The organism is Dyella sp. GSA-30, assembly GCF_027924605.1.
Classification (GTDB): domain Bacteria; phylum Pseudomonadota; class Gammaproteobacteria; order Xanthomonadales; family Rhodanobacteraceae; genus GSA-30.
On the sequence record NZ_AP027042.1, the window covers coordinates 4752874 to 4809228 of the forward strand.

At 62.3% G+C, this 56355-nt stretch carries 57 protein-coding genes and 1 riboswitch (2 of these 58 cut by a window edge); of the genes, 32 read left to right on the forward strand and 25 right to left on the reverse strand.

The window, feature by feature from the left end; translation table 11 throughout:
* The 3 genes from QMG46_RS20340 to QMG46_RS20350 form a co-directional block, all read right to left on the reverse strand.
* Positions 1-728, reverse strand: the beginning of a protein-coding gene (locus tag QMG46_RS20340; protein ID WP_281849705.1) for a TonB-dependent receptor. The gene continues 1768 nt to the left of window position 1, outside the view; only the first 728 of its 2496 coding nucleotides appear in the window; its start codon is at positions 726-728; the stop codon falls past the left edge of the window.
* Positions 729-839: 111 nt separating this feature from the next.
* Entirely contained in the window at positions 840-1952 is a 1113-nt protein-coding gene (locus QMG46_RS20345) for a FecR family protein (protein WP_281849706.1), read from the reverse strand.
* Positions 1945-2463, reverse strand: coding sequence for an RNA polymerase sigma factor (locus QMG46_RS20350; RefSeq protein ID WP_281849707.1), 519 nt, complete (start codon positions 2461-2463; stop codon positions 1945-1947). The genes QMG46_RS20345 and QMG46_RS20350 overlap by 8 nt, the downstream gene beginning before the upstream one ends.
* A 134-nt stretch (positions 2464-2597) precedes the next feature.
* On the opposite strand from QMG46_RS20350, the gene QMG46_RS20355 reads away from it, so the two are divergent.
* Positions 2598-3527: a peptidylprolyl isomerase gene (locus QMG46_RS20355; protein WP_281849708.1), complete on the forward strand. Its 930-nt coding sequence runs from the start codon at positions 2598-2600 to the stop codon at positions 3525-3527.
* Positions 3528-3849: 322 nt separating this feature from the next.
* Here QMG46_RS20355 and QMG46_RS20360 read toward each other — a convergent pair whose 3' ends face one another.
* Positions 3850-5733 carry an ABC transporter ATP-binding protein gene (locus QMG46_RS20360; RefSeq protein ID WP_281852939.1) on the reverse strand — a complete coding sequence of 628 codons (1884 nt, stop codon included), beginning with the start codon at positions 5731-5733 and terminating at the stop codon, positions 3850-3852.
* Positions 5734-5866: 133 nt separating this feature from the next.
* Here QMG46_RS20360 and QMG46_RS20365 point away from each other — a divergent pair, with 133 nt between their 5' ends.
* The 5 genes from QMG46_RS20365 (at position 5867) to QMG46_RS20385 (ending at position 11139) form a co-directional block, all read left to right on the forward strand.
* Positions 5867-6511, forward strand: coding sequence for a PadR family transcriptional regulator (locus tag QMG46_RS20365; RefSeq protein WP_281849709.1), 645 nt, complete (start codon positions 5867-5869; stop codon positions 6509-6511).
* Entirely contained in the window at positions 6504-6887 is a 384-nt protein-coding gene (locus QMG46_RS20370; protein ID WP_281849710.1) for a Fur family transcriptional regulator, read from the forward strand. The genes QMG46_RS20365 and QMG46_RS20370 overlap by 8 nt, the downstream gene beginning before the upstream one ends.
* A 66-nt stretch (positions 6888-6953) precedes the next feature.
* A complete protein-coding gene (locus QMG46_RS20375; RefSeq protein ID WP_281849711.1) occupies positions 6954-7742 on the forward strand; it encodes a siderophore-interacting protein in 789 nt (262 codons plus the stop codon).
* Positions 7743-8025: 283 nt separating this feature from the next.
* A complete protein-coding gene (locus tag QMG46_RS20380) occupies positions 8026-10161 on the forward strand; it encodes an AsmA family protein (RefSeq protein ID WP_281849712.1) in 2136 nt (711 codons plus the stop codon).
* 48 nt (positions 10162-10209) lie between these two features.
* Complete coding sequence (locus tag QMG46_RS20385) at positions 10210-11139, forward strand: DMT family transporter (protein ID WP_281849713.1); 930 nt, start codon at positions 10210-10212, stop codon at positions 11137-11139.
* An 11-nt stretch (positions 11140-11150) separates the two neighbouring features.
* Here the strand turns inward: QMG46_RS20385 and QMG46_RS20390 are convergent, their stop codons facing one another.
* The 4 genes from QMG46_RS20390 to QMG46_RS20405 all read right to left on the reverse strand — a co-directional run bounded on the left by QMG46_RS20390 (position 11151) and on the right by QMG46_RS20405 (position 14854).
* Positions 11151-11768 (reverse strand): c-type cytochrome, encoded by a 618-nt coding sequence (locus QMG46_RS20390; protein WP_281849714.1) that lies wholly within the window; start codon positions 11766-11768, stop codon positions 11151-11153.
* 22 nt (positions 11769-11790) lie between these two features.
* Positions 11791-12681, reverse strand: coding sequence for a copper resistance protein B (locus QMG46_RS20395; protein WP_281849715.1), 891 nt, complete (start codon positions 12679-12681; stop codon positions 11791-11793).
* A complete protein-coding gene (locus tag QMG46_RS20400; RefSeq protein ID WP_281849717.1) occupies positions 12678-14393 on the reverse strand; it encodes a copper resistance system multicopper oxidase in 1716 nt (571 codons plus the stop codon). Before QMG46_RS20400 ends, QMG46_RS20395 begins: the two co-directional genes overlap by 4 nt.
* A gap of 110 nt (positions 14394-14503) precedes the next feature.
* The gene (locus QMG46_RS20405; protein WP_281849718.1) at positions 14504-14854 is read right to left on the reverse strand and encodes a hypothetical protein; all 351 of its coding nucleotides are present in this window, start codon (positions 14852-14854) and stop codon (positions 14504-14506) included.
* A 161-nt stretch (positions 14855-15015) separates the two neighbouring features.
* On the opposite strand from QMG46_RS20405, the gene rlmJ reads away from it, so the two are divergent.
* Genes rlmJ through QMG46_RS20420 form a run of 3 tightly spaced genes read left to right on the forward strand, consistent with a single transcriptional unit; the run spans position 15016 to position 17380 of the window.
* A complete protein-coding gene (gene rlmJ, locus QMG46_RS20410; RefSeq protein WP_281849719.1) occupies positions 15016-15891 on the forward strand; it encodes a 23S rRNA (adenine(2030)-N(6))-methyltransferase RlmJ in 876 nt (291 codons plus the stop codon).
* 46 nt (positions 15892-15937) lie between these two features.
* Complete coding sequence (locus tag QMG46_RS20415) at positions 15938-16441, forward strand: Slp family lipoprotein (protein ID WP_281849720.1); 504 nt, start codon at positions 15938-15940, stop codon at positions 16439-16441.
* A gap of 30 nt (positions 16442-16471) precedes the next feature.
* The gene (locus QMG46_RS20420) at positions 16472-17380 is read left to right on the forward strand and encodes a cation diffusion facilitator family transporter (protein WP_281849721.1); all 909 of its coding nucleotides are present in this window, start codon (positions 16472-16474) and stop codon (positions 17378-17380) included.
* A 4-nt stretch (positions 17381-17384) separates the two neighbouring features.
* Here the strand turns inward: QMG46_RS20420 and QMG46_RS20425 are convergent, their stop codons facing one another.
* Complete coding sequence (locus QMG46_RS20425) at positions 17385-17777, reverse strand: VOC family protein (RefSeq protein ID WP_281849722.1); 393 nt, start codon at positions 17775-17777, stop codon at positions 17385-17387.
* A 6-nt stretch (positions 17778-17783) separates the two neighbouring features.
* Positions 17784-18161, reverse strand: a complete 378-nt coding sequence (locus QMG46_RS20430) for an MmcQ/YjbR family DNA-binding protein (protein ID WP_281849723.1) — start codon at positions 18159-18161, stop codon at positions 17784-17786.
* Positions 18162-18358: 197 nt separating this feature from the next.
* Here QMG46_RS20430 and QMG46_RS20435 point away from each other — a divergent pair, with 197 nt between their 5' ends.
* Complete coding sequence (locus QMG46_RS20435) at positions 18359-18967, forward strand: GNAT family N-acetyltransferase (RefSeq protein WP_281849724.1); 609 nt, start codon at positions 18359-18361, stop codon at positions 18965-18967.
* A 96-nt stretch (positions 18968-19063) separates the two neighbouring features.
* Positions 19064-22522, forward strand: coding sequence for a transcription-repair coupling factor (gene mfd, locus QMG46_RS20440; protein ID WP_281849725.1), 3459 nt, complete (start codon positions 19064-19066; stop codon positions 22520-22522).
* 174 nt (positions 22523-22696) lie between these two features.
* On the opposite strand, the gene egtD is transcribed toward mfd, so the two are convergent.
* Together egtD and egtB are read right to left on the reverse strand one after the other, a co-directional pair.
* Positions 22697-23668 carry an L-histidine N(alpha)-methyltransferase gene (gene egtD / locus QMG46_RS20445; protein ID WP_281849726.1) on the reverse strand — a complete coding sequence of 324 codons (972 nt, stop codon included), beginning with the start codon at positions 23666-23668 and terminating at the stop codon, positions 22697-22699.
* A gap of 12 nt (positions 23669-23680) precedes the next feature.
* Entirely contained in the window at positions 23681-24925 is a 1245-nt protein-coding gene (gene egtB, locus QMG46_RS20450; RefSeq protein WP_281849727.1) for an ergothioneine biosynthesis protein EgtB, read from the reverse strand.
* A 218-nt stretch (positions 24926-25143) separates the two neighbouring features.
* On the opposite strand from egtB, the gene QMG46_RS20455 reads away from it, so the two are divergent.
* Positions 25144-25593, forward strand: coding sequence for a DUF6491 family protein (locus QMG46_RS20455; protein WP_281849728.1), 450 nt, complete (start codon positions 25144-25146; stop codon positions 25591-25593).
* 72 nt (positions 25594-25665) lie between these two features.
* Here QMG46_RS20455 and QMG46_RS20460 read toward each other — a convergent pair whose 3' ends face one another.
* From QMG46_RS20460 to QMG46_RS20470, 3 genes are all read right to left on the reverse strand, one after another.
* Positions 25666-26067: a hypothetical protein gene (locus QMG46_RS20460; RefSeq protein WP_281849729.1), complete on the reverse strand. Its 402-nt coding sequence runs from the start codon at positions 26065-26067 to the stop codon at positions 25666-25668.
* A 62-nt stretch (positions 26068-26129) separates the two neighbouring features.
* Positions 26130-28316, reverse strand: a complete 2187-nt coding sequence (gene rlmKL / locus QMG46_RS20465; RefSeq protein ID WP_281849731.1) for a bifunctional 23S rRNA (guanine(2069)-N(7))-methyltransferase RlmK/23S rRNA (guanine(2445)-N(2))-methyltransferase RlmL — start codon at positions 28314-28316, stop codon at positions 26130-26132.
* Complete coding sequence (locus tag QMG46_RS20470) at positions 28313-28840, reverse strand: alpha/beta fold hydrolase (protein WP_281849733.1); 528 nt, start codon at positions 28838-28840, stop codon at positions 28313-28315. The genes rlmKL and QMG46_RS20470 overlap by 4 nt, the downstream gene beginning before the upstream one ends.
* Positions 28841-28874: 34 nt before the next feature.
* On the opposite strand from QMG46_RS20470, the gene QMG46_RS20475 reads away from it, so the two are divergent.
* From QMG46_RS20475 to QMG46_RS20495, 5 genes are all read left to right on the forward strand, one after another.
* Positions 28875-29483 (forward strand): N-acetylmuramoyl-L-alanine amidase, encoded by a 609-nt coding sequence (locus QMG46_RS20475; protein ID WP_281849734.1) that lies wholly within the window; start codon positions 28875-28877, stop codon positions 29481-29483.
* 67 nt (positions 29484-29550) lie between these two features.
* Positions 29551-30414, forward strand: a complete 864-nt coding sequence (gene tesB / locus QMG46_RS20480; RefSeq protein ID WP_281849735.1) for an acyl-CoA thioesterase II — start codon at positions 29551-29553, stop codon at positions 30412-30414.
* A gap of 33 nt (positions 30415-30447) precedes the next feature.
* Complete coding sequence (locus QMG46_RS20485; protein ID WP_281849737.1) at positions 30448-30840, forward strand: putative signal transducing protein; 393 nt, start codon at positions 30448-30450, stop codon at positions 30838-30840.
* 86 nt (positions 30841-30926) lie between these two features.
* The gene (locus QMG46_RS20490; RefSeq protein ID WP_281849738.1) at positions 30927-31631 is read left to right on the forward strand and encodes an arginyltransferase; all 705 of its coding nucleotides are present in this window, start codon (positions 30927-30929) and stop codon (positions 31629-31631) included.
* Positions 31632-31752: 121 nt separating this feature from the next.
* Positions 31753-33579 carry a putative bifunctional diguanylate cyclase/phosphodiesterase gene (locus tag QMG46_RS20495; protein ID WP_281849739.1) on the forward strand — a complete coding sequence of 609 codons (1827 nt, stop codon included), beginning with the start codon at positions 31753-31755 and terminating at the stop codon, positions 33577-33579.
* Positions 33580-33585: 6 nt separating this feature from the next.
* Here QMG46_RS20495 and QMG46_RS20500 read toward each other — a convergent pair whose 3' ends face one another.
* Positions 33586-35115 (reverse strand): FMN-binding glutamate synthase family protein, encoded by a 1530-nt coding sequence (locus QMG46_RS20500; protein ID WP_281849740.1) that lies wholly within the window; start codon positions 35113-35115, stop codon positions 33586-33588.
* Between the two features lie 226 nt (positions 35116-35341).
* Positions 35342-36523, reverse strand: a complete 1182-nt coding sequence (gene purT / locus QMG46_RS20505) for a formate-dependent phosphoribosylglycinamide formyltransferase (protein WP_281849742.1) — start codon at positions 36521-36523, stop codon at positions 35342-35344.
* Between the two features lie 146 nt (positions 36524-36669).
* Here purT and QMG46_RS20510 point away from each other — a divergent pair, with 146 nt between their 5' ends.
* The 5 genes from QMG46_RS20510 (at position 36670) to QMG46_RS20530 (ending at position 40634) form a co-directional block, all read left to right on the forward strand.
* Entirely contained in the window at positions 36670-38160 is a 1491-nt protein-coding gene (locus QMG46_RS20510) for a transglutaminase-like domain-containing protein (protein ID WP_281849744.1), read from the forward strand.
* Between the two features lie 66 nt (positions 38161-38226).
* A complete protein-coding gene (locus QMG46_RS20515) occupies positions 38227-39087 on the forward strand; it encodes an SPFH domain-containing protein (protein ID WP_281849745.1) in 861 nt (286 codons plus the stop codon).
* Positions 39088-39090: 3 nt separating this feature from the next.
* Entirely contained in the window at positions 39091-39303 is a 213-nt protein-coding gene (locus tag QMG46_RS20520; protein WP_281849746.1) for a type II toxin-antitoxin system antitoxin, read from the forward strand.
* Between the two features lie 14 nt (positions 39304-39317).
* Entirely contained in the window at positions 39318-40097 is a 780-nt protein-coding gene (locus QMG46_RS20525; RefSeq protein WP_281849747.1) for a CPBP family glutamic-type intramembrane protease, read from the forward strand.
* 75 nt (positions 40098-40172) lie between these two features.
* Positions 40173-40634: a DUF1203 domain-containing protein gene (locus tag QMG46_RS20530; RefSeq protein WP_281849748.1), complete on the forward strand. Its 462-nt coding sequence runs from the start codon at positions 40173-40175 to the stop codon at positions 40632-40634.
* A gap of 4 nt (positions 40635-40638) precedes the next feature.
* Here QMG46_RS20530 and QMG46_RS20535 read toward each other — a convergent pair whose 3' ends face one another.
* Positions 40639-41025, reverse strand: coding sequence for a DUF423 domain-containing protein (locus QMG46_RS20535; protein ID WP_281849749.1), 387 nt, complete (start codon positions 41023-41025; stop codon positions 40639-40641).
* A gap of 95 nt (positions 41026-41120) precedes the next feature.
* Between QMG46_RS20535 and QMG46_RS20540 the strand changes: the two genes are divergently transcribed.
* Positions 41121-41735: an SCO family protein gene (locus QMG46_RS20540; protein WP_281849750.1), complete on the forward strand. Its 615-nt coding sequence runs from the start codon at positions 41121-41123 to the stop codon at positions 41733-41735.
* Complete coding sequence (locus QMG46_RS20545; protein WP_281849751.1) at positions 41732-42175, forward strand: copper chaperone PCu(A)C; 444 nt, start codon at positions 41732-41734, stop codon at positions 42173-42175. Before QMG46_RS20540 ends, QMG46_RS20545 begins: the two co-directional genes overlap by 4 nt.
* Before the next feature lie 207 nt (positions 42176-42382).
* Here the strand turns inward: QMG46_RS20545 and QMG46_RS20550 are convergent, their stop codons facing one another.
* The 7 genes from QMG46_RS20550 to QMG46_RS20580 form a co-directional block, all read right to left on the reverse strand.
* Entirely contained in the window at positions 42383-43249 is an 867-nt protein-coding gene (locus QMG46_RS20550) for a cytochrome c oxidase assembly protein (RefSeq protein WP_281849752.1), read from the reverse strand.
* A 79-nt stretch (positions 43250-43328) separates the two neighbouring features.
* Positions 43329-45227, reverse strand: a complete 1899-nt coding sequence (locus QMG46_RS20555) for a GldG family protein (RefSeq protein ID WP_281849753.1) — start codon at positions 45225-45227, stop codon at positions 43329-43331.
* Positions 45228-45231: 4 nt separating this feature from the next.
* Positions 45232-45966 (reverse strand): ABC transporter permease subunit, encoded by a 735-nt coding sequence (locus tag QMG46_RS20560; protein WP_281849755.1) that lies wholly within the window; start codon positions 45964-45966, stop codon positions 45232-45234.
* A complete protein-coding gene (locus QMG46_RS20565) occupies positions 45963-46901 on the reverse strand; it encodes an ABC transporter ATP-binding protein (protein WP_281849757.1) in 939 nt (312 codons plus the stop codon). Before QMG46_RS20565 ends, QMG46_RS20560 begins: the two co-directional genes overlap by 4 nt.
* Before the next feature lie 143 nt (positions 46902-47044).
* Entirely contained in the window at positions 47045-48385 is a 1341-nt protein-coding gene (locus QMG46_RS20570) for an SRPBCC family protein (protein ID WP_281849758.1), read from the reverse strand.
* Positions 48386-48655: 270 nt separating this feature from the next.
* Positions 48656-49297: a response regulator gene (locus QMG46_RS20575; RefSeq protein ID WP_090454427.1), complete on the reverse strand. Its 642-nt coding sequence runs from the start codon at positions 49295-49297 to the stop codon at positions 48656-48658.
* A gap of 109 nt (positions 49298-49406) precedes the next feature.
* Positions 49407-50642: a sensor histidine kinase gene (locus QMG46_RS20580; protein ID WP_281849759.1), complete on the reverse strand. Its 1236-nt coding sequence runs from the start codon at positions 50640-50642 to the stop codon at positions 49407-49409.
* A 208-nt stretch (positions 50643-50850) separates the two neighbouring features.
* Between QMG46_RS20580 and QMG46_RS20585 the strand changes: the two genes are divergently transcribed.
* The 8 genes from QMG46_RS20585 to cfa form a co-directional block, all read left to right on the forward strand.
* Positions 50851-51471, forward strand: coding sequence for a GNAT family N-acetyltransferase (locus QMG46_RS20585; RefSeq protein ID WP_281849760.1), 621 nt, complete (start codon positions 50851-50853; stop codon positions 51469-51471).
* The gene (minC, locus tag QMG46_RS20590; protein ID WP_281849761.1) at positions 51468-52247 is read left to right on the forward strand and encodes a septum site-determining protein MinC; all 780 of its coding nucleotides are present in this window, start codon (positions 51468-51470) and stop codon (positions 52245-52247) included. Before QMG46_RS20585 ends, minC begins: the two co-directional genes overlap by 4 nt.
* A gap of 57 nt (positions 52248-52304) precedes the next feature.
* Positions 52305-53120, forward strand: coding sequence for a septum site-determining protein MinD (gene minD / locus QMG46_RS20595; protein WP_281849762.1), 816 nt, complete (start codon positions 52305-52307; stop codon positions 53118-53120).
* Between the two features lie 5 nt (positions 53121-53125).
* Positions 53126-53401 carry a cell division topological specificity factor MinE gene (minE, locus tag QMG46_RS20600; RefSeq protein ID WP_281849763.1) on the forward strand — a complete coding sequence of 92 codons (276 nt, stop codon included), beginning with the start codon at positions 53126-53128 and terminating at the stop codon, positions 53399-53401.
* 45 nt (positions 53402-53446) lie between these two features.
* On the forward strand, positions 53447-53947 hold the full coding sequence (locus tag QMG46_RS20605; RefSeq protein ID WP_281849764.1) for a hypothetical protein: 501 nt from the start codon (positions 53447-53449) through the stop codon (positions 53945-53947).
* A 237-nt stretch (positions 53948-54184) separates the two neighbouring features.
* Positions 54185-55270, forward strand: coding sequence for a glycosyltransferase family 9 protein (locus QMG46_RS20610; RefSeq protein WP_281849765.1), 1086 nt, complete (start codon positions 54185-54187; stop codon positions 55268-55270).
* Between the two features lie 26 nt (positions 55271-55296).
* A riboswitch (Fluoride riboswitch) is annotated at positions 55297-55373 on the forward strand.
* Between the two features lie 71 nt (positions 55374-55444).
* Positions 55445-55831 carry a fluoride efflux transporter CrcB gene (gene crcB / locus QMG46_RS20615; RefSeq protein WP_281849766.1) on the forward strand — a complete coding sequence of 129 codons (387 nt, stop codon included), beginning with the start codon at positions 55445-55447 and terminating at the stop codon, positions 55829-55831.
* Between the two features lie 120 nt (positions 55832-55951).
* A protein-coding gene (gene cfa / locus QMG46_RS20620) for a cyclopropane fatty acyl phospholipid synthase (protein WP_281849767.1) crosses the window boundary here: on the forward strand, positions 55952-56355 show its 5' end (the start). Its footprint extends 715 nt past the window's final position; only the first 404 of its 1119 coding nucleotides appear in the window; it begins with the start codon at positions 55952-55954; its stop codon lies off the right edge, out of view.

A 56355-nucleotide genomic window follows, 5' to 3' on the forward strand; every position in this document is an offset into this window, starting at 1 on the left:
TCCGCCTGACCCAGCACATGGTTGTTGAAATAGGCCGAGGTCGTATGGTGCAAATCGCTGGCGTCGCCGAACGGGATGCCGTCGAACGTGATATTGAACTGGCCGTCCTGAAAGCCGCGCAGGCTGATGCCCTCGTTCTTGCCCAGGCCCGGGCCTTCCGGCGAGGACACCGTGACGCTGGGCGCGTACTTGATGATGTCGTCGAAATTGGCATTGAAACGCAGGCCGTCGCGGATGAACCGCTCGTCGATCACCGAGGTGGGCTGAGTCGCATCGAGCGGTGCCGCGCTGGGCGCCAGAGTATCGACGGCGTTGGCACTGACGCTGACCGGTGCCAGGTCCTTCATGCCGCTCGTCGGGTCGATGCTCGGCAGCGGCTTGTCGGCCGGCTTATTGCCGGCCGGTACGTTTCCCACCGTACTCACCGGCACGATGGTGTAGGTGCTGGGCGTAACGGCTCGATAATCCAGCCCCGTACCCTGCAGCAGTCGTTTGAGCTGCTGTTCGGGCGACAGGCCGGCCGGTGCGCCCTTGGAGCGCAGGCTATCGGGAATCTCGGCGCGATAGACGATCTGCAAGCCGGTCTGTCGTGCAAACATCTCCAACGCCTGATTGAGCGGCATGGCCCCGATGGCCGCCGTGCTGGTGGCGGCGCTGTTATCGGCGAACGCGAGCATCGGCATGGTGCCAAGCACCAGGGCGATATGCAGGAAAAGCGATTTACGCATGGAGAACGAACCTGTGATGGGATAGGAATCGGCAGGCAGGTTTTTGCCCGTTACCCCATCTACGAGTGCCCGGCGAAAAAATCGGGTACCGTTTTTTCGATGAATTTTTTCCTACAACCGCGTTGCACTTTGTGACGACTCGGCGCCAACGACGCGCACCCGATCCTTTTCGCGCTCGATCCGCACATGCGGCAATGTCTGCAGATAAGCGATAAAGGCATCGACGTCGCGCGCGTGAAACACACCGCTCAAACGCATGTTCGCCACGGCTGGATCTTCGATCAACAAGGGCCGGGTGGTGTAGGCATTAAAACGTCGCGCCACATTCGCGACCGTATCGCGCTGAAAGCGAATTTCCGTCGGCAGCCATGCGGTGGCCGATGCAAGATCGGTCGATGTCGAACGACGCACGCTACCTTGCGCATCCATATGCGCCTGCTCGCCGCCCGTCAGATTGGCTAGTGAGGCGCCCGCTTCGTTGCGCCAGGCAGCCCAGCGCGAGCCGCGCTCCAGAACCTGCACGCGGCCGCTGATGACGGCAACGTCCGCACCCTGCTCGGTACGCTGCACCGCGAATACCGTGCCGATGTCCCGCAAGAGATTCGCACCCACGGTGACGCTCAACGGGCGGGCCGCATCCTTGCCGACATCGAACAGGGCGTTGCCGCTTACGATCTCGATATGGCGCGCATGCTCATCGAAGCGCACCGCGATGGTGCTCTGCCGGTCGAGCTGTACCAGCGTTCCGTCAGACAGGGCGACGCTGCGCACGGCATCATTGCCCGAGCTATAGACGTCAGCGGGAGCTTCACGTCCAAACCACCAACCGGAAGCGCCCAGCACAACGATGGCGAACATCGCCGCCGCAGTCAGCCACGCTGTGCGATGGCGGCGACGTGGTGCCGGTATCCGCACGGCCTCTTTTCGCGCTGGAAGAGCGGCTGGCTTGCGCAGGGCCACCACCGCACTTTCGGTGGCAGCCAGATCGACCAGCTGATCCGTGCTGAGTGCCTCCATCGTGGCGGCAACCTGCATATCGCCATGCATCTGCGCGATCGCCAGATACTCGCTCAAATGCGCCGGCGAGCGCCGCAGCCATGCCAGAAACTCGCGTTGCTGCGCTTCGGACATGCCCGCGCGCTGATCCAGATACCAGCTTGCCGCCTGCTCGGTAAGCCGCAGCGAGCTTTCTCCGGAGTGCTTGAAGCGCTGTGTCTCATTCATAGCGAAGCATCCCTTGCCGGCATGCTGCCAGTCCTTTGACGATGTACTTCTTGACCATGTTCGGCGAGATACCCAGACGTTCGCCGATCTCGCGATAACCCAGTTCATCGCGATAATGCAGCACCAGCACCGCACGGCATTTGGGCGATAGCCGTCCAATCAATTGCCCCAGCCGCTGCCGTCGCAGCCCCTGATCGACCTGAGCGTCGGCTTCGCAGGGTGCGCTCAGCCGGTCCAGCACTTCTTCCAGACCTTCGCTGCTTACCGGAGCGCGACGCTTCATCTGTGCGCGTTCCTTGATCAGGTTGGATGCTACCGTGACCAGATACGCCTCCGGGTTGCGGATGTCCTCCTGGCCGCCACGATCGCTGCGCAGCAGGCGCAGATAGACCTCCTGCACAAGATCCTGCGCGTCCCAGGCGTGCGCGACCCGCCGCATGACATAGCTATTGAGCCATGCCCCTTGCTCGGCAAACAGCTTGGACCACGTGTTGTGCTTGTCGGCGCTCACTACGGACCCGTACGGAACGGCCGGGGGCCGTCTGCAATGAACCGGCCACGCTAAAGGCGATATGTGACGGCACGATGAAAGCGCAACCCGCCTCTGCTACCTTCACCGCTTCTTCGATCACCGCAAGGTCCGTCATGCGCCGACTCGCTCCGTCCCTGCTTGGCCTCTCGTTGCTCTGCGCGCTGGCATTGCCGGCAGCCATGGCCGCCGAATCCGGAAAGACCCCTTCGCCCAAGGAGTTACTGGATCACGCCAAGCCGGAAGAATGGCGCAGCCCCGATCCGCAGAACATCGTGGTAATGCAGTTGCCGCAGGGGCGCGTGGTGATCGAGCTGGCGCCGGACTTTACGCCGCGGCACGCGGAAAACATCCGCACCCTGGTGCGTGGCCACTATTTCGATGGCCTGGCGATCATCCGCGTGCAGGATAACTTCGTTACCCAATGGGGCGATCCGGAAGACGACGACAAGGGCGACAAGTCCAAGCTGCGTTCGCTGGGCAAGGCCAGCAAAACCCTGCCGCCCGAATACACCCGTCCGATCGATGACAAACTGCCATGGACTGCCCTGCCCGATGGCGACGTCTATGCCCCCGAAGTCGGCTTCTCCGAGGGCTTCCCCGTGGCGCGCGACAAGACCACCGGCCAGGAGTGGCTGACCCATTGCTATGGCGCTGTCGGCGTGGCCCGCGATGTCGGTCCGGAAACCGGTAGCGGCAGTTCGCTTTACGCCATCATCGGCCAGGCACCGCGCGGTCTCGACCGCAACCTGGCCGTGGCCGGCCGCGTACTGCAAGGCATGGAGTTCCTGTCGGCTTTCCCGCGCGGCACCGGGGCGCTGGGTTTCTACGAGAAGCCCGAACAGCGCACGACGATCCGCTCGGTCACCCTGCTCGCCGATATGCCCGCTGCGCAACGACCGAAGTTGCAGGTGCTACGCACCGATAGCCCGACCTTTGCCGCGCTGATCGAGGCGAAGCGCAATCGGCATGATGATTTCTACACCGTACCGGCTGGCAAGATCGACTTGTGCAGCATCAATGTCCCCGTGCGTGATGCAAAGTAGCTAGCAGCCGCTAGACCGCCGTTTCGACAGAGCGCTCTCGCTCTGTCGATTCGCTGTTGCCTTCCGGATAGTGATACCAGGATTGATGCGGAGAAGACTGCTTGCACGAAAAGCATTGAGTCTTCTCCCAAAAATGGCCGCAGCCGGGACAGCAGCCGGCCGTCCAGAACGTATGCCAGCGCGTGCCGCAACCCGAACCGGGCTCGCCCGGCGCGCAATACCAGCGGCTGTCAATCTTGGGTTCCCACGAGCAAAGCGGGCAATGGATATGCGGCTGGGCTGACATTGGCTTCCCTGAGGTCCTGTCCACTCCATAGTGTAATCAACGATACCCCGCCGCCTGCAACTCAAACAGCTCGGCATAGTGACCGCCGGCGGCAAGCAGGTCCGCATGACTGCCGATCTCCACGATGCTGCCGCCTTCGAGCACCATGATGCGGTCGGCCATGCGCACCGTCGAAAAGCGATGCGAGATCAGCACCGCGGTCTTGCCCTGCGACAGCTCCTTGAAACGCTGAAACACCTCGAACTCCGAGCGCGCATCCAGCGCCGCGGTCGGCTCGTCCAGGATCAATAGCTGCGCATCGCGCATGTACGCACGAGCGATGGCGATCTTCTGCCACTCGCCACCGGAAAGGTCCACGCCACCCTTGAACAGCTTGCCCAGCATCTGCTCATAACCCTTGGGCAGCTTGGCGATCACCTCGTCGGCAACGCTGCGGCGCGCTGCATCGGTGATGCGCTCGCGATCGTCGCGCGCCTCAATGCGGCCGACAGCAATATTGTCGGCAGCACTCAGGAAGTAGCGCACGAAGTCCTGAAAGATCACCCCGGTATTCGCACGCAACTCGTGCAGATCGTATTCGCTCAACGGATGACCATCGAGCAGAATGCGGCCCTCGTCCGGGTCGTAGAGTCGCGAAAGCAATTTGACCAACGTCGTCTTACCAGCGCCGTTTTCGCCCACCAGCGCCAGCACCTCACCCGCGCGCAACGTGAAGTTGAGGTTGCGCACCGCCCAACGCTCGGCATCGGGGTAACGGAAACCCACGTCCTCAAATACGAAGCCTTCGCGGATAGGACTAGGAAACGGCCGTGGGTGTTCGGGCGTATAGATTTCCGGCTTGATCTGGAAGAACGAAAACAGATCATCGAGATAAAGCGCCTGGCCTGCCACCTGCGAGAAACCGATCAGCAGGTTCTCCAGCAAGCTGCGCAGTCGGCGGAACGAAGCGGACAGGAAGGTGAGGTCGCCGATGGTGAAATCGCCGCTTACCGTGCGAAACGCAATGATCGCGTAGGCAAGGTAATAGCCGATCGTGCCGATGGTGGTGAACAGACCGCCCCAGCCGGCGCGGCGCAGCGCGATGCTGCGGTTGGCGCGATAGATCGACTTGGACAGCACGCGATAACGGTCGATCAGGAAATCATTGAGGTTGAAGCTTTTGACTTCCTTGGCCGTTTGCGCGCTGGCGCCCACCATGCGCAGGTAGTCGAGCTCGCGTCGCTCCGGGGTCCATTGGTAATTAACCGCGTAACTCTGCGCATTGAAATGCAGCTCACCGACAAAGACCGGTACCAGCGCGATCAGCAACAGCAGAATCAACCAAGGCGCATAGACCGCCAGGCCCACCGCAAAGCTGACGATGGTGACGATGTCCTGCGCCTGCCCGAGCAACTGCGAAAGCAGTGAACTCCGCCCGGCTACCTGGCGTCGCGCGCGATCCAGTCGATCCTGCAGATCGGCGTCTTCGAAATCTTCCAGATCGAGCGAAGCGGCATGCAGCATCAATTCGATACTGGTAGCGTTGCTGTAAAGCTCGGACAGCAGCGAATCGATCAGCGAGACGATACGACCCAGAATGTCCGCGGCGATCGCCAGCGAGAATTCCAGCGCAAGCAAGGCCCAAAGGCGATGCATCTGTGCGTCCGCCAACCAGTCGGACAGCCCACCATGGAAACCGCCCGCGCGAATCAGATGCGTGACTTCGTCGATGATCAGCTTGCCGACGTAGAGCGTCACCACCGGCAGCAGTGCACGTGCCAGCCTCAGGACGATGGTCCAGATGCACAGCCAGGGGCTGGTTCGCCATATACCGAGCAGGAACGGCGGCAGGTTGCGCAAGGCGCTGAAGCGCTCGCGCAGGCTTTGCTTGGGCGGCGGCTCGCCGCGACTGGCCCCACCCTTACCTGCTCGCCCACCCATGCTGTATTCGCGCGGCATCGTTACTTCCGGGTCCGGCCTTAGCCGAAAGCCGGAGCATGCCATGGGGGCTTGTCTTTAGATACACTTACGATATATCGTAAGTACATCTTAGATACTACGAGAGAACCTGATCATGCGCGGACACCATTCGTTATTTCATGCGATGCGCCATCGGTTCCGGGCCATGCACGAGGAACACCACGACCGGGCTTTTGAACACCATGCCGCACGCCACGGCTTTCGCGGCGGCCCGGGCGGGGATTTCTTTGCCGACTGGAACGAGCTGCGTGGCGGCGGCCGGCGCGGCGGCGGCCGCATGTTCGGTCACGGCGATCTGAAACTGCTGCTGCTCGCCCTGCTCGAACAACAGCCGCGTCACGGCTACGAGATGATTCGCATCATCGAAGAAATGTTTCATGGCCACTACTCGCCCAGCCCCGGCGCCATCTACCCCACGCTGACCATGCTGGAAGAAATGGGACATGCGCAGGTGGAGAACGAACAGGGCGGACGCAAGCTCTATGCAATCACCGACGAGGGACGCCGCTTCCTCGACGAAAACCGTGCCGCGGTCGAAGCCATGACCGAACGCACCGAACACAGCGCGCGCATGGCTGCGAAGATGTCAGCGCCGCAGGCCATCCGCCAGGCCATGCATGCCCTCAAGCATGCCCTGCTGATGCGCGGTACGGAGTGGACCCGTGCGGAAACCCAACGCGTTGCGGCCATTCTCGAAAAAGCGGCCACCGACATCGCCACCGGGCAGCGCCGTGAATAGCCCCGGCGAGGATCTGGATCGCTGGCAGCAACGCTGCAAGGCCGCTGGCCTGCAAATGACCGCCCCCCGACGCGCCGTGCTGGCTGCCCTGGTGGCACGACAGGACGCCATGGATGCGGTGGCGTTGCTTGTACAGGCACGCGAACACTATCCACGCGCCAGTATCGGCACGGTGTACCGCTTCATGCGCGAGCTGGAACAGCACGCCCTGGTGCAGGTACACAGCGAGGCTCATGGGCGCATCCATTGGCGACTTGCCGGCACGGCGCAACCCGTTGCGACACCACCGGACATGGATGCCCTGGCCGTCGTGCGGCAAATCGCCGAGCGCCTGGGCTACCGCTTGATTCGCCGCAACGGCGACTTCATCTACTGATTCCCCGCCACGCCATCGCTCATCCGAGCCAGTAGCCGGCTGCTTACTTTCCCCCAAGGAGCATTCATGGCAAGACATGAACCACGCATGGTTCGTCATACGGTGGTGATGCGCCAGCTCGATGTGCTGCGCGTAGAACGTCTGACCCCGCACATGCAACGCATCGTACTCGGCGGCCCCGAGCTGGCCGGCTTTATCAGCGCCGCGCCGGACGATCACGTCAAGCTGTTCTTTCCCAACAGCCACGGCGAGATCGTACGCCCGACACTCGGCGCCAACGGCCTGGAGTATCCGCCCGGCAAGGAACCCTCGCCCATGCGCGACTACACGCCACGCAGCCACGACGAAACCCGCGGCGAACTGACCGTGGACTTTGTCCTGCATGGCGACGGTCCCGCGGCGACGTGGGCGGCGCAAGCCACACCGGGGCAACAGCTTGGTGCGGGCGGCCCACGGGGCTCGTTTATCGTCGCCGATGATTTCGATCACTACGTCATGGCGGGCGATGAAACCGCCCTGCCCGCGATCGGTCGCTGGCTGGAAGAGCTGCCGTCGAATGCCAAGGCGACTGTGTTCATTGAGATTCCCGACTCGGCCGACCGGCAGAGCCTGAGCTCGAATGCGCATTTCGATGTGCAGTGGCTGGATCGCAAGGGTGGCGATGCTGCGAGCAGCACATTGCTGGAGCAGGCCTTGCAGCGGTTTGTGCCAGCCGACGGCGATACGTTTTATTGGATCGCTACCGAGTCGAAGCGTGCACGCAACATGCGCCAATGGTTAAGCGAGCATCGCGACCTGCCCAAGGAGCATGTGAAAGCTACGGGCTATTGGAAGTTTGGCGATAGCGACGATTGATTGATTTGTGAGGCATGCCGCGAGCACCCGCCCCCTCACCCCAACCCTCTCCCCCGGCGGAGCCAGGGGAGAGGGAGCAGACTGCGCAAGTGCGAAACACTGAAGCACCCTCAATAGATCCCCTCTCCCCTGGCTTTGCCGGGGGAGAGGGTTAGGGTGAGGGGGAGCTCTAAGTCCTGAGATTCACGTGAACACCCCGTGAGCAATCTCACCAACGACGACACTCTGTATGCATAGGACACGGTATCCATAACCCCATGCCAACGCATGGGAGAAGCAAGAAATGAAGCGCGGCCGGAAAGTGCTGAGCTGGATCGGAGGCATCCTGGTCTTGCTGATCGCAATCGTCATCATCGTGATCGCCACCTTCGACTGGAACCGGGCCAAGCCTTTTATCAACGACAAGGTCAGCCAGGCGATCGGGCGACAGTTCGAGATTCAGGGTGACCTGAGCGTGCATTGGCAGCGCGAACCGGACCAGGGCGGTCTGTCGGCGATCGTGCCGTGGCCGGAATTCGTTGCGCAACAGATCCGCATAGCCAACCCGGACTGGGCCACGAACAAACAGTTCGCCACGCTCGATGCCTTGCGCTTCCGTCTCTCGCCGCTGGCCTTGCTGGCGCATCGCATCACCATACCTACCGTGCAGCTGGTGCAGCCGAACATCGACCTGCAGCGTGACAAGCAAGGGCGCGCTACCTGGGACTTCACCCTGCCGCAAAGCACCGGCCCGTCGACATGGAGCCTTGATCTGGGTGCGATCGGCTTCGATCGCGGCCATATTGCTCTCGACGACGCTGCCAGCAAAGTCCAGCTACAGGTGAATATCGAGCCGCTGCAAAAAGCCATCCCGTATGACGAGATCATGGCGCAGCAGTCGGCGCGCGCACGCGATGAGGCACAAAAAACTGCCGGCGGCGACGCGAAGAAAACGCTAGCCAATACGCAAACGGAAAGCGAACCCAAGACGCGTCCCACCTCCGCCTACGCATTCGCCTGGCAAGCCAAGGGTAGTTATCAGGGTGCACCGCTATCGGGCGATGGCAAGACTGGCGGCGTGCTGGCCTTGCAGCGCAGCGACCAACCCTTCCCCGTACAGGCGGATGTGCATGCGGGCGATTCGCATATCGCCCTGGTCGGCACCTTGACCAATCCCATGCACCTGGCTGCGCTCGATCTGCGCCTGTGGTTTTCCGGCACCAGCATGGCAAAGCTCTACCCGCTTACTGGATTGACGCTGCCCGATACGCCGCCTTATGCCACCGAAGGCCACCTGATCGCCGAGCTGCACAAGCACAACAGCCATTTCAGCTACCAGAATTTCCGCGGCCGGGTCGGCGGCAGCGACCTGGGCGGCAGCCTCGATTTCAGCACGGCCGCCCCGCGCCCGAAACTGACCGGTAAATTGCACTCGCAATTGCTGCAGTTCTCCGACCTGGGTTCGCTGGTCGGCGCGGATTCGAAAGAACAAAAGCAGCAACGCGGTGACACTACCGCACAGCCTGCCGACAAAGCGCTACCGGTCGAGCCTTTCCGTACGGATCGCTGGAAAGCCATGGATGCGGACGTCACGTTTACCGGCACGCGCATCATCCGCGATGCCAATCTGCCGATCGACAACTTGAGCACGCATATCGTGCTGGAGGACGGCAAACTGCATCTGGATCCACTCAGCTTCGGCATGGCCGGCGGCAACGTCACCGGGCTCATCCACCTCGACGGCAGTCAGATACCGATGCGCGGACGGATGGATCTAAAAGCGCGCCATCTGAAACTGAAAGAGCTGTTCCCGACCGTTCAGGCGATGAACACCAGCTTCGGCGAAATCAACGGCGACATGGCCATGAGCTCGAATGGCAACTCGGTGGCCGAACTGCTGGCCACCGCCGACGGCGAGGTCAAGCTGCTGATGAACGACGGGGCGATCAGCAAGACCTTGCTCGAAACCGCAGGCCTCAATATCGGCAACGTGGTCATCGGCAAGTTGTTCGGCGACAAGACGGTCAATATCAACTGCGCCGCTTCCGACCTGGTCGCCACCGACGGCGTATTCCAGACCAAGCTGTTCGTGCTCGACACGGAAGACGCGATCATCGACGTCGACGGCAACGTCAACTTCGCCACCGAACGCCTGGACCTTGATGTCACACCGCATACCAAGGGCTTCCGGGTGTTCTCGCTGCGCTCGCCGCTGTACGTCAAGGGCACGCTGAAGAACCCCGATGTCGGCGTGCATTCGGCCGGGCTGATCCTGCGCGGCGGCGGCGCCCTGGCCCTGGGGATATTCGCCGCGCCGGCGGCTGCCCTGGCGCCGCTCGTGGTCCCGAGTCGAGGCAACCAGGAAAATGCATGCCAGGGCGTGCTGGAGCAGATGCGCGGAACGAAGGTAAAGGCACCGGCGCAACCGAAGGCAAAGTGATCGGCTCACACCACGTACAATGCGGGACCGCCACGACGACCCCGCACCGTGCAGCCCGCCGCCAAAGCCCGCCTACAAATCCACTTCTGCGTCCTGCTCTGGGGATTCACGGCCATTCTCGGCAAGCAGATCACCCTGCAGGCGCTGCCGCTGGTCTGGTGGCGTACTTTGCTGGTGACCTCGGCGCTGTTGCTGGTGCCCAGGGTATGGCGCGGGCTCAAGGCCATGCCGGCCAGATTGCGCTGGGCGTATGCCGGTATCGGTGCAATCGTGTCGCTGCACTGGCTGACGTTTTATGCGGCGATCAAATTATCGAACGCATCGGTCGGCGCAACCTGTATTGCCCTGGGCCCGGTCTTTCTCGCTTTTATCGAGCCATGGATCGCGCGCCGTCGCTTTGATCCGCGCGAGCTGCTGATCGGTCTCCTGGTCATTCCCGGCGTCGCCATGGTGGTGGGTGGCGTGCCGGTGGAAATGCGGCTGGGTATTGCGGTGGGCGCGCTATCTGCGCTGCTGGTGGCCATCTTCGGCTCGCTCAACAAGCGCCTGGTCGAGCATGGCGATCCACTGACCGTCACCTGCATCGAACTGGGTTCGGGCACGCTTTTTCTCACCTTGCTCGCACCGTTTCTTCCGCATGCGGGCCCGGCTTTCATGCTGCCCGGTGCGCATGATGCAACGCTGCTGCTCCTGCTGTCATTCGGCTGCACCTTGCTGCCCTTCGCCTTGGCGCTGGTCGCACTGCGTCAGATGAGCGCCTTCGAAACGCAGATGGTGACCAATCTCGAACCGGTGTATGCGATCGTGCTGGCTATCGTATTGCTGGGCGAACAACGTCAGCTCGACACCTGGTTCTATCTTGGCGTCGCGGTCATCCTGACTGCCGTGTTCGCCCATCCTTTCCTGCACCGCCGCGATAGCCAGCCGGCGAAGACCGAGCTGCTGGCTACCGCGGAGAGCCACAACATCGTCGATTAGTGCAGCGTCGATTAATGCGCGGCCGAGGCCGGTGATGCCGGATGCTCGTCGTGGTCGTGATCGTGGTCATGATCGCCATCATGATCGTCATGCCCTTCGTCATGATGATGGTGTCCGCCACCGTGCCCGTCGTCACCGTGCGTACCGGCCAACGCAACAAAGCCATCTTCATCGAGCTTGGGCAACTGGCGGATAAAGGCCACCATGTCCCAGATGGCATCATCGCTATGGCTGACACCCCATGCCGGCATGGCCGTCATCTTGACGCCGTGTTTGATCACCCAGAACGCCTTGGCCGGATCGGCGATGCCGAGCTTGGCCAGATCCGGCGGCTGCGGATAAAGCCCCTGCCGCAACTCGGTGCTGCGCATGCCGGGCGTCAAATGACATGCGGCGCACATCTGCGCGTAATGTTCGGCACCCGAGTGAATGCGTGTCTGGGCATCCAGGTCCGTAGGCACCGTTACACCGGCCGACTCTCGTGCAATCGATCGCTCGCGCAGTGTCTCGACGATCTGCGTGGTTACGCCCCAATGGGGTCTGTCCGCGCCGATGTCATAAACGCCGGAATATACAAAGGCGGCGACAGCCACCGCGAGTATCACCAAAACAACAAACAATGTTTTCAAGATCGTTCCCCTCGTTGAGTATCTAGAACCAGAAACGGATGCCGGCGACCCAGGTCGTTTCGTGCGCGGCGGTATCAAGCAGGACATCGGTGGGTGCGTTGGCGGTGCGCCGGTAAGCCCACGACACGCCGACATAGGGCGCAAGGCGTCGGCTGAATTCATAGCGCAAACGCAAACCGGCTTCGGCTTCGGACAGACCGGCGCGAATCGCACGCTGCGGATCGTTGCGGCTATAAAGGTTCAGCTCGATCTTCGGCGTCAATATCAGCCGCTGGGTAAACAGCACGTCATAGCTGCTTTCCAGGCGCAGAGTCGTACGTCCTTGCTCTCCTGCATAGAATGTTGCCTGTGTCTCGAACCAGTACGGCGCGAGACCTTGCACACCGAAGGCCAGCCATTGCCGCTTGGGCCCGTTACCGATGTCCTGGCGCAGACCAAGCTGACCATCCCAATAAGTCGTCCAGGCATGACCCCATTGCACGTCAACGCGTCCATCTTGCGTTACGCCACGCTGGCGCTCGCCCTCGCTGCGTATCCACAGACGATCGATATCGCTGCCCCACCAGCCCTCGCCCTCCCAGGCTGTGGCGTTGTCGCCGCCTGTGGTGCGCGTACGCTCCAGGCGGTCGATCAACAGCATGCCGCGCGTGCTGGTGTCGTGCATATCCATCGCGTCGGACATGGCATGCTGTGCCATGACATGCTGCGGCGGCGGTGGCGGAACGTGATCGTTCGGCGGCAATGGCAACGATGAAGCGGCGGCCGGAGGCGCGTCGTGATGCTGATGCGGCATGGACATGCCGGGCATATCGTCCATCGGCATATCCTGCATGTTGTCCATGGGCTTCGCCTGTTGCGCATACGCCAGGCCCGAAACACCGCATAGCAGAAGAAACATCAAAAGCCGCTTCATGCCACCACCACTTCGCGCATCATGCCCGCTTCCATGTGATAGAGCAGATGACAGTGGTAGGCCCAGCGGCCGATCGCATCGGCGCTGACGCGATAGGCCACGCGTTGTGCCGGCTGCACCACCACGGTGTGCTTGCGTACCTGGAACGCGCCATCGGGAGACTCCAGCTCGCTCCACATGCCGTGCAAATGGATCGGGTGAGTCATCATGGTGTCGTTGATCAGCACCACGCGCACGTGTTCACCGTAGCGCAACTGGATAGGGCCGGTGTCGGAGAAGCGCTTGCCGTCGAACGACCAGAGATAACGTTCCATGTTGCCGGTGAGATGCAACGTCATCTCTCGATCGACCCTGGGTGAAATCGGCGCATCGACCGCATGCAGGTCGGCATAACTGAGCACGCGCCGGCCGTTGTCGCGCAAGCCCACACCAGGATCATCCAGGTTGCTGCGCGGCTGCGGTACGCGCATGTCGATCTCCGGACCATGGCCGCGCATCGACATGTCGCCCATATCGCCGTGGTCCATGGCCATCCCGGGCATGCCATGCATGTCGTGGCTCATGCCACCGTGCTGCATCTGTCCCATCATGTCGCTCATGGCGAGCAAGGGACGAGAATCGAGCGTCGGCACATCGGCCACCATGCCGGCTCGCGGTGCCAGCGTGGCACGGGCAAAACCGGAACGATCCATGCTCTGCGCAAAGATCGTCCAGGCGCGGTCGGCCGCCGGCTCGACGATCACATCGTAGGTCTCCGCGTTGGCGATGCGAAACTCGTCGACGGTCACCGGTTCGATCGACTGCCCGTCGGCGGCCACCACGGTCATTTTGAGACCGGGGATACGCACATCGAAAAAAGTCATCGACGAGCCATTGATAAAACGCAGCCGTACTTTTTCGCCCGCATCGAACAAACCGGTCCAGTTGCCCGCTGGCGTGCTGCCGTTGATCAGATAGGTATAGGTCATGGCCGACACATCGGCCAGATCGGTGGGATCCATGCGCATCTGGTTCCACATGCGCCGTTCGCACAACGCCTGCGACAGACCTTGCCGGCTGGCGTCGCGCAGAAAGTCGCCCATCGTGCGCTTGCCGATGTTGTAGTAATCGCTTTGCTTTTTCAGGTTGGCGAAGATCCGTTCCGGATCGGTATCGGTCCAATCGCTAAGCAGGATCACGTGCTCGCGTTGCACCGCGTGACGTTCCTGGCGCGGCTCGATCACGATCGGCCCATACAGACCGGTCTGTTCCTGGAAACGCGAATGGCTGTGATACCAGTACGTGCCTGCCTGGTTCACCGTGAAGCGATAGACGTATTCACCGCCCGGCGGGATGCCGTCGAAACTCAAGCCCGGCACGCCGTCCATATCGGCCGGCAGGACGATGCCATGCCAGTGAATCGAACTGGTAACGGTTAGACGGTTGCGCACGCGAATAGTCACTGTGTCGCCCTGGCGCCAGCGCAATAAGGGCGCCGGCAACTGGCCGTTGACCACGGTGGCTACACGCTTGCTCCCAGTGAAATCCACCGGCAGCTCACCGATTTCCAACTCGAAATGGGTGCCGCTCAGTTCGGTGCGCGGCGTGTCAATGGCGGCAAAAACATCGCCGCCGCGAAACAGCCCGAGCCCGGCGGCGACACCGCCCAGGGTCAGACCTTGAACGAAGCGCCGACGCGGCAGCGAAAGGCCGCGCGGATCCTGCTTACTCATGATGTCGACTCCAACGGCCGTCCGTCCGGCTATGCGAAAGCGGACGCTCGGCCAAAACGATGCTCATCTGTGGCAGCACCACAAACATCTGCTGCCATGAATACCGTTATTCAGGCGAAGTCATTCGCCGGTGGCCGTAATGGAGGGGATTGCGCGCGCTGTGGCGCGGAGCGGTGTCCCTGCACTGCCAGCGGATGGGCTGGTAGCCGGGAGATCATGCCCAGTGCCACGGTCGGTGGCAGCGTGGCCGGGGCGTGCACGCAGGCACAGTCGGCGGTAGCCATCGGACCCTGGCCATGCGCATGTCCGGTATCGTGCATGCCCGCGCTGTCGGGCATATGCATGCCGGTACAACAATCGGTCTGCGCCCAGGCCATGCTCACCAGCGCCAGCCACGCACACAGCGCCCAGGCCAACACATGGCGGGAACGGCGGAAGGGCTGGAGTGAGCGACGGGGCATAGGGCGAGGATAGCCAGCATATACAGGGCGCTCAACTCTGGAGCAGGCTCCAAGCCCCTTCCATCGGGCTTTGCCGCGTATCGACGCCCCCGCGGTCACCGAAGTCCAGCGGCTCCAGGGCACTCCCTCTATACTGCAGATCACATCAAAGCGCCGACACCATGAATTATCGCCACGCCTTCCACGCCGGCAATTTTGCCGACGTTCTCAAGCACGCCGTGCTTTTTGCGCTGATCGAGGCGCTCAAGGCCAAACCGTCGCCATTCTGCTTTGTCGACACGCACGCCGGCAGCGGTTGCTACGCGCTCGATGGCATGCAGGCCGGCAAGACCGGCGAATACAAGGATGGCATCGCGCGCCTGCTCTTTCCCGACATGCATGGCGACGGCAGCGCACCGGCGCTGCCCAACCTGCTTCAGCGTTGGCTGCAGACCATTCTCGACCTGCCCGGCAACGAGGACGGCCTGAAGCTCTACCCCGGCTCGCCGCTGCAGGTAGCCCGCGCGATGCGCGCCAGCGACAGTGCACAGCTATGCGAATTGCACACAGAAGAAGCCACGCGCCTGCGCGACTTGTTTCATCGCGATGCACGCGTACATGTGCATCAGCGCGATGGCTACGAGGCGCTCAAGGGCTTCGTGCCGCCGCAGGAAAAGCGTGGCCTGGTCCTGATCGACCCGCCCTTCGAAGCCCAGGAAGACGAATACCGCACGATCGAGAAAACCATCAAGAACGCCTTGCTGCGCTGGCCTGGCGGCGTCTATGCCGTGTGGTATCCGATCAAGCGCCGCAGCCAGGTGCAACCGTTCCACCGCTGGCTGCAACACAGCGGCGTGAAGCGCGTGCTGCGTGCGGAGCTGCTGATTCGCCCGGACGATTCACCGCTCCGTCTCAACGGCTCGGGCATGGTCATACTCAACGCGCCCTGGAAACTCGACGAGGTCTTGCGCGAGCCGATGCAGGCGCTGGGGCGATTGCTCTCGCAGGATCGCCCGGCCCAGACGCGGCTCGACTGGCTGGTCGAGGAAGCGCCCTGAACGCTAAGCTTGGTTATCTCCAGCCCACTTCCTGAGGAGTACGGTCATGCGTTTTGCCCCGCTACTGATCCGCCTGGCCGCTCCGGCTGCGCTGCTGGCCCTGAGTGCCTGCGCCCCGGCACCGATCTACAAGCCTACCGCGGCCAACGTGGTCGTCGCGCCGGCGCAAGTCTCGCAGACGCCGGAACAGTACAGCGGCCACGACGTGATCTGGGGTGGCCGTATCGTGCAAGTGAACAACCTCGCCGACCATAGCGAAATCGAGATCCTCGCCTATCCTTTGGACAGCTCTCAGCGACCCAAGCTGAGCGGCAATGGCATGGGACGATTTATTGCGACCATGCCCGGCTATGTGGAATCGATCGATTACCCGCAAGGCGCCCCGATTACCGTCACCGGCCATCTCAGCGGCAACCGCTCGGGCAAGGTGGGTGAAGCCGATTACGCCTTTCCCCTGGTCGGCGTGACGCAATCGCATATCTGGTCGACATCGGAGATGCAGGGCGGCAAGGTCAATTTCGGTGTAGGCGTGGGCGTCGGTATCCGCTAAATCCAACGCGATTCGTTCAAGGAAAGCTCGATGTCCGGACACGCCAACTCGCTCAGAGCGATCCTGCTCGCTCTGGGTGCTAATTTCGCGATCTTTATCGCCAAGCTGATCGCCGCCGTCATGACCGGCTCCGGCGCCATGCTGGCCGAAGCAGTGCATTCGCTGGCCGACTGCGCCAACCAGGGTTTGCTCCTGGTGGGCATAAGGCAGGCCAAGCGGCCACCCTCGGCGGAATACCCGCTCGGCTGGGGCCGCGTGATGTATTTCTGGTCGTTTCTGGTGGCAATGCTGCTGTTCAGCGTTGGCGGCATGTTTTCGATCTATGAGGGCGTGCACAAGCTCAGCCATCCCGAGCCATTGAGCTGGCCGTGGCTTGCCGTGGGCGTGCTGGGTTTCAGCATCGTGGTCGAAGGCATCTCGATGCACGGCTGCCTGCAGGAAGTAAACAAGGCACGTGGATCGCGCAGCCTGTGGCGCTGGTTCCGCGAAACGCGCTCGAGCGAACTGCTGGTGATCTTTGGCGAAGACCTCGCCGCCCTGCTTGGCTTGACGCTCGCGTTTATTGCTGTGGTCGCCACGATGATCACCGGCAACCTGCTGTTCGACGCCACCGGCACCATCGCCATCGGCATCCTGCTCGTCATCGTTGCCGTTGCCGTCGCCAACGAAGTGAAGGCGCTGCTGATCGGCCAGGGCGTCGAGCCGGAACAGCGCGAGGCATTGATCGCCTTCTTGAACGCACGCCCCGAGGTCGACGCCGTACTCAACCTGCTGACCTTGCAAATGGGACCGGACGTGATGGTCGCCGTGAAGGCACGCATGGCGCCGGCGCCGGATCAGCGCAGCTTTATCGAGGCGATCAACCGTACCGAGAAGGCGATGAAAGAGGCTTTCCCGGATGTTCGGTGGAGTTTTTTTGAGCCGGATATTGCGGACTAGCGCGTCAACGTTTCAACTCAAGCAAGTCCCAGGCATTCCCATAAAGATCCTCAAACACCGCCACCGTGCCATACGGCTCGTGTCGCGGCTCTTCGCGAAAATGCACGCCTTGTGTGCGCATGCGACGCCAATCCCGATCAAAGTCGTCCGTGTGCAGAAATAACCAGACGCGACCGCCTGCCTGGTCGCCGATACGCACGGTCTGTGCGTCGCCGACTGCCTGAGCCAGCAGGATGCGGGTTTCCTTTGCGCCTGGCGGTGTCAGGAGGACCCAGCGCTTGCCGCCGCCCAGGTCGGTGTCCTCGACCAGTTCGAAGCCCAGTGCGCGGGTGTACCAGGCGATCGCTTCGTCGTAGTCGGCGACCAGCAGCGCAAAGCTGCCGATATGTTGCTTCATGCTTGCTTATTCCTTGAAGGGTGCGGGGCCGATCGCCGCCTGCAGTTTCTTGGTGAGTTTGGAGCGTACCTGGAGATAGGCGCCGCGGATCAGCTTTTCCAGCGCCGCCGTGGTGAAGCGACGACGATCGGTGACGGCGATCCAATGCGCCCGCGCCAGATAAGGCGCCGGTGCCATGCCCTCCTGGTCGGTCAGCTCCAGAAAGCGCTCGTCCGGCACCTTGAACATCAGGCGCCCTTCCTGACCGCGCTCACTCGAAGCCACCACGAACATCTTGCCGCCAACGCTGAAGACCAGCGCGTCGCCCCATTTGATGTCGCGGGTCACGCCGGGCCACCCGCTGCAAAGCTGCTCCAGCCGCTCGGTACTCAGGCCTTTGCTCATGCGTCCGCCTCGTCAGTAGGGTCAGCCTTGCATTCTGAGGCGAGGGGCCGGCACCACGCCAGCTCAACGCGGCGTGCCGCAAGATCGGGTATGCCGGCCCACCGGGATGCCGCACTTGCGGCAAAACGCCATCTTCAAAGCCTCATTTCAAGCTTTCCGTTCATGTTGCAGTGCACACAATACGGTAAAGTATGGATATGTCCCTCCCCGCCATCCAGCTCACCGACACGCTCCACCAGGCACCGCTGCCTCCGCGCGGCCGCGAACGCTTCGCGCGCCTGCAGCTGGTACGGCAGGCCCAGGGCGAACTGGTGCGCATCCACGATGGGCGGGAGCTGCGCCTGCGCGATATCGACGGGAACGACGTCGCGGCGATCAAGCGCTGCTTCCAGCGACTGTCGCCGGAGGACATCCGTCGCCGCTTCCTGCATTCCATGTCCGAGCTGCCCGAGCCGATGGCGCAGCGCCTTTGCCGCATCGATCCGGCGATAGAGCGGGCCTATGTGCTGGAAGACGAAAATGTCGTGCCCGGCGAGATCCGCGGCGTAGGCCGTATCTACGTGGACGAAGCCGCGAACAGCGCCGAATTCTCGATCGTGGTCGAACAGGATTGGACCCGGCTCGGCCTGGGCGCCATGCTGATGCAACACCTGGTTGACGAATGCCGCGGTCGCGAGCTGAGCGAGATCTGGGGCTATGTGCTGCTGGAAAACCGCCCCATGTTGCAGCTGTGCCGCGAACTGGGCTTCGTCCAGCGATTGCTGCCAGATGAGCCGGGGACGGCGCAGATTTCGCTGGCACTCTGATCCCAACCCCGCTGTACCTCCCTCCCAGGCGTTAAACTAGCCCGCTTCCCTGACGCGGCAGCTCGCGGCGTCCCGAGCGATCTCATACGCGTCCTCATGCCAAGTATTCTTTCGCACCCGCCCCTCCCCACCACGCCCAAGCAACGCCGTTACTGGACCCCGCCGCACGGGTCGGCACGGGCATTACTGGTGGCGGAGGCTGCGCGCTCGCATGGCGGCCTGCTGGTAGCGGTCACGCGCGACACTCAACGCGCCCATGCCCTGGAAGATGAACTACGGATCTTCGCCGGTGGCCTGCCGGTGCTGCATTTCCCCGACTGGGAAACCCTGCCGTACGACGTCTTCAGTCCGCACCCGGAAATCGTTTCGCAGCGCATCGCCACGCTCTATCAGCTGCCCTCGGTCGAGCGCGGCGTGCTGGTGGTACCGATGGCCACGCTGATGCAACGCATCGCGCCGCGCAGCCATATCACCGGCTCGGGCCTGATGCTGAAAAAGGGCCAGAAATTCGATCTGAGCGCCGAACAGCGCCGCCTGGAAGCGGCAGGCTATCGCAATGTGCCGCAAGTGGCCGAACCGGGCGATTTCGCCATACGCGGTGCGCTGATCGATATCTTTCCGATGGGCACGGCCGAGCCGTATCGCGTCGAACTGTTCGATGACGAGGTCGAATCGATTCGCAGCTTCGATCCGGAAAGTCAGCGCTCCCATCAGCAAGTGGAACGCGTCGAGCTGTTGCCGGCGCGCGAGTTTCCGCTTACCGACACGGCGGCCAAGGATTTTCGCGGCAAGCTGCGCGAGCGCTTCCCTATCGACGTGCGTCGCTGCCCGCTTTACCAGGACATGAAAGAAGGCGTGACACCGGGCGGCATCGAGTACTACCTGCCGTTGTTCTTCGAGCAGACCGCGACGCTGTTCGATTACCTCTCCGAAACGGCCGTGTTCCTGCTCGCCGAGGGCGCGCTCGACGCCGCCCAACAGTTCTGGCAACAGACGGGCGAACGCTACGACCAGCGCGCACATGACATCGAACGCCCGGTGCTGCCGCCGGCGGAGCTGTACCTGTCACCGGAACAATTGCGCGAGCAGCTCAACAAGCGCCTGCGCGTGGAAGTCGTACCCAGCGGGCACGAGCACGCCGTCGACACCGGCACGCAGCCGGCGCCGGAACTGCCGATCAACCGCAAGGGCGAAGAGCCCGGCACGTCGTTACGCCACTTCATGGCGAGCTATCCCGGCCGCCTGCTGATTGCCGCCGATTCGGCCGGCCGCCGCGAAGCGCTGATCGAAACGCTGGCCGCCGCCGGGATGAAACCCGACAGCGTCGAGAACTGGCATAGCTTCGCCCCTGCAACCGGTGCAGCGCCCAAGTTCGCCATCACCACGGCCGCGCTGGAACAGGGTTTTGCGATCACCCGGCCGGCGCTTACCGTACTGACCGAGCGCGAACTCTACGGTGAGCGCGTGCGCACCGAACGCAAGCGTCGCCGTGGTGCGGAGCGTGATCCGGAAAGCATCATCCGCGATCTCACCGAGCTGACGATCGGCGCGCCGATCGTGCATGTCGATCACGGTGTCGGGCGTTATCAGGGCCTGATCTCGATGGATGTCGGCGGCATGGCCGGCGAATTTCTCACCATCGAATACGCCAAGGGCGACAAGCTGTATGTGCCCGTGGCGCAATTGGGCCTGGTCAGCCGCTACTCCGGTACCGCGCCCGAACTGGCGCCGCTGCATTCGCTGGGTGGCGATGCGTGGGAACGCGCGCGCAAGAAAGCCGCCGAAAAAGTGCGCGATGTCGCGGCCGAACTGCTGGCGATCTATGCACAGCGCGAAGCACGCGGCGGCCAGTCGCTTTCGATCGATCGCCAGTTGATCGAAGAGTTCGGCGCCAGCTTCCCCTTCGAGGAAACACCGGACCAGGAACATGCCATCGGCGCCGTCCTCAGCGATCTTGTCGCACCGCGCGCCATGGATCGCGTGATCTGTGGCGATGTCGGCTTCGGCAAGACGGAGGTCGCACTGCGCGCCGCGTTCGCTGCGGCCACCGCCGGCAAGCAGGTCGCGGTCCTGGTACCGACCACATTGCTGGCGCAGCAGCATTACCGCAACTTCGCCGACCGTTTCGCCGATTGGCCGGTTCGCGTCGATGTGCTTTCGCGTTTCAAATCCACCAAGGAAGTCAACGAGGCGCTCAAGCGCCTCGCCGAGGGGCAGATCGACGTCATCATCGGCACGCACAAGCTTCTGCAGCCGGACATCAAGTTCAAGGATCTCGGCCTGGTCATCGTCGACGAAGAACAGCGTTTCGGCGTACGCCAGAAAGAGCAGCTGAAAAAGCTGCGCGCGGAAGTCGACCTGCTGACCATGACCGCGACGCCAATCCCGCGCACGCTGAACATGGCGATGAGCGGTCTACGCGACCTGTCGCTGATCGCCACGCCGCCCGCGCATCGCATGGCGGTGCGCACGTTTATTTCGGCATGGGAGCCCGCGCTGATCCGAGAGGCGTTCCAGCGCGAGCTGCAACGCGGCGGCCAGGTGTACTTCCTGCATAACGAGGTCAACACCATCGAACGTACCGCGCGCGAGATCGAGGAGCTGATCCCCGAGGCGCGTATCGGTATCGCCCACGGCCAGATGCCCGAGCGCGAGCTGGAACGGGTGATGGCGGACTTCCATCGCCAGCGCTTCAACGTGCTGGTGTGCACGACGATTATCGAAACCGGTATCGATATCCCGACGGCCAACACCATCATCATCGACCGCGCGGACCGCTTCGGACTGGCCCAGCTGCATCAGCTGCGTGGGCGCGTCGGCCGCTCGCATCACCGCGCTTATGCCTATCTGGTCGTGCCCGATCGCAAGGCCATGACCGCCGATGCCGAGAAGCGCCTGGAAGCTTTGGCCTCGCTGGAGGAATTAGGCGCAGGCTTTACTCTGGCCACGCACGACCTGGAAATTCGCGGTGCTGGCGAACTGCTTGGCGACGAACAATCCGGCCAGATCCAGGAGATCGGCTTCGGTCTCTACACCGAGCTGTTGGAGCGAGCCGTGCGCGCGCTCAAATCAGGCAAGGTGCCGGACTTCGATCTCACCAGCGAGCACGAGACCGAGGTCGAGCTGCATCTGCCTGCGCTGATACCCGACGATTACCTGCCGGACGTGCATACGCGCCTGACGCTGTACAAGCGCATCGCCAGTGCGCGCAATGAAGATTCGCTGCGCGACCTGCAGGTGGAAATGATCGACCGCTTCGGCTTGCTGCCCGACCCGACCAAGCAACTGTTTGCCATCGCCGGGTTGAAGCTGATGGCCACGCCGCTGGGTATTCGCAAGCTCGACTTCGGTCCCAATGGCGGTCGCATCGTTTTCCGCGACAAGCCAGAAGTCGATCCGATGACCATCATCAAGCTGGTTCAGCGCCTGCCGCGCGTCTACAAACTGGAGGGGCAGGACAAGCTGCGCGTGACGTTGGAGCTGCTTGGTGCGTCGGAGCGTATTCGCAGTGCCCAGGATGTGCTGATCGCGCTGGGTGCTCGGCGGCCCGGCTAAAGATAGGGAAGCTCTCGCGAGCACCCGGCCCCTCACCCCACCCCTCTCCCCTGGCTTTGCCAGGGGAGAGGGAGCTGAGCTGCGCAAGTACGAAACACCGAGGCACCCTCGGCGGATTCCCTCTCCCCTGGCTTTGCCGGGGGAGAGGGCTAGGGAGAGGGGGGCTCTAGGTCCTCAAGCGCGCACAAGAAACTGCACACTGAAAAGCTGCTGCGGATCCAGCCATACATGCTGCACTTTCAATCCGGCATGCGCGGCCAGTGTGGCAAAGTCGCTCAGCGAATACTTGCAGCTGTATTCCACCTGCATCGCCTCGCCGTCGCCAAAGGCAACCCGCATCCGCCCCACTCTTACCTCCTGGCTACGCGCACTGACAATATGCGTCTCGATGCGCCCGGCCATCGGGTTGTAATGCGCGCGGTGGCGAAAGGCGGAGAGATCGAAATCGCTGCCGATCTCCCGGTTGAGCCGCACCAGCATATTGAGCGTGAACTCTGCGGTGACACCGGCCTTATCGTTGTAAGCCGCCTCGATCACCGTTGGGTCTTTCTTCAAATCCACGCCGATCAGGACACCGCCGCCCTCGCCCATTTCGTTGCGCATCTTGCGCAGCAGATCGATCGCATCGCGCGCCTCGAAATTGCCGATGGTCGATCCCGGGAAATAGATGACGTTGCGGCGCGGTGCACGCGGCGGAACCGGCAAGCGCAACGGACGAGTAAAGTCCGCGCAGAACGGCTGGATCGTCAGTTCCGGAAACAACTCGCTGAAGCTCTGCACGCTCTGACGCAGTGGCTCGGGCGAAATCTCCACCGGCATATACGATACCGGCGAGCGCAACTGCTCTAACAGCATGCGCGTCTTGATGGCGCTGCCGCTGCCATATTCGATCAGGCGCACGTCCTCGCCCAACACCTCGGCGATGTCACCGGCGTGCACATTGAGCAGATCGATTTCCGCGCGAGTGAGGTAATACTCCGGCTGATCGCAAATGTCCTCGAACAACTGCGAGCCCCGCTCGTCGTAAAACAGCCACGATGGCAGGCGTTTGGGCTGCAAGCGCAAGCCGCGCTGCACCACTTCCAGGACATCGTTGATCGGGGGGCGACGATCGTCGTCGCGAAGTTCATACGCCTGCATGCTCATGCATCGGTACTCTTATCGGTCCTGCGCCAGACGAAGCCCCATGAACTGCCAACGCGCATCGGGCGGGAAAAAATTGCGATAACTGCTACGGATATGATCGCGCGGTGTCGCAAGCGAACCGCCGCGCAATACCATCTGTCCGCTCATGAATTTACCGTTGTATTCGCCCAGTGCGCCGGGAAGCGTCTTGAAGCCCGGATAGCTACTATAGGCCGACGAGGTCCACTCCCAGACATCGCCATACATGTGCAGCAGGCCGTCGCCGCTGGCGGCGCGCGGCAGCCGCGGCGCGCGATCGAGCAGATTGCCATCGATCGGCACATGCTCGGCGGCATGTTCCCATTCCGCTTCGGTCGGCAGGCGTGCACCCGCCCAGCGGGCAAATGCATCGGCCTCGTAGTAGCTCAGGTGACACACCGGCGCATGCGGATCGAGCGGACGCACGCCGTGCAGCGTAAACGCGCTGGCAAGATCATCCTGCCAATACATCGGATGCTGCCACTGTTCGCGCTGTACCGTCGCCCAGCCTTCGGAAAGCCACAGCGTTGGCTCGCGATAACCGCCATCGTGAATAAACGACGCGTACTCGGCATTGCTCACCGGACGATTGGCTAGCGCGTGCGGCTCCAGCCACACGCGATGACGCGGGCCTTCGTTATCGAAGGCAAAGCCGTCGCCTGCATGCCCGATATGAACCAGGCCCTCGTGGCCCGGTATAAACGTCATAGGAACCGAGGTTGTCGATGGTGCGTCGATGGCGGCGCTGTAAGCCGGCTTCAGCGGATTGCACGAAAGCGCATGCTGAATGTCGGTAAGCAGCAACTCCTGATGCTGCTGCTCATGGTGCAGGCCAAGCTCGATAGTCGCCAGCACGGCAGCGGGAACATCACCGGTCAACAGCTCTTGCAGCGCGTCATCGACATATCGCCGATAAGCCAGCACATCAGCCAACGCTGGGCGCGACAGCAATCCACGCTGCGGCCGCGCGTGCATCGGTCCGACCGATTGATAGTAGGAGTTGAACAGATAATGCCAATCCGCGTTGTAAGGCCGATAACGACTGTCCTGCCCCAACACGAATTGTTCGAAGAACCAGGTGGTATGCGCGAGGTTCCATTTACCCGGACTTGCATCGGGCATGGACTGGATCTGCATATCTTCGGCACTGAGGCCCGCGGTGAGCGCGATGCTGCACCCGCGTACCCGGGTGTAGCGCTCGGACAGCTCGGTGGCAACCTGTATGGAGGCCGGGCTCATGAGGTTCTCCCCGAGGGGCGCTGACAGCGGCTCGATCGCGCCCTGCCATCCGTCCCTGCCAGACCGTCATCGTTGTAAAAAGACATGCCTATCACCATGCCCGAGGCCCCGTTTATATCGTGTGATGCACCGATGGCGGATGGTTTACAGTGCCGCTTGCAGTAGTTGATCGGGCCGGCTCTCCCGGCCCTGGGTATCCCTATCCATGAGGTGATTCGATGAACGCCTTGAAACCCACCCTGCTCTCCCTGCTTCTCGTTGCCGTTACCGCGGCCGCACATGCCGCCGACACGCCCGCTCCACTGTTCAAACCCTTGCGGCCCGTCAGTTCGTGCATCCGCACCGATCGCATCGACGAATGGCATATCGTCGACGCGCGCACGGCCATCGTTCGTACCGGACCACAGCGCTATGTCGTGAAACTTCAAAACGATTGCCCCCGCCTCGGCGTCGGCCGTCAAGGTTTGATCTTCCGCGCCAACGAAGCGAACCAGCTCAACTCGCTCGGCCGCATCTGCGGCGAAGCCGGGGAATCGGTGCGCTCACGCGATCAGCCGCCTTGCGCGCTCCACTCCGTTCGAATCATCGACAAGCCGACGTTCGACAAGCTGAGCGCGAAAGCGACTCGCCACGGTAATGGTGCCGAACCGAACGGAAACAAGCCCTAGGCACGTTCCGATCAGACAAAAAAAAGCCCGGCCGAAGCCGGGCTTTTTTTGCTTTCTATTCAACGCTCGCGATCAATAACCGTCATCGCGAACATAACGGGTGTAACCCGGGTCTTCGTAAACCGTGCGGGTTTCAACCACGCGACGGGTCACGACAGGCGCGTCCTCATACACCACCGTCGGCTGCGTGTAGACCACACGCGGGGCATAGTACGGATCCGGGCGCAGCGCGTCCGCAACCACACCTGCGGCAACCCCGGTAAGGATTGCACCCGCTACCCAACGACCGCCACTCCAGTAACCACCGCCGCGGTGATAACCGCCGTAGTAACCACCGTGATAGCCGCCGTGGTAACCGTAGCCGCCACGATAACCGCCCCAGCCGTGCGCCGATGCGGTGAGCGGTGCTGCCACCATTCCCGCCAAGGCAAGGCTAACGGCAAGGATCTTTGCACCACTGAAACGCTTGGTCATGACACACCTCCGTGAATACGATGCCTATGCTAATCCCGCGGGATTAATGTGAACTGAAGGGTTTACTTTTTGATACGGGCGGTGTCCCAGGGGTTAATCGACGCGTCAGCTTGGCGTGAACGCAACAGCCAGCAACCGTGAATATCGTTGCGGCGCGCAAAGTCGAACGGGATGCTGACCTGGCTGACATCCTCGATGATGAAACGTTGCTCCAGCGCCTCACGATCCAGCTTGAACTTCCTGAAATTATTTGAAAAAACGATGACGCCGTCGCGACCCAGGCGGTCGCCGCATGCTTCCAGCAGCTTGACGTGATCGCGCTGTACGTCGAAATCGTCGGCCCGTTTGGAGTTGGAAAACGTCGGCGGATCAACGTAGATGAGACCGAAATGGTCGCGCTCGCGCTGCAGGAATTCCAGCGTGTCCGCCTGGATCAGACGGTGGCGCGCGCCGGTGAATCCGTTAAGCGCAAGATTGCGCGACGCCCACTCCAGGTAGGTCCCGGACAGGTCCACGCTGGTGGTATCGCGCGCTCCACCGGCCGCCGCATAGACGCTGGCCGTGGCGGTATAGGCAAACAGATTCAGGAACCGGCGCCCTTCAGCCAGTTCGCGCAGACGTCCGCGCACCCAGCGGTGATCCAGGAACAGACCGGTATCGAGGTAATCGGTCAGGTTGATCAGGAAATTCAGCCCGCCTTCTTCCACTTCGACAAATTCGCCGCGCTGGTCGAACTGGCCGTACTTGGAGCCGCCCTTGCCGCGTTCGCGCGTCTTCAACGCGATACGTTCGCGCGATACGCCGAATACTTCACCGGCGACGCGGACAATTTCGCGCAAACGCTGACGCGTGGTTTCCACCGGTATTTCCGCCGGCGCACGATATTCCTGTACATGCAGCCACTGGTTGCCCTCGGCATCGCCATATACGTCGATCGCTGCAGCGTATTCGGGCAGATCCTGATCGTAAGCGCGCCAGCAGTGAATGCCTTCGCGCTCCAGTTGCTTGCGCAGATGGCGCAGGTTTTTCTCCAGCCGGTTCTTCAGCATCTGCGCGCCGGCCGATAGCGGCTTCGCTTCGCGCGGTGTCTCGTCGCGCGCATGCAGTTCGAACAACAACAGCACCGTTTCCAACGCGCCGTTGTAAAGCGCATAGCGTTTTTCGGCGCGCAGCGGCATGGCACGACCGAGTTCCTCATCGCCCGCGAGTACGGCGGCGCGCCAGCCGGCAAAACGGGCACGCAGCATTTCACCGAGTGCGCGATACAACGCCGGCATCTGGCCACGTTCGCCCAGGCGCTCGCCATAAGGCGGATTGGTGATGACCAGACCACGCTCGACGCCCGGCGGTGGCGAGACATGCAAGGCGTCGTGCTTGTCCAGCGTAAAGAAGCCGGCGACGCCAGCTTCCTGCGCGTTGCGCTTGGCCGTCTGCACCATGCGTGCATCGGAGTCGGAACCAAAGAAGCAGCTACGCAAGGCGCGCAGGCCGTTGTCGGCACGCTCGCGCGCCTCATCGAGCAGGCGACGCCACAGCGCGATATCGTGCTTGTGCCAGCCGAGAAAACCGAAGTAATCACGGCGAAGGCCCGGTGCGACATCGGCGGCCATCAAGGCGCCTTCGATCAACAAGGTACCCGAACCGCACATCGGGTCGAGCAAGGCGCCACCTTCCTTGTACATCTCCGGCCAGCGCGCGCGCAGCAGCATCGCAGCAGCGAGGTTTTCCTTCAGTGGCGCTTCACCCTGCAGCTCGCGCCAGCCGCGGCGATGCAGCGGCGAGCCGGCAAGATCGATCGAGATCGTTGCGCGATCGCGACGCAGGCGCAGATTGATGCGTACGTCCGGCTCATCGGTATCGACATCCGGGCGAGTGCCATCGCGCTGGCGGAACTGATCGACGATGGCGTCCTTCGCTTTCAAGGCGATGAACTGGCTATGCGTCAGCTTGCTTTGCCCGGTCACCGCGTCGATCGCCAGGGTGGCATGCGAGGCAAGATGCTCGGACCAGTCGATCGATTGCACGCCGGCATACAACGCATCGCCATCGGCCGCGTCGAACTCCGCCAATGGCAGCAGGATGCGACTGGCCAGCCTCGACCACAGGCAGGCGCGATAGGCGATTTCCAGCTCGCCGGCAAAATACACACCGGCCAGTGCCTCGCGCACATCGGACGCACCCAGCGCAATCAGCTCGTCGCGCAGCAGGTATTCCAGGCCCTTGGGGCAGGTAGCGAAATACGCGCTCACGATGCTTTCGCCACGCGGTCGAGGAACAGCTGAAACTGCGACGCGATCGTATCGATGCAGTCGCTGAGCCGATGATCGTCGTCCAGCACCAGCAGCGGCACACGACGCTCACCGGCAAAACGGAAGATCGGCTCGAGCGGGCAGATGTCGTCGCGCCAGCCGTGGATCAGCTCCGTTGGCACATCACGACGCATATCGAAACCTTCGGCAAAGCCCGGAATCTCTGGCGGCGTCGCCAGCAGAAACAGACCGGCGACCGGCATATCGCGCGAGACCAGCCCAGACACGAAGGCGCCCATGCTCGAACCCACCAGGATCGGCGGCGTGGACTGGGCCTGGACGGCCGCGCGCAGCCGGGCGATACGCGGCGCCACCGAGCCGACATGGCCGAGTGCGTCGTCTTCGCGGTAATCGGGGCGCTGGGTCTGCCAGCCGAGCGATTCGGCGAGCGCGGCCAGCGTGCTGACCTTGGTGGCGTCCGGACTGGAGTCCGAACCGTGGGAAAGGATGATCTGGCCGCGCATCGCGGTCTCCATAAGCTTTTCGGGTATCCCCGCCATGATACCGGCAACACGCGCCCTACCTGCCTCGGATACGCTATGGGCCATGCTGACCATTCACGATCAACCGCTGCCCTATGTCGAAAAGCTGCCCGAACGTCCCGCCTCGGCGGTGACGCTGGTGGTGATTCACTGCACCGAGCTGCCGGATCTGGCGACCGCACGCGAGTACGGCGAGCGTGTGCTCTACGACAACGGCACCGGGGCGAGCGGCCATTACTACGTCGACCGCGACGGCTCGATCTATCGTTATGTGCCGGGTACGCGTGTGGCCAATCATGTGCGCGGGCAAAACCCCCACTCGATCGGCATCGAACTGGTCAACCTGGGCCGCTATCCGAACTGGTGGGACTCGCATCACCAGACCATGACCGAGCCCTATACCGCCGCCCAGATCGCCGCCCTGCGCGCGCTGCTGGCCCAGCTCCGACAGGATTTCCCCCAGCTTCGGCAGATTGCCGGCCACGAGGACCTGGATCTGGCGCGGATGCCCGCCAGCGACGACCCGTCCAAAGAGGTACCGCGCAAGCTGGACCCGGGCCCGCAGTTCCCGTGGGACGCCGTGCTGAAGGGCAGCGGGCTGGAACGGATCAGCCATCGCCCGTGACAGCTGGGAACAGGGGCCACACCGCTATACTTCCCGTTTTGCAACAACCGGCAAGGGCCGAATCGTCATGAAACAAGCGCACGTCAGCGAGCTGGTCGACCTGCTCGATCTGGAACGTCTGGAAGACAACCTGTTTCGCGGCCAAAGCCGCGATATCGGCACGCAATTCGTCTTCGGCGGCCAGGTGCTCGGCCAGGCCCTCTCGGCGGCGCAGCAGACGGTCGATGCGTCGCGCACGGCCCATTCGCTGCATGCGTATTTCCTGCGTGCCGGCGATATCGACGCGCCGATCGTCTACAGCGTGGAACGCACGCGCGACGGCGGTACGTTCTCGTCCCGGCGAGTGGTGGCGATTCAGCACGGCCAGCCGATCTTGAATGGCTCGATCTCGTTCCAGATCGAGGAAGGCGGCTTCGAGCATCAATCGTCGATGCCCGAGGTGCCCATGCCCGAGGACATCGAGCCGATGCAGCCGCTGTCGCCCGAGCAGATGGCCAAGCTGCCGGAAAAGATCCAGCGCTGGCTCGGCGTCGATGCCCCGATCGAGTTCCGCCATGTCTGGCCGCAGGACAAGCTCAAGCCGGTCAAGCGCCCGCCGATCCAGCACATCTGGTTTCGTGCCGCGGCTCCCGTAGGCGACTCGCCTGCCCTGCACCGCGCCCTGCTCGCCTATGCCTCGGATTTCAACCTGATCGGCACGGCGACGCTGCCGCACGGCATCTCCTACTACACGCACAACGTGCAGATGGCGAGCCTGGACCACGCGCTGTGGTTCCACCGCCCGTTCCGCATGGACGACTGGCTGCTCTACTCCTTTGACAGCCCCACCGCCCAGGGCGCCCGCGGTCTGGCCCGTGGCCAGATCTTCAGCCGTGACGGCCGCCTGATCGCTTCGAGCGCGCAGGAAGGGCTGATCCGGCTGCGGGAATAACCTTGCCACGCAGCTCCGGGTAAACTCAGCACCATGCGCCAGATCTATACCTCTCCCCGCCCGGAAAACATCGATAAAGTCGTCGAATTGCTCAAGGAACAGGGCATCGAGACCACGGTGAACAACCGTTCCAACTGGAACAAGCCCAACTACGAGCGCTTCAGCTATTCCCAGCGCCGGGAAAACCGCGACAGCTGGCCCCAGGTCTGGGTCAACCACGCCGATGACTACACGCGTGCCCGCAGCGCGCTGCGCGAAGTCGGTATCGAGCCGGTAATCCGCCACGGCGAGGAGCTGGCCGCTGCCCGTAATCCGGCGCCGGAAGCGAAACGCCGCGATGTGGCCACCCGCATTCGCCGGATCGTCCTGCTGGCAGTCGCCGGGGCCTTCGTCATTACCATGCTCCGCTACATGGGCGTGATCTGAATGGCCGGCAAAGCGCCGTCCCTGTAAGTTTCTACGGGCGCAAATCGACTAGCCAAAGCGCCCCAAAGCAGGCATAGAATCGGGCCATGCGCTCCGATAACGTCCGCCTGTTCCAGACCCTGCCGCACAGTTGCGGCTATTTTGCCGAGCGCACGGCACAGAATCTGGTGATCGATCCGGCTGCCCCGCAGCTGGACCAGTTGTACGGCGCGGCGCTGGAACGTGGTTTTCGTCGTGCCGGCGGGCATCTGTATCTACCCCATTGTGGGCAGTGTCGCGCCTGCACGCCCTGCCGCATTGACGTGGAGCATTTCGCGCCCGATCGTGCGCAAAAGCGCTGCGCGAAACGCAACGCCGATATCGTGATCAGCGAATCGATGGCCGGCTACAACGCCGAGCGCCACACCTTGTACGAGCGCTATCTGCGCCAGCGTCATCCCGGCGGCGGCATGGACGAGGCCGATGCCAGTGATTTTCGCCGGTTTCTCACCGCGCCGTGGAGCCCGACGCTGTTTCTCGAAATGCGTCTGGCCAAACGCCTTGTCGGTGTCGCGGTTACCGACGTGTGTACCAACGGTCTCTCGGCCGTCTATACGTTCTTCGATCCCGACGAACATGCGCGCAGCCTCGGGACGTTCGCGATCTTGCAACAGGTTGCCCTGGCCAGGCGGCGTGGTTTGCCCTGGGTCTATCTCGGCTTCTGGATCGAGGGGCATCCGAAGATGGATTACAAGCGACGGTTCCGCCCGCTGCAGGTCCGCGGGACAGCCGGCTGGGCGGCGATGGAATAGCCAGCAACCCTGCCACACCGCAAGTACTTTCTACCCAGCACTTTGGAGATTGCCCCCGAAGGCGTCAGCGCAGTAGTCTCGTCCAGAGGACGTCAGGCGTTTCTGTCAGGGGGTATTCGCGATGCAAACGACCACGGGCACCGCCCCGGGGTTGCACGCGGCCGGGCTTCAGGATTCTCCGTCCGCAGCCACTCCCTTATCCGCAGGCAGCACCGCTGCGGAAGGTTTTGCCGTGCCTGGATTCGATGCAGTCGTGCGTCTGGCTTCGCACTCGCTCGGCGTTCCGCTGGTGTCGCTGGTGCTCAGCAGCGGTGAAACCTATTGGTATACGAGCGGCGGCACCACGCCTATCCACAGTCCGCAAGCGCTGCATCCGTTTTATAACGAAGCGGCGCGGCATCAGGCCGGACAATTGATTCTGGATACGCGCCTGGACGAACGCTTCGGCGATACCGATCTTGGCTTCGCAGCGACGCCTGAGCCGATCCGCTTTTTCGCCAGCGAACCGGTTTTTACGCTGACCGGCCAACACATCGGCGCACTGTGCGCGATGGACATCCATCCGCGTGCGAACTTGAGCGAAAGCGAACGCAGCGCATTACGCGATGCCGCCGCACTCGCCGGCGCAGGCGTGGTGTTGCGCAGCTACCTGGGCCGCACCGATCCGGTCACGCAACTGCCGCATCGCAATGCGTTCTTCGAGGATATGCGCGCCCACATGCGCGACGTGCCGCATGCCTGGGTGATTGCCATCGACGTGGCACCGGTGCAACGTTTCAATGCTTTCATTCGCGCCATGGGGCACACCTACGCCGACGAGCTGATCCGGCTGGTGGCGCAGCGCACGCAGAGCTGGATGTCTACCGATGTCCACCTGTACCAAGTCGGGGTAACACGTTTTGCGGCGCTGCTTCCCGATCGCAACATGCTGATCGATCCGGCGCGCCTGGACGCGCTGGTGGCGCTGCTTCGCCGTCCCTTCGACTGCCTGGGCATACCGCTGACCATCCAGCCGGGTGTGGGCCTGCTGAAGATTCAAGCCAGCGAATTGCGCGGCGGCGATCCGCTGCGCCTGGTGATGAGCGCCTCGTATGCGGCGCAATCGAGTGCACGCGGCTGGGCCGTCTACGACCACGCGCAGGATGAGCAGCAGCGCCAGGAGTTTTTCCTGGTTACCGAACTTGCCGCGGCGCTCGCCGATCACACCGAGCTGGATCTGCACTATCAGCCACGCGTCGATCTCGATAGCGGCCGCTGCGTCGGCGTCGAAGCCCTCGCCCGCTGGAAACATCCGACACTCGGTCCGATCCCGCCAACCCAGTTCATCGGTCTGGCCGAACGCGCCGGACTGATGCATTCGCTGACCCAATGGGTACTCGATCGCAGCCTCGCGCAACTGGCCGTGTGGCGAAACCAGGGACATCAGATCCATCTGTCGATCAATGTCTCCAACACCGATCTGAGTACCGGCCTGGTCGATCGTCTTCGCCAGGCTGCCGAACGTCACTCGGTCGATCTGGCCACGCTCGAACTGGAGTTCACCGAAAGTACCTTGATGGAACACAGCATCACCACGCGCCGCTATCTCAGCGCGATTCGCCGACTGGGTACCGGCATTGCCATCGACGATTTCGGCACCGGCTACAGCAACCTGGCCGCCTTGCGGCAGATGCCGGCGACCAGCCTCAAGATCGATCAATCCTTTGTACGCGGCATGACGACCAGCCGCCACGACGAAGCGATCGTGCGCTCGGTGGCGGAGCTGGCGCGCAGCATGGATTTTCGCGTGGTCGTGGAAGGCGTCGAAACCGAGCACATCTACGACAGCGTGCTCGGCATGGCCTGCGATGAAGCGCAGGGCTTTCACGTGGCCTATCCGATGCCGGCGGACGAGGTGTCCGTCTGGCTGGACGCTTACCGCGGCATGCGTTCGCGGCAAGCGCCCTGATACGCCTTACTGGATTTCCGCCGTTTTCTCTGCTGACGCATTGGCCGGCAGCTTCGGATACGGAAACAGTTTGATCAACGGCACCGACAAGCCATCGTCGCCGACGACACGGCAGTGCGTACGATCGAGCTGACGTGGTTCGTCCACGCCGCAGCTGTGCGCAATGATGCCCACTTCCTGCATCACATTACGTGCGTAGTGGAATACGCGCTCGCTCTTGTCGGTGACGACCAGGCCACGCTGCAACTTGGGATTTTGCGTGGTGATACCGGTAGGACAGGTATTGCGATTGCACTGCAGCGACTGGATGCACCCCAGTGCCAGCATGAAGCCGCGTGCCGAATTGACGAAGTCGGCGCCGATCGAGATGGCCCAGGCCACATCGTAGGCCGTGATGCACTTGCCCGAGCAGATCACCTTGACGCGATCACGCAGGCCCTTTTCGATCAGCACGTTGATCACCGCCGGTAGCGCTTCGTGAAGCGGCAGGCCGACACCTTCCATCAAGGTCTGCGGTGCCGCACCGGTGCCACCTTCGGAACCGTCGATGATGATGAAATCAGGCGCGCTTTCGATGCCGCGGCGATGGATTTCATCGCACAGCTCGACGATCCATTCGACTCCGCCAAAGACCGCCTTGAAGCCGGTCGGCTTGCCGGTCAGGTCGCGGATGTGCGCGACCTTGTCGAGCAGCTCGTAGATGTTGCCGATGTCGGTATGGCGATTCGGGCTCTGCGAATCCTCTCCCACCGCAATGCCACGGATGGCGGCGATTTCCGGCGTCACCTTCGCGCCCGGCAACAAGCCGCCCATGCCGGGCTTGGCGCCCTGACCGAGCTTGATGCTGACCATCTTGACCTGCTTGTGCGCGCAGATCGCCTTCAACTTGTCGTCGTCGAGTTTGCCATCCGCTGTGCGTACACCGTACTTGGCCGTGCCGATCTCGAACACGATGTCGCAACCGCCTTCGAGGTGATACGGCGCCAGACCGCCCTCACCCGTATCCATCCAGATGCCGGCCTTCGCCGCACCATGCGATAGCGCGCGCACCGCCGGTGCCGACAGGGCGCCGAAGCTCATCGCGGAGATATTGAAGAACGCCGAATGGCTGTATGGCTCGCGTGCGTACGGCCCGATCGTCACTGGCTTGGGCTCGACCGCCTGCTCGCCCAGCGCCGGAAATGGTGCATTGACGAAGAACGGCACGCCTTCGCCGCGCAGGTCGCGACTGGAGCCGAAGGCGTTAGTGTTGTCGACGTTCTTGGCGGCGCGATAAACCCAGGTGCGCTGCGCGCGATTGAACGGCATTTCTTCGCGGTCGCTGGAATACAGGTACTGGCGGAAGAACTCGCCCAGGTGCAAAAACCAGTAACGGAAGTGGCCGATCACCGGGAAGTTGCGCAAGACCGAATTGGCCTCCTGATTGCGGTCGACCATCCAGACCACGGCGATGACCGCCACCAGGATCACCAACAGCAGAATGAACAGGGCCGCGAAAGTCTCGACAACCACGATCAACCAATGTGCAAATCCCATACTGCGCTCCGTTGCGGTGATTCGAATCGGGCTAGCGTATACCCGACTGCATGCTTGATGCTTTCGAGGCGATGAAAGAGAACCTCAACAACCCTCACCCTTCATCGTCGTCCCGGCGAAGGCTAAGGACCCATCCCTCAGTTTTCGCCTGTCAGACAGCGTGAGGCAAGCCTCTACGCTGAAGGGTAGATCCCGGCCTTCGCCGGGATGACGGATAGGAGAGGCTTTAGATTTCTACGCGTAATTTCCTGGCGGCGCGAATCGCCTTGGCCTTGGCCGCCTCGATGTCCTCGTCGCGGGCCAGGGTGACCGCCATGCGGCGGCGGCCTTTTACCGTCGGCTTACCGAAGATGCGCAGCTGCGTGTCCGCCTCGACCAGCGCTTCGGCCACCCCCTGGTAACGCGGCGCCTCACCGTCGCCTTCCACCAGCACCGCGCAGGACGCCGAGGGGCCGAGCTGACGAATGACTGGAATCGGCAGGCCGAGGATGGCGCGCGCGTGCAAGGCGAATTCGGATAGCTCCTGCGATACCAGGGTCACCAGGCCGGTGTCGTGCGGACGCGGGCTGACCTCCGAGAAAATCACCGCGTCGCCCTTGACGAAAAACTCCACGCCAAAGACACCCCAGCCACCCAGTGCGCCGGTGATCGCCTCCGCCTGGCGCTGCGCGTCGGCCAAGGCCAGCTCGCTCATCGGCTGCGGTTGCCAGGACTCGCGGTAGTCGCCATCTTCCTGGCGATGCCCGATCGGCGCGCAGAAACTGACCCCGTCCTTGTGGCGCACGGTCAACAGGGTAATTTCGTAATCGAAGTCGATAAACCCCTCGACGATCACCCGCCCCTTGCCGGCACGGCCGCCGGATTGGGCATAGTCCCAGGCGGCATCGAGCTGGTCCTCGCGCTTGACCACGCTCTGGCCCTTGCCGGAGGAGCTCATCACCGGCTTGATCACGAACGGCAGGCCGAGCGTGGCGGCAGCCTCGCGGTATTCGCCCACGCTGTCGCAGAAGCGGTACGGTGAAGTCGGCAACTTCAACTCTTCGGCGGCTAGGCGGCGAATGCCTTCGCGGTCCATGGTGAGCAGTGCGGCACGCGCGGTCGGGATCACCTTCAGACCGGTCTTTTCCAGTTCGACCAGGGTCGGTGTGTGGATGGCCTCGATTTCTGGCACAACCAGATCGGGCTTTTCCTGCTCGATCAGCGCGCGCAAAGCAGCCCCATCGAGCATGTCGATCACGTGGCTGCGATGCGCCACCTGCATGGCCGGTGCGTGTGCGTAGCGATCGACGGCAATGACCTCGACGGCATAACGCTGCAGCTCGATGGCCACTTCCTTGCCAAGCTCGCCGGAGCCGAGCAGCAGGACGCGCAGGGCATGGTCGGAATGCGGGGTGCCGAAAGGCTTCATTGGGATCTCCGGTGGTCCAATTGGCTATTGTAAGTGGAGCGCAATTGGCCATGGAAACGCCTATCCATCAGATTACGCTGCATGGCAGATTGACGCCGGGCTTTTCCAGGCGTTCACTGTAGCTGTCCCACCCCAGGACACTCATCATGCGTAGCCGTACGACCGCCCTGCTCTTGCTGGTGCTGTTATGGTGCGTACCCGCCTGGCTGCCAGCCCAGGCCAATGTCGGCACATCCGACGAAACCTGGATGAGTGTGCGCCTGGCCGGGCGCAAGATCGGCCATCTGCTGATCGAGCATGAGCGCGACAGCGACCGGATCGTCACTACCCAGTCGCTGACGATCCTGCTTAACCGCAATGGCAAGAGCATCCCGATGAGCAATATGACCCGCAGCGTGGAAACGCTGGGCGGGGAACCACTGGCTTTCGCCTCTCGCACTTCGATGTCGGCCATCGACAGCACTGTCAATGGCAGCCGCCAGGCGGATGGTTCGTACAAGGTCGTGAGCAATGTCGGCGGCATGGAACAGCTATCGAGTATCGACTGGCCGCAGGGCTCGCTGATGGCCGAAGGCCTGCGCCGAACGATGCTGGCCCAGGCCGGGCACACCGGCCAGCGTTACCAGGTACACGTGTTCGATCAGGCCACCCAGCAGGCGGTGCCGATCCAGGTCGACGTGTTGGGTTACGAACCGGTGGAGCTGCCGGGCAGCACGGAAATGCTCAATCACCAACGGCAAACCTTGCAGACATCCAGGGGCCTGCAGACCATCGACCTGTGGCTCGACCGCGATGGGCAGGTTCGCAAGGGTGTCTTGACGATGATGGGGCGCCAGCTGGAAATGCTGGCCTGCGACCGTAGTTGTGCGCTGGCGCCGGAGCAGGACCTGGACATGTTTCGTGCAGCCATGATCGACTCGCCGCGCCCGCTGCCGGTGTATATGCGCGATGCCTTCCTGCGCTATCGCATTCGCGTCAGCGGAGATTCCCCGCAACCGGTGATCAATACTGACGAACAGCGCGTATTGCGCCTGCCTAGCGGTGATTGGCAAGTCGATGTCGGCGTGTCGCACCCTGGTGGGCAGCCGCCGCCGACCGACGCCGATCGCAAGGCGAATCTCTGGGTGCAATCGGATGCACCGGCCATCCGGGAGCTGTCCGCCGTGGCCGTGGGCAGCGCCAGCAGCGACCAGGAAAAAATGCGCCGGATGCGCGTCTTCGTCAGCAACTACATTACCGAGCACGGCCTGGATGTGGGCTATGCCTCGGCGCTGGAGGTGGTGGGCAGCCACCAGGGCGACTGCACCGAATACGCGATCCTGCTGACCGCACTGGCCCGCGCGCAGGGCATCCCGGCACGCATGGTCACGGGCATGGTCTATGCCGATCGCTACGCCGGTGCCTCGCGTGTCTTCCTGCCGCATGCCTGGGTGCAGGCCTGGGTCAATGGACGCTGGCAGAGCTACGACGCGGCCCTGCGCCGTTTCGATACCACCCATATCGCAATTGATTCGGGCGACGGCGATCCCTGGCATTTCTTCAATGCCAGCAATGTGTTCGCCACCCTGCACATCGAGGATGCGAGCGCTTATTGGGAGCTGTTCTCTTCCCCACCGCCGGCCGGGCCGTCGATCTGAATCCGGCAGCACTTGCAATCTGATATCTTTTTGATATCTACTTCTCCCACCTAAGGGAGGGTAGTCATGAACGAGCGTGAAGGGTTTTCCGTCGCCGGCATTCCAATGGTGCTGTTCTGCATCGTGCTGGCGATCGTCGGCGCAGCTTTTTACCTGAATGCCGATCACGATGCGCGCGCGGTATTGCTGGGCGTACCGTTTCATATCCTCGCCGCTTTCCTGGCCAAGGGTTTCTTCCAGGTCGCGCCGAACGAGGGGCAGGTATTGCAGCTGTTCGGCAAGTACTCCGGTACGGTACGGCTGGAGGGTCTACGCTGGACCAACCCGTTCTACAGCCGCCGTCGCATCTCGTTGCGCGTGCGCAATTTCGAAAGCAGCAAGTTGAAGGTCAACGACGCGGACGGCAATCCGATCGAGATCGCCGCCATCGTGGTCTGGCAGGTTGTGGATACGGCCGAGGCCGTGTTCTGTGTGGACGATTACGAAAACTTCGTGCATATCCAGAGCGAATCGGCGCTGCGCCAGATGGCGCAAAACTATCCTTACGACGCGCATGACGATGGCAAACCATCGCTGCGCAGTCACGGCGAGGTGATCAACAATCACCTGCGCGACGAGATTCAGGCACGCCTTGAAAAAGCCGGCGTCAGCGTCATCGAAGCACGCATCAGCCACCTTGCCTACGCACAGGAAATTGCCCAGGCGATGCTGCAACGGCAGCAGGCGAACGCGATCGTGGCGGCACGCGAACGCATCGTCGAAGGTGCAGTCGGTATGGTCGCTATGGCGCTGGAAAAATTGCGTCAGCAAGGCGTGGTGGAACTGGACGAAGAGCGCAAGGCCGCCATGGTCAGCAACCTGCTGGTCGTGCTGTGCGGTGATCGTTCGACGCAACCGGTCGTCAATGCCGGCACCATCTACAGCTGACGAATGGCAGCCGATAAAAAAGCTTATCCGCTGCGCATAAGCGCCACCGTGCTCGACGCCATGCAGCGTTGGGCCGACGACGACCTGCGCAGCGTCAACGCCCAGATCGAATTCGTGCTGCGCGATGCCCTGCGCAAGCACGGCAGGCTCAAACCCGGCGGCATCACGCCGGTCATAGACGACGCCATCGACGAAAGCAACGATACCGATAGCTGATCGGAGTCACTTCCATGAATACGCTTCCTCCCGCACTCCCGCAACGGCGTGCTCACCTTCGGCTTGCCTTGTATCTGGGTCTCGCCGCCATCGTCGCGAACCTGCTGGTGCAACCGTATCAAATGGCCTTGATGCCGCACGCATACGCGCGAGTGACACTTCCGTTGTGGCAGGTCATGGCCTTGCAGGCGCTGCAATCGGGCGTCATGTGTTTCCTGTTGGGCTGGGCGGGTCTGACCCTGGGCGCACGTCACGGTCTTGGCGCACCCTGGCTGCAAGCGTGGATCGAGCACCGCCGTCTCGCCAGGCAAGGACATTGGCTGTTGGCGATCGGCCTGGGTGTGATGGGCGCATTGATCGTGATCGCGTTGACACACGCCGGCGCAGGCGCTGTCGCTCATCATGCCGGCAACGCCGGAACCGGCATGGCCTGGCGCGGTGCACTGGCCTCGTTCTATGGCGGTATCGTCGAGGAGACACTGTGCCGGCTGTTCCTGGTCGGCCTGTTCGTCTGGTTGCTGGCGCTGCTTAATCATCGGCAGGCCTCTCGCTGGATGTATGTCGTCGCAATCATCCTTGCCGCCGTGCTCTTCGGTGCGGGGCACCTGCCCGCCATGATCGCCAGCGGCATACATCCGACCGCATTCGCCGTAACGCGCGTCATCGGTCTCAATGCCGTCATCGGCATTTTCTTCGGGGGCGTGTATTGGAAATACGGGCTGGAACACGCGATGGTCGCGCACTTTTCCGCCGACCTTGTGCTGCATGTGCTGCTGCCCTTGCTGATGGGTTGATCCGAGCAAGAAGCGGATGGCCGGCCCTGGGCATCGGACGGAAGATGGCCACACCCGATACTCAGGAGCCTTCTCATGTCCTTTCGCATCACCGGTCTGCCGGCCGAACCGTTCCAGGATCTGTTCGCGCTATCGGATAGCGAGCTGGCCGCGCGCAAGGCGCGACGCTTCATCGCCGATTCGCATGGCTTTCCCTGCCGGATCAGCCTGACCGACGCCGAGATCGGTCAGGAGGTTATTCTGGTCAACTACGAGCATCAGCCGGCCGACTCGCCGTTTCGCTCCACGCATGCGATTTTTGTTCGCGCCGGCGAACAGCAATACGACGCCATCGACAGTATTCCGGAACAATTGCGTCGCCGCCTGTTGTCGGTACGCGGCTTCGATCATCAAGGCATGATGCATGACGCGGACGTGATCGAAGGCAAGCAACTCGAGTCGCTGATCGAACGGTTATTGGACAACCCGTCGATCGACTATCTGCACATTCACATGGCACGCCCGGGTTGCTACGCCGCGCGAGTGGAGCGCGCCTGAGCGGTCAGGTCCGACGGCGTACCGCAAGACCCAACGCGATCCAGCCGACAATGAAGGCCACGCCGCCCAGCGGCGTGATCGCACCGCACCAACGCGGCGCACCCAGCGCAAGCGCATACAGGCTCCCGCTGAAAAGCACGATACCGATCGCAAAGGCAATTACCGCCCAACGTGCGCCGCGACCGCCGAGGAAAACGGCAAGGCCCAGGGCCAGGGCGTGCCAGAAGTGATATTGCACCGCGGTATGCCAAAGCTCGCTACCGCGTGCATCGAGCACATCTCGCAACGCATGCGCGCCGAACGCTCCAAGAAGTACTGCACTGGCACCGGCCAGGCCCAATAGCCAGGCTGCCCATGTGCTATCGATGGAAGATGAGACAGTTTGTCGCATGACAGGAAATCTCTTGGGAATGACGCGGCGACCAGTCGCGTGTCGTATGCTCACGTATCACGACCGCTGCCGATGTTCTCATGATTGATGTTCGCATGAAGCTCCCTTTCGCGCGCCTCGCCCTGCTGATACCGCTCGCGCTGGCCAGCCTCGGTCTGGCTGCCTGCCATCAGCAGGACGATGCGGTCTGGCGACTGGTCCAGGTGGCCGGCCATATGCCGGATCTCGATTTCCACCTGACCGATGACCAGGGCAAACCGGTCAGCGGCAAAGACTATCGCGGCAAGGTGGTGCTGCTCTATTTCGGCTATACCCACTGCCCTGACGTGTGCCCGTTGACGCTCGCGCAACTGCATGTGGTGATGCAACGTCTCGGCCCTCTGGCCGATAACGTACGCATCCTTTTCGTCAGCGTCGATCCGGCACGCGACACGCCCGAGATCATGCACGCCTATGTCAATGCCTTCGATCCGCGCGCCATTGGCCTGACCGGTTCGGCTGGCGACATCGAGGCGTTGAGCAAACGTTATCGCTCGGCCTTCACGCGCGAACCGGACAAGGGCGACGGCAACTACGAGGTCAGCCATAGCTCGGCGATCTATGTGTTCGACCGGGAAGGCAAGGCACGTTTGTTGTCCACGCCCAACAATCCGCAAAGCGATATGGTGCATGACCTGCATCTGTTGATCGAACCGGGAACCACACCATGAAGCTGCAGTTGCTGTTGTTTGTCGCTTTATTGATGCCCACACTCGGCAGCGCCACCGAGGCGCAACACGTCAAGGCCGATAACGCCTGGATTCGCCTGTTGCCCGCCAATCTTCCCGCCGGTGGTTTTGTTACGTTGCAGAACGACAGTGACCAGGCCGTTACGCTGCGCAGTGCCAGCAGTACCGCTTACGCTAGCGTCATGCTGCACAAGAGCAGCACCGACGGCGGCATGGGTCGCATGGAGATGGTCGATAGCCTGACTGTTCCCGCGCACGGTAAGGCGGAACTGTCGCCGGGTGGTTATCACCTGATGTTGATGGATGCGCCCAAGCCGTTGGCGGTGGGCGACAAGGTCGTCGTGACGCTGGTGTTCGGGGATGGCAGTTCGTCGGAAGTGGGGTTTGTTGTTCGGCCGGCGAATGCGGTGAATGGTGGGTGATGTCTTTCGCTGTTGTGCGAGAGGCAGACTCCCCTACTTCGTCATTCCGGCGGAGGCCGGAATCCATGCCTCAGCGTAGTTGCTTGCGAAAGGTTGTCTGACAAGCGAAGGCTGAGGAATAGATTCCGGCCTACGCCGGAATGACGGATAGATAGGAATGGGCAAGGAGTGACGTAGCCCCTTCCGCTCGTTACCGCCTCTTCGCAATCACACCTGGCTCCCAACTCTCGCCCGCCTCGTCACCACACGCGGCTTACGCCGAATCCGCCCACTGCGCGACAACCGCACCCATTGCCGCATTGCCAGCAATCCACCAATCGATTCGATAATCGCGGCGGGCACCCACATGATCACGCCGCCGGCGAGTTGCCCGGTCAGCACATTAAAAGTAAACGCGCGCCCGCAGATTTCGAAGATCGGATAAAGATCCGACTTGGAAAAGGTAACGATGGCTCCGGCGAGAATTTGCGGGCTCATCGTGAGGCCCGGCGACAACACACGTATGCCCGCGATCATGCGCCCCGGCGGATGCGGGCGGTGATCGAGTACCAGCCACCAATAGATAAAGCCGCTGACGATCATCGACCAGTTCATGAAGCGGTAGATGCGCCAGTCGAGCATCGCCAGCGTCTGCATCGATGGGATCAGCCATACGATGATGAAGGCGACAAACAATAGCGTCGCCACCGCGGGATTGAGAAACACCGCGCTGAAAAAACGCCATGGCCAGGAGCGCAGCACCGGGCGCAGGATACGAATGCGCCAGCGCAACGGCATGCCTGCTCGTAATACCGAACCGGGGTAGGACGCAATGATCAGCAATGGCGCGAGGTGGTGCAGCAACACCTGCTGGATGCGATGCATGAAGAATTCATGCTCCGCGAAGTAATCCAGATAGGTATGCAGCGACAGATACACGATCGCCATGCCGATCCAGAAGGCGAGACGCCGCCCGAGGCTGACATCAAGCCGCCGGCAACCGCGCACATAAAGTACGCAGGCGACCAGAAAAGTCAGCAGGAAGACCCAGGAGAATTCCCAGGGCACGATCCATTTGAGCAGGCTGGACGTCATCGATCAGGCCAGGGCCGGGCAATAGCGCAGCATAGTCGTTCGCATGTCGTTACCCCACTGCGACACATTGCCGCCGCGCTTACGTGGCGCGACGGCGGTTGCGACGCGAGCGCCGCCAGCCATAGAGCAGCCCGAAGATGGCGATCAAGGCCGGGGCCAGCACGATATTGATGAACTTCAGGCGCAGCCCCAGTGCATCGATTTCGGCATTGAGCTGATGCTGCACGTTACGCAGCTCCTTGTTGATTTCCAGCTGCCGTTGCAGGAACTGTTCGACCTCGGCCTTCTGTTCGGCCGTGCCCGCTTCGGCACGGCCCGATTTTGCCGGCTGCAGTTCGGACAGGCGGCTGCGTGTTTCGGCGAGCTCACGCTGCAGCTCCTGCTTCTTCGCAAGAAATTTCTGATCGGCCGCGCTTTGCAACGCCTGCACGCGTGTGAATGGCCGCTGCGACGTGGAGTGACCATGAATCGACAACAGCGCCGACGAGCCGCTCAGGTTATCGGCAATGTTGGTAATGAAGTCGCCATTGTTGGCGATCGCGCTCAGCTGCGTCTGGCCCAGCAGGTTCTGCGCGTAGGACACCCATAGCCGGTCGGTCAGCAGATCGGTGTCGGCGACCAGGATCACCTCGGCGTTGTCGCCGGACCGGGCCAGATGTCCCGGCGCCTTGGAGCGCTCGGGAAACGCGCTGGGGAACCCGCCATAGAGGCGGGCGGCTATCACGTAATGCTGGTTGTCGCCCTTGTAGTCATCCAGCAGGGTCGCCGGATCGCGGCTCGATTCGCGCACACGCTGCGCTGGCACCACCTCGGCGTCGCTCGTACTCTGCAGCAATGGCACCAGGCGCGCGTGCGCATCGGCAGCCAGATCGAAATAGCCGACGCTGGCGACGTTGACGCGTTGCAAGCTGGCGGTCACCACGTCATCGTGGTTCAGCTCCTGCCCGGTCAGGCCCAGCATCGCCGGGTGATTGAGCGCACTGCTATCGGCCAGTTCGATGCGCAATGCGCGTGAGCGATCCAGCACGACCTTCTGCGGGTCGTACTGCACGCCCCAGGCCTTGAACAACCGCGGCAAGTCGGAGTTGTGGTCATCCATCACGCCGTTGCTGTCGACGAAAGGCGTGTTGTCCAGCTCGGCGTCGGGATCGACGAACACCACCAGGCGACCGCCGCGCAGCACGTACTGGTCGATGGCATATTGCGCATCGTCAGGCAGGTGCTTGGGATGGATCAGCAGCAGCACCTGGATGTCATCGCCTATGCGCTGCAACTTGGACGGGTCGATCGTCTTGAGATCGAACAGCTGGCCGATCTGGCGCATCACCGTCCAGGGCTCTTCGCCGATCAGCGGATTGCCCTGCACCGGCAGGCTGCTGATCACGCCGATATGCGGTTTGGACGGCTGATTGAGCTCGTACAACAGCTTGGCGATGTCGTACTCGAGGAAGGTTTCGCGCGACGGATCGAACACCGGAATCGACAAGGTCTTGCCACCCGGTCGCGTGTCGCTGTCCGCTTCGTTATCGGCGCCCGGCGCCAGCGTACTTCCGACCAGACCGAAGAAAACACGCTCGCCATTGTTGCCGACATTGACCGGGCTCAGACCGTAGCCTTCCGCGCTGGCCTCCTCGTCCGAATACGGCACCGGATCGACGATCTGCAGCCGGATCCGGCCATGCGAGCGCGCAACCATTTCCTGCAGCATCTCCCGCACGCGTTGTTCGTAACTGCGCAGCTGCGCCGAATCAGCGGTGGCGTGATCGGAGAAATACAGCGTCAGCTTGAGCGGTGCACGCAGCGAATCGACGATCTGTTCGGTGCCGCCGGTCAGCGTGTAGAGCTTGTCGGAGGTCAGGTCGATGCGATCGGCGCGCATCCAGCGACTGCCCACCAGCGCCAGCAGGATGAACACGATCACCAGCAGCACGAGTGCGGCGGTCAGCCTGGCGCGGCGACTGAAACGATAAATCACCATCGCGCTACGACGTCCGCTTGAGGTCGAGCACCAGCACGCCAGCCGTCAACCAGGCGGCAATGCTGAGTACGAAATAGAAGATGTCGCGCACGTCGAGCACGCCCCGCGCGATCGCTTCGAAATGTCGCAGCATGCTCAGGTGCGCCACCCCGTTGATCAGCTTGCGCGGCAGCGTTCCCTGCAGGAAATCCAGTACCTGCGGCTGCCCGGCAAGAATCAATAGAAAGCACACCACGACCGTCAGGATGAAGGCGACGACCTGACTGCGCGTCAAGGCAGACAGACAGGCGCCGACGGCCAGCAAGGCACCCGCCATCAGCCAGCTACCGAAGTAGCCGGCAACGATCACGCCGTTGTCCGGTGAGCCGAGATAGTTGACGGTGATCCAGATCGGAAACGTCAGCAACAGCGCCAGGCCGATAAAAAGCCAGGCGGCGAAGAACTTGGCCAGCATCGCCTGCACCAGCGTGACCGGCAGCGTCAGCAGCAGTTCGAGCGTGCCGCCCTTGGCCTCCTCCGCCCACATGCGCATCGATAGTGCGGGGACCAGGATCAGGTACAACCAAGGATGCATGGCAAAGAACGGTTGCAGGTCCGCCTGTCCGCGCTCATAGAAATCGCCACTATAGAAAGTCAGAATGCCCGACAGCACCAGAAAAATGACCAGGAACACATAGGCCATCGGGGTAACGAAGTAGCTGCGCAGCTCACGCCGCGCGATGGCGCCGATCGCGGTCATTGGCGCGCCCCCTGGTGAGTGCCGGTCGTGATCTGCCGAAATACTTCATCGAGACGTCCACGCTCGAGTTGTATCTCCGATACCTCCAGACCCTGCTGGCGCAGCAGGCTTTCGACTGGCTCGAGAATGCGCTCGCCGGCTCGCGGAAACACCGTGATGCGCCCATCGAGGGGATCGACCTCGATAGAGGCAACCTGCGGCAAACGTCCAAGCATTTCTTGCGACACGCCACTGCCCGGGGCGCTGAACGAGACAGCGCCGTGGTAGCGCGAACGTTCTTCCAGCTCGGCAGGCGTCGCATCAGCCAGCAGGCGGCCATCGGCAATGATCACCACGCGATTGCACAGCGCGTGCACTTCTTCGAGCAGGTGCGTGGAGATGAGAATCGTGCGCTCGCGCGCCATCGCGTCGATCAGCTGACGCACGGTGTGTTTCTGGTTGGGGTCGAGGCCGTCGGTAGGTTCGTCCAGCATCAGTACCGGCGGATCGTGAATGATCGCCTGAGCCAGACCGACGCGGCGACGCAAACCCTTGGACAAGGTATCGATGCAGGTGTCGAGCACACTTTCCAATTGCAGCCGGCCGACCACTTCGTCGAAACGACGGTATCCCTGATCCGCGCCCATGCCACGCACGCGCATGATGAAGACAAGAAACTCGCGCACGGTCATTTCGCCATAGCTCGGCGCGCCTTCGGGTAGATAGCCCAGGGCACGCTTGGCCTTCACCGGCTCCTTGACGACGTCATGCCCGCATACGCGTGCGGTACCGCCGCTAGGCGCGAGAAAACCGGCGACCATGCGCATCACGGTGGTCTTGCCCGCGCCATTGGGGCCGAGCAGGCCCAGCACCTGACCGGGTTCGGCACGAATGCTGAGTGCATCGACCGCAGTAAGGTTGCCGTAGCGTCGGGTGAGGTTGTCGGTCTCGATCATGTCCGTACGGAAAGCCAAAAGCGTGACGGCGCGAGGGCTCGCAACCACACTGCAATGTACCCCAAGAGCGGGCGAAAGTTCTCTCAACTCAAAAGAAAGCCCCTCGCTAGGAGGGGCTTTCGGGTATTGCTGTGCCAGGCGGCTTACTTGGCGGGCTGGGCCGCCGTGCTGGCCGGGGCCGGCGAGCTACCGGACGAAGCCGGTGCGTCATCCAGTGTCGGCGGCTTGATACCAGCTTCCTGCTCCGGGGTCTGCTCCGGTGCATTGGTGACCGGCAGGTAGACATCGTAACGAGCGTAGCTGGTGACTTCGTCGCCCTTCTTCTCTTCCGGCTTGGCCAGGATGTCGTACGACGGGTTGGTGACGTCGTCGAACTTGTAGCCGTGCGTCTGCGAGTAGGCCTTGAGCATGTCGCGGGTCTGCGGCACGCCGGCGAAGGTGCCGTTCCACTCGCCCTTCAATGCCGGGCCGCCGAAAGCGAGCATGCCACGCACATTGTTGTCGACGATCAGACGGCCATAACGGTCGGTGCTGCCCGGCGTAGCCGAATCGGCAGGAGCGGCCGCGGTGCTGTCGCTTGCCGGAGCTGCGCCGTCGGCGAGCTGCGGCGGCTTCGGTGCGGTCAGGTCGTGGCTCTGGCCACCGACGTTCAGGCTGGTTGCGCTGATCGGCAGGGCCACATCGAAGTTGTAGGTCTGGTCGCCGTAGTTCGTGGTGAACAGAATGCGCGGACCGGTGACGTTGACGTTGAGCTTCTTGGCCGCAGCCTGGATCTCGCTCGTGGCCTTGTCGACCGCGTCGTTCAACGCGTCCAGACCGCCCTTGCGCTCGATCGAGGTCGAGACCAGCAGCACAGCCGTCGGCTGGGTCTGTTCGACGTACGGAATCAACTTGCTGTAGTCGATGTTCGGCACCTGGGCCAACACGTTCTGCAAGTTGTTCAGGCTGAACTGGATGAAGGCATCCGGATCGCCATGAATGTACAGGTTCGAATAACGGTTGATCAGGTTGAAGCCGTAATCGACGTCATAGGACCAGGTGACCTTGGTCAGCTGATTGCGGCTGCCCTGGCGGTCGAGCTGCAGGGTGAAATGCTTGTCGTTGCCGCGCCAGCTGCTGTCCAGGTTCCAGACGATCTTGGCGGACTTGGTCTGCGTATCGAGCTTGTCGAAGCTCGGATCGTTGCTGGCGATGGTCATCTTGCCCGTGCCGACCTTGTCGTCGTCACTGGACCAGCTCATCTCGGCGCCCGGGCCATAGGCCTTGCCGCTGAAATCGTATTTGGTGTTGCGATCGTACTGACGCTGGACCGAGAAATCGGGGAAGCGACGGAAATTGTTCAGCACGTCATACACTTGACGCATGTCCTTGCCAACTACCAGCGACCGTTCCACGTGGCCACTGCCAGGCATCACAAAGCCCACCACGACGCCAACGATGGCGACGATGATTAGGGCAACAATAAATTCTAGAACACGCATCATTCCAGGGTTCTCCGAACATCTCTCTAGGCGGCACAAGGACGTCGCCGGAGACCTGATCCGCCACGGTTTAATCCCCAAAAAATCGCGTCGTGACGGGGGTCGGCCAGCGCCTAAGCCCTCGATGGTACTTGCTTGCGGGCGGGAACGCTATTGGGACGTAGGCACGAGATGACGCCCAATTTCTGTGCTGCGTCGCGCCATTCTGGTGCATGGCGAGGGAGCGACGGCGCCATGGCGGGCCGCGAAGGCCGCCATGGCGCAATCAAGACGTCAGACGATGCCTAATTCGAGTGCCTTGAGCACCGCGCGCGTACGGTCGCGTACGCCGAGCTTGGAGAGAATGTTGGACACGTGATTTTTCACCGTGCCCTCCGCCACCTTCAACGAGTTGGCAATTTCCTTGTTGCTGTAGCCGCCGGACAGCAGACGCAGGATCTCCGTCTCGCGCTCGGTCAACGGATCGGGCTGTTCCAGGCTGGTGAACTGGTTCTGCATGCGCCCCACCCCGGCCAGAAGGCGCTGGGTGACCATCGGTGCCACCAGCGAGCCACCGGCGGAAACGGTACGTACCGCCTCGACCAGTTGCTCCAGCGACACGTCCTTGAGCAGATAACCGCGTGCACCGGCCTTGAGGCCCTGCAGCACGAGCTGGTCGTCGTCGAAGGTGGTGAGAATGATGGTCGGCGGCAATTCGTTGCGTGCCGATAATGCCTGCAGTACTTCAAGCCCGCTCATATTGGGCATGCGCAGATCGAGCAATACCACGTCGGGCTTGACCCGAGGGATGTCCTGCACCGCCTGCGCACCATCGGCGCACTCGGCTACCACCCGAATATCTTCGGCCAGATCAAGCAGGGAGCGGACGCCCTGGCGGACAAGGTTCTGGTCGTCAACGAGACAAACGGAAATCATCGCGAATCCTCGAAACGTAAGTAGCCCACACGATCATGGACGACGGGGAGAACGATGCTGCATCCGGGTCGCACATTCTGACACGACACGGCAATTTCTAGCGATCCCCTCACGGGACCCACCCCTGGGGCACCGATAGCGCCGGTGGCTCGAAGCGAGCCGGGGCGTGCGCCAGCGACGACTCCTCGCCCAGCGGCAGGCGGATATTGAGGGCAAAACCACGGGTCATGCCGGTGGCGTCCACGGTGACGCTGCCGCCGAACTCCGCCAGGCGCTCGCGCATGCCCGACATGCCATTGCCCGGCTCGAACTGCGCCGCGCCACGGCCGTCGTCACGCGCGTACAGCCCTAGCAGGTTGTCCTCGGCGTAGGCGAAATTCAGCCAGAGATTGCGCGCATCCGCATGCTTGGCGGTATTGGTGATGATCTCCTGCGCGCAGCGCAGCAGCACCTGGGCGCGACGCGGGTCCTCGACGCTGAAGCGAGGCGGCGTCTCGAGATGGACCTTGAGCCCGGGCACGCCTTCGACCAGGCTGCGCAAAGCATGGGTCAGGTCGATCGCATCGTCCTGGCGCAATTCGCTGACCGCCTCGCGCACATCCGACAACAGATGCTTGGCGGTCGCCTGCGCCTTGCGTACATGCTCGGAGGCCTCCGTGTTGCTCAAATGGCTGGCCACCTCGAGATTGAGCGTCAACGCGGTGAGGTGGTGGCCGATCAGGTCATGCAATTCGCGCGCGATGCGCATGCGCTCGGCGATACGAGTCGACTCGGCCAACAGCGCGCGAGTGGCTCTCAGTTCGGAGTTGAGCCGCCGCTGCACCTCGCGCTCCTCGACCAGCTGGCTAGCGATGGCCGAGGTGAAGAAAGCCAGTACCGACATGCCCATGTAAACGCAGACCTGCAGCACCGCGCCCGTCCAGGTCCAGGTCGGGTAGTAGGCGATGATCGGAATCAGCAGCAGGTGCTGGGCCAGCATCCAGGCCAGGCCCGAGACCATCGGCAGCTGCCAGGGCAGCACCATGGCGATCACCGTCATCAGCATCGCCGACAGGCCGCTCTGACTGAACCAGCCCACCGCGATCGCCGAGCCGGTCAGCAAGACCAGGCCGACCACTTTGGTCAGGCGGATGCCCGAATCGAGCCGGCTGGTCAGCAGCAGGTAGTTGGCACCGAACACCAGATAGCTGATGACCCAGCCCAGGATGATCGGGCTCTTGCTCCACGAAGCGTTGACCAGGGCCAGGCCCCAGGTGCTCTGCAGCAACGGCACCCCTACGCACAGGTAGGTGAACAGCCCGATGTAGCGCAGTACGCGCTGATGATTGAATGAGTGCCATGGCATACCGGCATCATAGGCACAGTACGGCGTGGTGCAATGCGCGAGAAGTCATTGCCCAAAGGGGGCAAATGGCCCTGCAGTCCGGCACTTTACAAACGTTTTACATGGTGCATCGTGATATGTGTCGCTGTGCGCACCGTGTCATAATGGCTCAACACGCGGGCTGCCCAAACGGGCTCGTCCTGGATCACCCTAGATTGCGGAGCAACGAATGGCCCTAGCCATCCGCGACGTGCGCGAGCACGACCTGGATGCCGTACTGGCGCTCAACAACGCCGCCGGCCGCTCCATCCTCGCCCTGGACGCCACAAGGCTGCGCTTCTTCTTCGAGCATGCGGACTATTTCCGTGTGGCCGAGATCGACGGACACCTGGCAGGCTTCCTGATCGCCATGCGCGAGGGCCGTTCGTACGACAGTCCCAATTACGTGTGGTTTGGCGAGCACTATCAGCAATTCGTGTATATCGACCGCATCGTGATCGCCAATGCCTATCGGCGTCATGGTCTGGGGCGCATTTTCTATTGCGACGTCAACAGCTACGCCGAAGTGCGCGTGCCGTTGCTGACCTGCGAAGTATTCCTGGAGCCCCGCGACGACGTGGTGGTGCTGTTCCACGGCACCTATGGCTTCCAGGAAGTCGGCCAGCAGCGCATGGGCGAAGACGGCCCGCAAGTCAGCCTGCTGGCCAAGGACCTGCCCAGTTACGCCTATGTGCGCGACACTTACCTGGAGCACGGCGGCCTGCCCGACGTGCCGTGGCTTGCCGAACGCACACCCTTTCACTCTCCCGACTCCAACCAGCGCCGCCTCGCCGGAGAGCGGCGCCAATGAATGCAAGAATGGATCAAACAACTTCAGACGCCTGCGATCTGCGCTTCGGCCAGGTCGGTATTGCCTGTGTACGTGTCAAGCGTGTCGATGCCGCCGCACTTTGCGACGAGCTGGAACGCCGTGTTCGCTCCGCCCCGCAGCTGTTTTCCCGCGCCGCGGTAGTGCTGGACCTCAGCCATCTGCTCGACCTGCCCGACGACGGCACGGTCGACGCCCTGCTCGAAGCCGTGCGCAGCGCCGGCATGCTGCCGGTGGGCCTGGCCTATGGGACCAGCGAAACCGAGGCGCTGTCCAAGCGCATGGGCCTGCCGCTGATCGCCAAGTTCCGCGCAGCTTACGAGCCGGCCAATGGCGGCAGCATCGCCCATCCGGCGGCCGAACCGGCCGCTACGTCCGTTGCAGCACCTGCGCCACAGCAGCCACCGGCGGTGGAATCTGCCGGCCCCGTGCTTGGGGCGCAGAGCCATGATGGCGCCGTGCGCTCAGGCCAGCAGATCTATGCACGCGACCGCGATCTGGTGGTGACCGGCGCGATCGCCAACGGCGCCGAAGTGATTGCCGACGGCAGCATCCATATCTACGGCGGCCTGCGCGGTCGCGCGATGGCTGGCGCGCAAGGCGATGAGAAGGCACGCATCTTCGTTTCCAACTTTCATGCGGAGCTGGTGGCCATCGCCGGGCACTATCGCGTATTTGAACAGATCCCGAAGGACCTTGAGGGCAAGGCCGTGCAATGCTGGCTCGATGGTGAAAAACTGCTGATCGCCAAACTTTGACGCTCTTCAACCCATTACGTATTCAACTACTACAAGAAATATAAGCGGAGATGACCCTTGACTGCTGAGATTATCGTTGTCACTTCAGGCAAAGGCGGCGTCGGCAAGACCACCACCAGCGCCTCCCTTGCCACTGGCCTGGCCATGGCCGGCAAGAAAGTCGCGGTGATCGATTTCGACGTCGGCCTGCGCAACCTGGACCTGATCATGGGTTGCGAGCGCCGTGTGGTGTATGACTTCGTCAACGTCGTGCAGGGCGAAGCCACGCTCAAGCAGGCGTTGATCAAGGACAAGCGCTACGAAACCCTGTACGTGCTCGCCGCCAGCCAGACGCGCGACAAGGATGCATTGACCCAGGAAGGGGTGGAAAAGGTGCTCGACGGCCTGTCCGAAGAAGGTTTCGAATACGTCGTCTGCGATTCGCCCGCCGGTATCGAAAAAGGCGCGCATCTGGCGATGTACTTCGCCGACCAGGCCGTGGTCGTGGTCAACCCCGAGGTCTCCTCGGTGCGCGACTCGGACCGCATTCTGGGCCTGCTTGCCAGCAAGACCCGCCGCGCCGAACGCGGCGACGGTCCGATCAAGCAGAACCTGCTGTTGACCCGCTATAACCCGACCCGTGTCGCTGCCGGCGAAATGCTCAGCGTCAAGGACGTGGAAGAAATCCTCGGCATCAGTGTCGTCGGCGTGATTCCCGAATCGGAAAACGTGCTGGCCGCCTCCAACTCGGGCGTGCCGGTCATCCTCAACAACGATTCGTTCGCCGGCCAGGCCTATAGCGACACCGTCGCGCGCGTGCTCGGCGAAGAACGTCCGCTGCGTTTCATCGACGTGCAGAAGAAGGGCTTTCTCCAGCGGGTATTCGGAGGTTGATCGCGATGGGTATTCTTGATTTTCTCAAGCGCAAGCAGGAGCCGACCGCCACGGTGGCAAAGGAACGCCTGCGCATCATCGTCGCGCAGGAACGTTCCACCCGCGGCGCTCCCGACTACCTGCCGCTGCTACGCAACGAGCTGCTGGAAGTCATCAAGAAATATGTCCATGTCGATCTCGAAGCCATCAACATCAATGTCGAGCGCGATAGCGGCCACGAAATCCTGGAATTGTCCGTCGCCCTGCCCGATGGCAAGGTCGAGGCCAAGCCAGCGGGTTGATGTTCAACGCCGGGTGCGCAACACCCGGCGATTCCTTGCACCACGATGACCGATCCATCGCCCATACCCGATGTCATGCGCCTGGGCGAGCTGGGCTTTTCACCAGCAGCCTCCCTGTTGTCCCGCTTCGGCCTGACACTCGTATCCATAGCCGACGGCGAGCCGATTCCCGGCAGTTTCTGGGGCGACGACGAAGCCGGCATCATCGGCCACACCGTTTATGCACGTGCCGACACACCGGTGCATTCGCTGCTGCATGAAGCGGGGCACTTGCTCGTACTGCCGGCGGAACGACGCGGTGCGGTGCATACCGATGCCACCGACTCGATCGAAGAGGAAGACGCCACCTGCTATCTGCAAGTGGTGATGGGCGATGTGCTACCCGGGGTCGGGTCGGCGCGGATCATGGTGGATATGGATCGCTGGGGGTACTCGTTCCGGCTGGGATCGACGCGGGCGTGGTTCGAGGGGGACGCGGAGAATGCCCGGCAGTGGTTGATTGAGCGTGGGTTGCTCGATGGCTACGGCTCGCTGGTTTTTCCTTGATGTTGTGCTGAGAACTTAGAGCCCCCCCTCACCCCAACCCTCTCCCCCGGCAGAGCCGGGAGAGAGGGAGCAAAAAGCGCGCAAGATTCAAACTCACCTCAATGTGCCCCCTCTCCCCTGGCTTCGCCGGGGGAGAGGGTTGGGGTGAGGGGGCGCTCTTGCTCACACCCCATCATTTACCCCAACTCGCCCCCATGCCACGATTGCATAGCTAACCGCACCACTTCAGGCTCCGACGTGCTCAAACTCCTGCGCTCCTCCACCCGCGTCAACGACCAGCGCCGCCGTGCCGCGCAGAGCCTGATGCGTCTGTTGTTCGGCAAACCGGTGACGCAGAGCAACGAGCCGTTGCCCACGACTGGTATCTACAGAATCCTCGTGTGCCATTACAGCCATACGCTGGGCAATGCGCTGCTGCTGACGCCGCTAATCCAGGAGCTCGAGGCCACCTACCCGGGCGCGACGATCGATATCGTCACGCGCAGCCAGATCGCCGATGCCATCTACGGGCGTTATTTCTCGGTGGACCGGCTGTTCAAGCTGCCCTCGCACAGCGCACGCCATCCACGCACGCTGATGCGCCAATGGCGCGCCATTCGCAAGAACCACTACGACCTGGTGATCGACCCCGATCCGCAATCGCAGACCGGGCGCCTGTTGCTGCTGCGTGCACAAGGCACGTACAAGCTGGGTTTCGATAGCCCGAAAAAAAGCGGTAACGTCACCCATGCGGTACCGGTCGCCGATGCACCGACCAGCAAAGGCAAACGCCCGGTATTTCTGCTGCGCGCGGCACTGGGCAAACCGCTCGACGCGCCCTACCCCGTTCCGGATATTCGCCTCAACGACGAGGAACGCTCTCAAGGTCGTGAAGCGCTGCAACGCGTCCTGGGTACCAAAGGCAACGGTAAGCGCATCATCGGCGTGTTCGCCAACGCCACCGGACCGAAGCTGTTGCGCAAAGACTGGTGGACACCGTTCCTGGAAGCTTTCGAAGCCGCGGCGCCGGCATATCAATGCGTGGAGGTCATCCCGGCGTTCGGGCGCTCCTTGTTGGATTCGCGCTATCCGGCCTACTTTTCCAACGACCTGCGCAAGCTGGCCAGCGTACTTTCCGCGCTCGACGCCTATACCAGCGCCGACTGCGGCATCATGCATCTGTCCTGCGCATCGCGCACACCCACGCTGGGTATCTTCAATACCACCAGCGCGGAGGAATGGGGACCGTACGGCGGACACAACCATATCGTCTACGGCTATGACCTGACGCCGGCCGACGTGGGGCGCAAGCTCGCCGCCATGCTCGCCGCCGACGGGGGCTGAAAAAAGCCCGAAACATCGGCTAGCATGAGCAAAAGGGAGATGGCATGCCTCCCGCTTCGCCAGAAGCGAACCACCCCCAAGGGTTGATGATGCCTGCACGACCGGACTTTCCGGGAGCGCAGGCGTGTGCCTGTTTCCATGGAAGTCCGCAGACCTTGCCAGGAGACATGTGACGTGAGTTATAGCGGCTTTTTAGCAGTAGGCATCGGCGGCGTCCTGGGATGCTGGTTGCGCTGGGTGCTTGCGATCCTGTTGAACCCCCTGTTTCCGACGATCCCCCTTGGCACACTCGCCGCCAACCTGATCGGCGGCCTGTTGATGGGTTGCGTGCTGGGCATCTTCGATCACTTCCAGACCTTGCCACTGGAACTCAGGCTGTTCGTCGCCACCGGCTTTCTTGGCGGCCTCACCACGTTTTCGACGTTCTCCGCCGAATCAACGTCGCTACTGCTACGTCAACAGTACCTTTGGTTCGCCGGCCACGTCGCCATACACCTGATCGGCTCGATCACGCTTACCATCGCAGGCATTGCCCTGGTAAGGATGTTTCTGCGTGCTTGAGGAGCACAGCATGGCGTCGACGCCGTCTTTGCTTTTGCCCCGGTAGAGTTCGCCTCGTTGAAGTGAGTGACGCAGATAGCGCTGCGCCGGCCCGAAGCGATCTTTCGATATGAGGCAAGCATGCGTAAGGACTCCCTCAAGCAACGCGCGGCAGCCCTGCTTGAAATCGCCGGTATCACGGTCGACGGCCCTGCACCGACCGACATGCAGGTACATGACGATCGGTTATATGCACGCGTCTTCGCTCACGGCTCCCTGGGCCTGGGCGAGGCGTATATGGATGGATGGTGGGATGTGGGCGATCTCTCGGGGATGTTTACCCGTCTGCTTGCCTCCCATATCGACGAAGAACTCAAGACACTCGACACCTTGCTGGCGCACTTCAAGGCGCGATTTATCAATCTGCAGCGCGGGCCGCATGCTTTCGAGATCGGCCGGGTCCACTACGACCTGGGCAACGACCTGTTTCACGCCATGCTCGGCAAGCGCCTGGTCTATTCCTGCGGCTATTGGGCCGAGGCAAC

Excerpts from the sequence above, each read along its gene's own strand:
- QMG46_RS20415 (WP_281849720.1), top strand. The coding sequence starts at position 15,938 with ATGCGTTTTGCCCCGCTACTGATCCGCCTGGCCGCTCCGGCTGCGCTG.
- mfd (WP_281849725.1), top strand. The coding sequence starts at position 19,064 with ATGCCAAGTATTCTTTCGCACCCGCCCCTCCCCACCACGCCCAAGCAA.
- QMG46_RS20355 (WP_281849708.1), top strand. The coding sequence starts at position 2,598 with ATGCGCCGACTCGCTCCGTCCCTGCTTGGCCTCTCGTTGCTCTGCGCG.
- QMG46_RS20455 (WP_281849728.1), top strand. The coding sequence starts at position 25,144 with ATGAACGCCTTGAAACCCACCCTGCTCTCCCTGCTTCTCGTTGCCGTT.
- QMG46_RS20425 (WP_281849722.1), bottom strand. The coding sequence starts at position 17,777 with ATGAAGCAACATATCGGCAGCTTTGCGCTGCTGGTCGCCGACTACGAC.
- QMG46_RS20365 (WP_281849709.1), top strand. The coding sequence starts at position 5,867 with ATGCGCGGACACCATTCGTTATTTCATGCGATGCGCCATCGGTTCCGG.
- QMG46_RS20555 (WP_281849753.1), bottom strand. The coding sequence starts at position 45,227 with ATGGTGATTTATCGTTTCAGTCGCCGCGCCAGGCTGACCGCCGCACTC.
- QMG46_RS20475 (WP_281849734.1), top strand. The coding sequence starts at position 28,875 with ATGATACCGGCAACACGCGCCCTACCTGCCTCGGATACGCTATGGGCC.
- QMG46_RS20470 (WP_281849733.1), bottom strand. The coding sequence starts at position 28,840 with ATGCGCGGCCAGATCATCCTTTCCCACGGTTCGGACTCCAGTCCGGAC.
- QMG46_RS20570 (WP_281849758.1), bottom strand. The coding sequence starts at position 48,385 with ATGATGCGTGTTCTAGAATTTATTGTTGCCCTAATCATCGTCGCCATC.
- QMG46_RS20485 (WP_281849737.1), top strand. The coding sequence starts at position 30,448 with ATGCGCCAGATCTATACCTCTCCCCGCCCGGAAAACATCGATAAAGTC.
- QMG46_RS20420 (WP_281849721.1), top strand. The coding sequence starts at position 16,472 with ATGTCCGGACACGCCAACTCGCTCAGAGCGATCCTGCTCGCTCTGGGT.
- QMG46_RS20515 (WP_281849745.1), top strand. The coding sequence starts at position 38,227 with ATGAACGAGCGTGAAGGGTTTTCCGTCGCCGGCATTCCAATGGTGCTG.
- purT (WP_281849742.1), bottom strand. The coding sequence starts at position 36,523 with ATGAAGCCTTTCGGCACCCCGCATTCCGACCATGCCCTGCGCGTCCTG.
- QMG46_RS20405 (WP_281849718.1), bottom strand. The coding sequence starts at position 14,854 with ATGCCCCGTCGCTCACTCCAGCCCTTCCGCCGTTCCCGCCATGTGTTG.
- QMG46_RS20575 (WP_090454427.1), bottom strand. The coding sequence starts at position 49,297 with ATGATTTCCGTTTGTCTCGTTGACGACCAGAACCTTGTCCGCCAGGGC.
- QMG46_RS20400 (WP_281849717.1), bottom strand. The coding sequence starts at position 14,393 with ATGAGTAAGCAGGATCCGCGCGGCCTTTCGCTGCCGCGTCGGCGCTTC.
- QMG46_RS20430 (WP_281849723.1), bottom strand. The coding sequence starts at position 18,161 with ATGAGCAAAGGCCTGAGTACCGAGCGGCTGGAGCAGCTTTGCAGCGGG.
- QMG46_RS20525 (WP_281849747.1), top strand. The coding sequence starts at position 39,318 with ATGAATACGCTTCCTCCCGCACTCCCGCAACGGCGTGCTCACCTTCGG.
- QMG46_RS20535 (WP_281849749.1), bottom strand. The coding sequence starts at position 41,025 with ATGCGACAAACTGTCTCATCTTCCATCGATAGCACATGGGCAGCCTGG.
- QMG46_RS20345 (WP_281849706.1), bottom strand. The coding sequence starts at position 1,952 with ATGAATGAGACACAGCGCTTCAAGCACTCCGGAGAAAGCTCGCTGCGG.
- QMG46_RS20495 (WP_281849739.1), top strand. The coding sequence starts at position 31,753 with ATGCAAACGACCACGGGCACCGCCCCGGGGTTGCACGCGGCCGGGCTT.
- QMG46_RS20375 (WP_281849711.1), top strand. The coding sequence starts at position 6,954 with ATGGCAAGACATGAACCACGCATGGTTCGTCATACGGTGGTGATGCGC.
- QMG46_RS20500 (WP_281849740.1), bottom strand. The coding sequence starts at position 35,115 with ATGGGATTTGCACATTGGTTGATCGTGGTTGTCGAGACTTTCGCGGCC.
- QMG46_RS20490 (WP_281849738.1), top strand. The coding sequence starts at position 30,927 with ATGCGCTCCGATAACGTCCGCCTGTTCCAGACCCTGCCGCACAGTTGC.
- QMG46_RS20395 (WP_281849715.1), bottom strand. The coding sequence starts at position 12,681 with ATGAAGCGGCTTTTGATGTTTCTTCTGCTATGCGGTGTTTCGGGCCTG.
- QMG46_RS20550 (WP_281849752.1), bottom strand. The coding sequence starts at position 43,249 with ATGACGTCCAGCCTGCTCAAATGGATCGTGCCCTGGGAATTCTCCTGG.
- QMG46_RS20360 (WP_281852939.1), bottom strand. The coding sequence starts at position 5,733 with ATGGGTGGGCGAGCAGGTAAGGGTGGGGCCAGTCGCGGCGAGCCGCCG.
- QMG46_RS20380 (WP_281849712.1), top strand. The coding sequence starts at position 8,026 with ATGAAGCGCGGCCGGAAAGTGCTGAGCTGGATCGGAGGCATCCTGGTC.
- QMG46_RS20435 (WP_281849724.1), top strand. The coding sequence starts at position 18,359 with ATGTCCCTCCCCGCCATCCAGCTCACCGACACGCTCCACCAGGCACCG.
- QMG46_RS20530 (WP_281849748.1), top strand. The coding sequence starts at position 40,173 with ATGTCCTTTCGCATCACCGGTCTGCCGGCCGAACCGTTCCAGGATCTG.
- QMG46_RS20605 (WP_281849764.1), top strand. The coding sequence starts at position 53,447 with ATGACCGATCCATCGCCCATACCCGATGTCATGCGCCTGGGCGAGCTG.
- QMG46_RS20585 (WP_281849760.1), top strand. The coding sequence starts at position 50,851 with ATGGCCCTAGCCATCCGCGACGTGCGCGAGCACGACCTGGATGCCGTA.
- minE (WP_281849763.1), top strand. The coding sequence starts at position 53,126 with ATGGGTATTCTTGATTTTCTCAAGCGCAAGCAGGAGCCGACCGCCACG.
- QMG46_RS20510 (WP_281849744.1), top strand. The coding sequence starts at position 36,670 with ATGCGTAGCCGTACGACCGCCCTGCTCTTGCTGGTGCTGTTATGGTGC.
- QMG46_RS20580 (WP_281849759.1), bottom strand. The coding sequence starts at position 50,642 with ATGCCATGGCACTCATTCAATCATCAGCGCGTACTGCGCTACATCGGG.
- QMG46_RS20545 (WP_281849751.1), top strand. The coding sequence starts at position 41,732 with ATGAAGCTGCAGTTGCTGTTGTTTGTCGCTTTATTGATGCCCACACTC.
- minC (WP_281849761.1), top strand. The coding sequence starts at position 51,468 with ATGAATGCAAGAATGGATCAAACAACTTCAGACGCCTGCGATCTGCGC.
- tesB (WP_281849735.1), top strand. The coding sequence starts at position 29,551 with ATGAAACAAGCGCACGTCAGCGAGCTGGTCGACCTGCTCGATCTGGAA.
- QMG46_RS20565 (WP_281849757.1), bottom strand. The coding sequence starts at position 46,901 with ATGATCGAGACCGACAACCTCACCCGACGCTACGGCAACCTTACTGCG.
- rlmJ (WP_281849719.1), top strand. The coding sequence starts at position 15,016 with ATGAATTATCGCCACGCCTTCCACGCCGGCAATTTTGCCGACGTTCTC.
- QMG46_RS20460 (WP_281849729.1), bottom strand. The coding sequence starts at position 26,067 with ATGACCAAGCGTTTCAGTGGTGCAAAGATCCTTGCCGTTAGCCTTGCC.
- QMG46_RS20560 (WP_281849755.1), bottom strand. The coding sequence starts at position 45,966 with ATGACCGCGATCGGCGCCATCGCGCGGCGTGAGCTGCGCAGCTACTTC.
- QMG46_RS20540 (WP_281849750.1), top strand. The coding sequence starts at position 41,121 with ATGAAGCTCCCTTTCGCGCGCCTCGCCCTGCTGATACCGCTCGCGCTG.
- QMG46_RS20520 (WP_281849746.1), top strand. The coding sequence starts at position 39,091 with ATGGCAGCCGATAAAAAAGCTTATCCGCTGCGCATAAGCGCCACCGTG.
- egtB (WP_281849727.1), bottom strand. The coding sequence starts at position 24,925 with ATGAGCCCGGCCTCCATACAGGTTGCCACCGAGCTGTCCGAGCGCTAC.
- egtD (WP_281849726.1), bottom strand. The coding sequence starts at position 23,668 with ATGAGCATGCAGGCGTATGAACTTCGCGACGACGATCGTCGCCCCCCG.